Annotated in this window: 54 protein-coding genes and 1 rRNA gene (1 of these 55 running past the window's edge); 38 read left to right on the top strand and 17 right to left on the bottom strand. The window is 27.9% G+C overall.

The annotated features are described in order from the left end of the window. The 13 genes from GIL12_RS05350 to GIL12_RS05290 all read left to right on the top strand — a co-directional run. Window positions 1–300 carry the final stretch of a Ppx/GppA family phosphatase gene (locus GIL12_RS05350; protein WP_163469415.1) on the top strand. 624 nt of this gene lie to the left of the window's left edge, so only the last 300 of its 924 coding nucleotides appear in the window; its start codon lies off the left edge, out of view; its stop codon occupies window positions 298–300. Window positions 301–313: 13 nt separating this feature from the next. Next, complete coding sequence (locus tag GIL12_RS05345) at window positions 314–2,611, top strand: ABC transporter substrate binding protein (protein WP_163469414.1); 2,298 nt, start codon at window positions 314–316, stop codon at window positions 2,609–2,611. Window positions 2,612–2,695: 84 nt separating this feature from the next. Beyond that, window positions 2,696–3,673: a selenide, water dikinase SelD gene (gene selD / locus GIL12_RS05340; protein ID WP_203522525.1), complete on the top strand. Its 978-nt coding sequence runs from the start codon at window positions 2,696–2,698 to the stop codon at window positions 3,671–3,673. Between the two features lie 5 nt (window positions 3,674–3,678). Beyond that, window positions 3,679–5,067 (top strand): L-seryl-tRNA(Sec) selenium transferase, encoded by a 1,389-nt coding sequence (selA, locus tag GIL12_RS05335; RefSeq protein ID WP_163469412.1) that lies wholly within the window; start codon window positions 3,679–3,681, stop codon window positions 5,065–5,067. Continuing rightward, window positions 5,064–7,397, top strand: a complete 2,334-nt coding sequence (gene selB, locus GIL12_RS05330; protein ID WP_163469411.1) for a selenocysteine-specific translation elongation factor — start codon at window positions 5,064–5,066, stop codon at window positions 7,395–7,397. Before selA ends, selB begins: the two co-directional genes overlap by 4 nt. 11 nt (window positions 7,398–7,408) lie before the next feature. Then, on the top strand, window positions 7,409–7,669 hold the full coding sequence (locus GIL12_RS05325; protein ID WP_163469410.1) for a DUF3343 domain-containing protein: 261 nt from the start codon (window positions 7,409–7,411) through the stop codon (window positions 7,667–7,669). Between the two features lie 15 nt (window positions 7,670–7,684). Further along, window positions 7,685–8,845 carry a L,D-transpeptidase family protein gene (locus GIL12_RS05320; RefSeq protein ID WP_239056068.1) on the top strand — a complete coding sequence of 387 codons (1,161 nt, stop codon included), beginning with the start codon at window positions 7,685–7,687 and terminating at the stop codon, window positions 8,843–8,845. 14 nt (window positions 8,846–8,859) lie between these two features. After that, the gene (locus GIL12_RS05315; RefSeq protein WP_163469408.1) at window positions 8,860–9,606 is read left to right on the top strand and encodes an SDR family oxidoreductase; all 747 of its coding nucleotides are present in this window, start codon (window positions 8,860–8,862) and stop codon (window positions 9,604–9,606) included. A 19-nt stretch (window positions 9,607–9,625) separates the two neighbouring features. Then, window positions 9,626–10,180: a LemA family protein gene (locus GIL12_RS05310; protein ID WP_163469406.1), complete on the top strand. Its 555-nt coding sequence runs from the start codon at window positions 9,626–9,628 to the stop codon at window positions 10,178–10,180. Beyond that, on the top strand, window positions 10,161–11,843 hold the full coding sequence (locus GIL12_RS05305; RefSeq protein ID WP_163469404.1) for a DUF2207 domain-containing protein: 1,683 nt from the start codon (window positions 10,161–10,163) through the stop codon (window positions 11,841–11,843). The genes GIL12_RS05310 and GIL12_RS05305 overlap by 20 nt, the downstream gene beginning before the upstream one ends. A 175-nt stretch (window positions 11,844–12,018) precedes the next feature. Further along, on the top strand, window positions 12,019–13,089 hold the full coding sequence (locus GIL12_RS05300) for an HlyD family secretion protein (RefSeq protein WP_163469402.1): 1,071 nt from the start codon (window positions 12,019–12,021) through the stop codon (window positions 13,087–13,089). Between the two features lie 10 nt (window positions 13,090–13,099). Continuing rightward, window positions 13,100–14,116 (top strand): hypothetical protein, encoded by a 1,017-nt coding sequence (locus GIL12_RS05295; RefSeq protein ID WP_163469400.1) that lies wholly within the window; start codon window positions 13,100–13,102, stop codon window positions 14,114–14,116. Window positions 14,117–14,120: 4 nt separating this feature from the next. Continuing rightward, the gene (locus tag GIL12_RS05290) at window positions 14,121–14,552 is read left to right on the top strand and encodes a MarR family winged helix-turn-helix transcriptional regulator (protein ID WP_163469398.1); all 432 of its coding nucleotides are present in this window, start codon (window positions 14,121–14,123) and stop codon (window positions 14,550–14,552) included. Between the two features lie 56 nt (window positions 14,553–14,608). On the opposite strand, the gene GIL12_RS05285 is transcribed toward GIL12_RS05290, so the two are convergent. From GIL12_RS05285 to GIL12_RS05260, 6 genes are all read right to left on the bottom strand, one after another. Continuing rightward, window positions 14,609–16,171 carry an acyl CoA:acetate/3-ketoacid CoA transferase gene (locus tag GIL12_RS05285; RefSeq protein WP_163469396.1) on the bottom strand — a complete coding sequence of 521 codons (1,563 nt, stop codon included), beginning with the start codon at window positions 16,169–16,171 and terminating at the stop codon, window positions 14,609–14,611. Between the two features lie 14 nt (window positions 16,172–16,185). Further along, complete coding sequence (locus GIL12_RS05280; RefSeq protein WP_163469395.1) at window positions 16,186–17,766, bottom strand: L-lactate permease; 1,581 nt, start codon at window positions 17,764–17,766, stop codon at window positions 16,186–16,188. A 14-nt stretch (window positions 17,767–17,780) separates the two neighbouring features. Further along, window positions 17,781–18,764: an electron transfer flavoprotein subunit alpha/FixB family protein gene (locus tag GIL12_RS05275; protein WP_163469393.1), complete on the bottom strand. Its 984-nt coding sequence runs from the start codon at window positions 18,762–18,764 to the stop codon at window positions 17,781–17,783. Beyond that, window positions 18,730–19,497: a hypothetical protein gene (locus GIL12_RS05270; RefSeq protein ID WP_163469391.1), complete on the bottom strand. Its 768-nt coding sequence runs from the start codon at window positions 19,495–19,497 to the stop codon at window positions 18,730–18,732. Before GIL12_RS05270 ends, GIL12_RS05275 begins: the two co-directional genes overlap by 35 nt. A 60-nt stretch (window positions 19,498–19,557) precedes the next feature. Further along, window positions 19,558–20,709 (bottom strand): acyl-CoA dehydrogenase family protein, encoded by a 1,152-nt coding sequence (locus tag GIL12_RS05265; protein ID WP_163469389.1) that lies wholly within the window; start codon window positions 20,707–20,709, stop codon window positions 19,558–19,560. 165 nt (window positions 20,710–20,874) lie between these two features. Continuing rightward, window positions 20,875–22,359, bottom strand: a complete 1,485-nt coding sequence (locus tag GIL12_RS05260) for a hypothetical protein (protein ID WP_163469387.1) — start codon at window positions 22,357–22,359, stop codon at window positions 20,875–20,877. Between the two features lie 261 nt (window positions 22,360–22,620). On the opposite strand from GIL12_RS05260, the gene GIL12_RS05255 reads away from it, so the two are divergent. The 4 genes from GIL12_RS05255 to GIL12_RS05240 are packed head-to-tail and all read left to right on the top strand — an operon-like array spanning window position 22,621 to window position 26,254. Next, window positions 22,621–23,037 (top strand): VOC family protein, encoded by a 417-nt coding sequence (locus GIL12_RS05255; RefSeq protein ID WP_163469385.1) that lies wholly within the window; start codon window positions 22,621–22,623, stop codon window positions 23,035–23,037. 22 nt (window positions 23,038–23,059) lie between these two features. Beyond that, window positions 23,060–23,854, top strand: a complete 795-nt coding sequence (locus GIL12_RS05250; protein WP_163469383.1) for an acyl-CoA dehydratase activase — start codon at window positions 23,060–23,062, stop codon at window positions 23,852–23,854. Window positions 23,855–23,857: 3 nt separating this feature from the next. Next, window positions 23,858–25,117, top strand: a complete 1,260-nt coding sequence (locus GIL12_RS05245) for a 2-hydroxyacyl-CoA dehydratase subunit D (protein ID WP_163469381.1) — start codon at window positions 23,858–23,860, stop codon at window positions 25,115–25,117. A gap of 15 nt (window positions 25,118–25,132) precedes the next feature. Beyond that, complete coding sequence (locus GIL12_RS05240; protein WP_163469379.1) at window positions 25,133–26,254, top strand: 2-hydroxyacyl-CoA dehydratase subunit D; 1,122 nt, start codon at window positions 25,133–25,135, stop codon at window positions 26,252–26,254. 124 nt (window positions 26,255–26,378) lie between these two features. Here GIL12_RS05240 and GIL12_RS05235 read toward each other — a convergent pair whose 3' ends face one another. From GIL12_RS05235 to GIL12_RS05195, 9 genes are all read right to left on the bottom strand, one after another. Beyond that, entirely contained in the window at window positions 26,379–26,597 is a 219-nt protein-coding gene (locus tag GIL12_RS05235; RefSeq protein ID WP_163469377.1) for a hypothetical protein, read from the bottom strand. Window positions 26,598–26,638: 41 nt separating this feature from the next. Next, complete coding sequence (gatB, locus tag GIL12_RS05230; RefSeq protein ID WP_163469376.1) at window positions 26,639–28,075, bottom strand: Asp-tRNA(Asn)/Glu-tRNA(Gln) amidotransferase subunit GatB; 1,437 nt, start codon at window positions 28,073–28,075, stop codon at window positions 26,639–26,641. Further along, a complete protein-coding gene (gene gatA, locus GIL12_RS05225) occupies window positions 28,068–29,537 on the bottom strand; it encodes an Asp-tRNA(Asn)/Glu-tRNA(Gln) amidotransferase subunit GatA (RefSeq protein ID WP_163469374.1) in 1,470 nt (489 codons plus the stop codon). The genes gatB and gatA overlap by 8 nt, the downstream gene beginning before the upstream one ends. Window positions 29,538–29,563: 26 nt before the next feature. Beyond that, complete coding sequence (gene gatC, locus GIL12_RS05220; protein ID WP_163469372.1) at window positions 29,564–29,851, bottom strand: Asp-tRNA(Asn)/Glu-tRNA(Gln) amidotransferase subunit GatC; 288 nt, start codon at window positions 29,849–29,851, stop codon at window positions 29,564–29,566. A 21-nt stretch (window positions 29,852–29,872) separates the two neighbouring features. Further along, on the bottom strand, window positions 29,873–30,577 hold the full coding sequence (locus GIL12_RS05215; RefSeq protein ID WP_203522523.1) for a pseudouridine synthase: 705 nt from the start codon (window positions 30,575–30,577) through the stop codon (window positions 29,873–29,875). Window positions 30,578–30,604: 27 nt separating this feature from the next. Continuing rightward, window positions 30,605–31,153, bottom strand: coding sequence for an SMC-Scp complex subunit ScpB (gene scpB / locus GIL12_RS05210; protein ID WP_239056067.1), 549 nt, complete (start codon window positions 31,151–31,153; stop codon window positions 30,605–30,607). Between the two features lie 61 nt (window positions 31,154–31,214). Further along, on the bottom strand, window positions 31,215–32,261 hold the full coding sequence (locus GIL12_RS05205; protein ID WP_163469368.1) for a rod shape-determining protein: 1,047 nt from the start codon (window positions 32,259–32,261) through the stop codon (window positions 31,215–31,217). A gap of 15 nt (window positions 32,262–32,276) precedes the next feature. Then, window positions 32,277–32,855: a nucleoside triphosphate pyrophosphatase gene (locus tag GIL12_RS05200; RefSeq protein WP_163469366.1), complete on the bottom strand. Its 579-nt coding sequence runs from the start codon at window positions 32,853–32,855 to the stop codon at window positions 32,277–32,279. Then, a complete protein-coding gene (locus tag GIL12_RS05195; RefSeq protein ID WP_163469364.1) occupies window positions 32,852–33,469 on the bottom strand; it encodes a hypothetical protein in 618 nt (205 codons plus the stop codon). Before GIL12_RS05195 ends, GIL12_RS05200 begins: the two co-directional genes overlap by 4 nt. Window positions 33,470–33,651: 182 nt before the next feature. On the opposite strand from GIL12_RS05195, the gene GIL12_RS05190 reads away from it, so the two are divergent. The 4 genes from GIL12_RS05190 to rrf all read left to right on the top strand — a co-directional run bounded on the left by GIL12_RS05190 (window position 33,652) and on the right by rrf (window position 35,003). Continuing rightward, entirely contained in the window at window positions 33,652–34,089 is a 438-nt protein-coding gene (locus GIL12_RS05190) for a SoxR reducing system RseC family protein (protein WP_163469362.1), read from the top strand. Between the two features lie 15 nt (window positions 34,090–34,104). Next, window positions 34,105–34,593, top strand: coding sequence for a toxin-antitoxin system YwqK family antitoxin (locus tag GIL12_RS05185; RefSeq protein WP_163469360.1), 489 nt, complete (start codon window positions 34,105–34,107; stop codon window positions 34,591–34,593). After that, the gene (locus GIL12_RS05180) at window positions 34,577–34,849 is read left to right on the top strand and encodes a cysteine-rich small domain-containing protein (RefSeq protein ID WP_239056066.1); all 273 of its coding nucleotides are present in this window, start codon (window positions 34,577–34,579) and stop codon (window positions 34,847–34,849) included. Before GIL12_RS05185 ends, GIL12_RS05180 begins: the two co-directional genes overlap by 17 nt. Window positions 34,850–34,886: 37 nt before the next feature. Further along, window positions 34,887–35,003 (top strand): 5S ribosomal RNA (rrf, locus tag GIL12_RS05175). A gap of 88 nt (window positions 35,004–35,091) precedes the next feature. Here rrf and GIL12_RS05170 read toward each other — a convergent pair. Continuing rightward, window positions 35,092–35,487: a PEGA domain-containing protein gene (locus GIL12_RS05170; RefSeq protein WP_163469358.1), complete on the bottom strand. Its 396-nt coding sequence runs from the start codon at window positions 35,485–35,487 to the stop codon at window positions 35,092–35,094. A 111-nt stretch (window positions 35,488–35,598) separates the two neighbouring features. On the opposite strand from GIL12_RS05170, the gene GIL12_RS05165 reads away from it, so the two are divergent. From GIL12_RS05165 to GIL12_RS05145, 5 genes are all read left to right on the top strand, one after another. Further along, window positions 35,599–36,153, top strand: a complete 555-nt coding sequence (locus GIL12_RS05165; protein ID WP_163469357.1) for a YiiX/YebB-like N1pC/P60 family cysteine hydrolase — start codon at window positions 35,599–35,601, stop codon at window positions 36,151–36,153. 147 nt (window positions 36,154–36,300) lie between these two features. Further along, a complete protein-coding gene (locus tag GIL12_RS05160) occupies window positions 36,301–38,958 on the top strand; it encodes a PD-(D/E)XK nuclease family protein (protein WP_163469355.1) in 2,658 nt (885 codons plus the stop codon). Then, complete coding sequence (locus GIL12_RS05155) at window positions 38,936–42,025, top strand: exodeoxyribonuclease V subunit beta (RefSeq protein ID WP_163469353.1); 3,090 nt, start codon at window positions 38,936–38,938, stop codon at window positions 42,023–42,025. The genes GIL12_RS05160 and GIL12_RS05155 overlap by 23 nt, the downstream gene beginning before the upstream one ends. A 9-nt stretch (window positions 42,026–42,034) precedes the next feature. Further along, complete coding sequence (locus GIL12_RS05150) at window positions 42,035–43,483, top strand: sigma-54-dependent Fis family transcriptional regulator (protein ID WP_163469351.1); 1,449 nt, start codon at window positions 42,035–42,037, stop codon at window positions 43,481–43,483. A gap of 209 nt (window positions 43,484–43,692) precedes the next feature. Further along, window positions 43,693–44,976, top strand: a complete 1,284-nt coding sequence (locus tag GIL12_RS05145) for a serine dehydratase subunit alpha family protein (RefSeq protein ID WP_163469349.1) — start codon at window positions 43,693–43,695, stop codon at window positions 44,974–44,976. A 55-nt stretch (window positions 44,977–45,031) separates the two neighbouring features. Here GIL12_RS05145 and GIL12_RS05140 read toward each other — a convergent pair whose 3' ends face one another. Next, the gene (locus GIL12_RS05140; RefSeq protein WP_163469347.1) at window positions 45,032–45,604 is read right to left on the bottom strand and encodes a nitroreductase family protein; all 573 of its coding nucleotides are present in this window, start codon (window positions 45,602–45,604) and stop codon (window positions 45,032–45,034) included. A gap of 136 nt (window positions 45,605–45,740) precedes the next feature. Between GIL12_RS05140 and GIL12_RS05135 the strand changes: the two genes are divergently transcribed. The 12 genes from GIL12_RS05135 to GIL12_RS05080 all read left to right on the top strand — a co-directional run bounded on the left by GIL12_RS05135 (window position 45,741) and on the right by GIL12_RS05080 (window position 57,430). Then, window positions 45,741–46,361 (top strand): hemolysin III family protein, encoded by a 621-nt coding sequence (locus GIL12_RS05135; RefSeq protein WP_163469345.1) that lies wholly within the window; start codon window positions 45,741–45,743, stop codon window positions 46,359–46,361. A gap of 5 nt (window positions 46,362–46,366) precedes the next feature. Beyond that, window positions 46,367–46,516: a hypothetical protein gene (locus GIL12_RS05130; protein WP_163469326.1), complete on the top strand. Its 150-nt coding sequence runs from the start codon at window positions 46,367–46,369 to the stop codon at window positions 46,514–46,516. A 22-nt stretch (window positions 46,517–46,538) separates the two neighbouring features. Then, window positions 46,539–49,058, top strand: a complete 2,520-nt coding sequence (locus GIL12_RS05125; RefSeq protein WP_163469343.1) for an AMP-binding protein — start codon at window positions 46,539–46,541, stop codon at window positions 49,056–49,058. Between the two features lie 157 nt (window positions 49,059–49,215). Further along, the gene (locus GIL12_RS05120) at window positions 49,216–49,416 is read left to right on the top strand and encodes a cold-shock protein (protein WP_163469342.1); all 201 of its coding nucleotides are present in this window, start codon (window positions 49,216–49,218) and stop codon (window positions 49,414–49,416) included. Between the two features lie 261 nt (window positions 49,417–49,677). Continuing rightward, window positions 49,678–49,878 (top strand): cold-shock protein, encoded by a 201-nt coding sequence (locus GIL12_RS05115; RefSeq protein WP_163469340.1) that lies wholly within the window; start codon window positions 49,678–49,680, stop codon window positions 49,876–49,878. A gap of 186 nt (window positions 49,879–50,064) precedes the next feature. Next, window positions 50,065–51,303, top strand: a complete 1,239-nt coding sequence (locus tag GIL12_RS05110; RefSeq protein ID WP_163469338.1) for a dicarboxylate/amino acid:cation symporter — start codon at window positions 50,065–50,067, stop codon at window positions 51,301–51,303. A 23-nt stretch (window positions 51,304–51,326) separates the two neighbouring features. After that, window positions 51,327–52,448, top strand: a complete 1,122-nt coding sequence (gene proB / locus GIL12_RS05105; protein WP_163469337.1) for a glutamate 5-kinase — start codon at window positions 51,327–51,329, stop codon at window positions 52,446–52,448. A gap of 9 nt (window positions 52,449–52,457) precedes the next feature. Then, window positions 52,458–53,702, top strand: a complete 1,245-nt coding sequence (locus GIL12_RS05100) for a glutamate-5-semialdehyde dehydrogenase (protein WP_163469335.1) — start codon at window positions 52,458–52,460, stop codon at window positions 53,700–53,702. Window positions 53,703–54,036: 334 nt separating this feature from the next. Continuing rightward, the gene (locus tag GIL12_RS05095; RefSeq protein ID WP_163469333.1) at window positions 54,037–55,545 is read left to right on the top strand and encodes a sodium-dependent transporter; all 1,509 of its coding nucleotides are present in this window, start codon (window positions 54,037–54,039) and stop codon (window positions 55,543–55,545) included. Between the two features lie 48 nt (window positions 55,546–55,593). Continuing rightward, the gene (gene cysK, locus GIL12_RS05090) at window positions 55,594–56,523 is read left to right on the top strand and encodes a cysteine synthase A (protein WP_163469332.1); all 930 of its coding nucleotides are present in this window, start codon (window positions 55,594–55,596) and stop codon (window positions 56,521–56,523) included. A gap of 8 nt (window positions 56,524–56,531) precedes the next feature. Then, window positions 56,532–57,050: a serine O-acetyltransferase EpsC gene (gene epsC / locus GIL12_RS05085; protein WP_163469330.1), complete on the top strand. Its 519-nt coding sequence runs from the start codon at window positions 56,532–56,534 to the stop codon at window positions 57,048–57,050. A gap of 128 nt (window positions 57,051–57,178) precedes the next feature. Then, the gene (locus GIL12_RS05080; protein WP_163469328.1) at window positions 57,179–57,430 is read left to right on the top strand and encodes a hypothetical protein; all 252 of its coding nucleotides are present in this window, start codon (window positions 57,179–57,181) and stop codon (window positions 57,428–57,430) included. Window positions 57,431–57,671 lie beyond the last annotated feature (241 nt).

The following is a 57,671-nucleotide window of genomic DNA, read 5'->3' as shown; positions in this document are numbered from 1 at the left end:
GGAGTAGCAGGAACCATTACAACAAATGTAAGTGTTTATGAAAAAATGATAAACTATGACACAACTAAGGTCCATAAATATAGATTAACTAGAAAAAATTTAGAGGACAATTTAAAACTATTCTTAAGTAAAAATTTAGAAGAAAGAAAAAAAATCGTAGGGCTTCAAGCTGAAAGAGGAGAAAATGTTGTAACTGGAACTTTAATAATTTTAAAAGTTATGTCTTTATTAAATAAAGAGGAGATAGTGGCATCTGAATGTGATGGACTAGAGGGAGCAATGATAACTTTAGATAATTAGTGGAGGTATATAAATGAAATCAAAAAAAATAAGTTTGAAATTATATACTACAATAATATTTATGTTTTTATTTCAAATATTATATTGTGAGAATGCTCAAGGAAGAAAAAAAACTGATAAAATTCTATTTATCAGCTCCTATTCCTATAACTGGGTATCAGTACCAAAGCAATTAAAGGGATTTTCTGAAAATATAGATGATTGTATAAATATCGATTATATATTTATGGATACTAAGGAATTTAAATATTCAGAAATAAAAGAAGATATTGATTTCCAAGTTGAAAAAAAAATGAAACATTATAAGGATTATAAGGTTATTATAGCAGGGGATGACAATGCCCTAGATTATGTTTTAGAAAGACAGAAAAAATATTTTTTAAATAAACCAATAGTTTTTTTAGGAATAAATGATATTGAAAGAGGAATGGAAGCTAGTAAGGATCCCTTAATAACAGGGGTACTTGAAAAATATTACTGTAAAAGCACCTTGGACATAGCTAAGGAAATATTTCCATTTGGGAAAAGAGTAGTAGCTATAGTTGATGATACTAAAACATCTGATGGGTCTAAGAGTCAATTAATTAGAGCTTTAGGAGATTTTAAAAATATGAGTATATCTTATATAAATACTTCTCAGCTTACTTTAGAAGAAATACAGAAAAAATTATCAAATTTAAAATTAGGAGAAGATATACTTGTTTTTTTAGATTTTAATAACGATAGAGAAGGAAATAATTATAATGTGAAACAAGCTAGTACAATTATGTCTAAAAATTCCTCTGTACCTGTCTTTAGAACTGATACAGGAATTGAATTTGGACTTTTAGGTGGAACTATTATAGATTTTGAAGAAATGGGTGATAAGGCAGCACTTATGGTTAATAGAATTTTAGCTGGGGAAAGTGCTAAAGATATAGATGTTCAAGTATGCGAGCCTAAAACAGTAATAAATTATGAAGTGTATAAAAAATTCAATTTAAAATTAAAGGATGAAATAAAAGATAAGATTAATTTTATAAATAAACCTAAATCATTTGTAGAGGAACATTCAACTTCTATAATTTATGTTTTGCTATTAATTATAATTATTTTTAGTATTTCAATAGCTAAAATTTACTATAATAATTTAATTAAACAAAAAAAATTAACAGAAAATGCCAAACTTAAAACAGAGGCTAAAAGTGATTTCTTAGCAAATATGAGTCATGAAATAAGAACTCCCATGAGTTCCATAATAGGTCTTACAGAACTAATTAATATAGAGTTAAAGGATGATAAAAATAATAAAGTTAAAGAATATTTGAAAATAATACAAGAATCTTCCAGTCTATTATTAAAATTAATAAATAATGTTTTGGATATTTCAGCAATAGAAACTAATAAAATAAAATTGTCAATTGAACAGTTTAATATAAGAGAAATAGAGTCATATATTAATAACATGTATTTATACCAATGTGAAAAAAAGGGTATAAACTTAAATATTGAATATACAAATATAGTTAATGAACAATTAAAGGGAGATATTTTTAGAATAAATCAAGTTCTTTTAAATTTAATTAGTAACTCATATAAATTTACTGAAAAGGGAGGAAGAATAGACTTAAAAATCAGTGAATATAAAAGGGAAACAGGTGAAATTAAACTTAAATTTATGATTAAGGATACAGGATGTGGAATGAGTGAAGAATTAAAGGACAGATTATTTCATAAATTTGAACAGGAATCTTGTGATACTGCTAGAAGATACGGAGGTAGTGGACTTGGCCTTTCTATAACAAAGAGCATGATTGAACTAATGGGTGGAAAAATAAAAGTAAAAAGTGTTAAGGATAAGGGGACAATTTTTATTGTGGAATTATTCCTAGAAGAGGGGAATAAAATAAAAGAGGAAAAATCATCTATTGATTATGTAACTAAATATAATTTTTCAGGGAAAAAAATACTTGTTGCAGAGGACAATGAAATAAATGCAATGATAATAAGAAAAATATTAGAAAATGTTGGAATAGAAGTGGAAGTTGCTGAAAATGGGAAAATTGCCCACAATAAATTTATGGAAAAGGGGAATAAATATTTTGATTTAATTTTAATGGATATAAAAATGCCAGAAGTTGATGGGTATGATGGAACTAAATTAATTAGAGAATCAAAACTAGATTATTCTAAAAAAATAAAAATCTATGCAATGACAGCAGATGCTTTTTCAGAAACAGTGAAAAGGTGTTTAGAAGCAGGAATGAATGGGCATATATCAAAGCCAATAACTCCTAAAGATTTATATGAATTGTTACAAAATATGCTATAATAACGTATAAATATTTAAAATATAAGGGGGATGTACATGAAATTTTTACTAAATAGATGTTCAGTAGGTGGTTGATCTAGTAAGATAGGACCAGAGGTTCTTTCTAAAGTACTAAAAAATATCCCAGTTAAAAAGGATGAAAATTTAATTGTAGGATATGATAAATCAGATGATGCATCAGTTTATAAAATAAATGAAGAAACAGCAATTATTCAAACCTTAGATTTCTTTACCCCTATGGTTGAAGATCCATATATTTTTGGACAAATAGCAGCAGCAAATTCCCTAAGTGATGTATATGCAATGGGGGGGAAACCAATAACTGCTATGAATATAGTTTGTTATCCAGAGAAGGAAGATATTCAAGGGTTAGAGGAAATAATGCAAGGGGGAGCTAAAAAAGTTCTTGAAGCAGGGGCAGTCCTAAGTGGTGGGCACTCTATTCATGATCAAGAGGCTAAATATGGACTTTCTATTACAGGGGTCTGTAATCCAAATAAAATATTAAAAAATTATGGTTGTGAAACAGGGGACGTTCTTATTTTAACAAAGCCCTTAGGAACAGGAATAATAACAACAGCTTCTAAAATAGGCGAAGCAACAGAGAATCAAATGAAAGAGATTATAAAAAATATGACAACTTTAAATAAATACGCTTCAGAAATAATGGTGAAATATCCAGTAACTGCCTGTACAGATATAACAGGTTTTGGATTTTTAGGACATCTTTATGAAATGGCAGCAGCTTCTGAAAAAACATTTATAATAGAAAGTGAGTTAATTCCATACTTAGATGGTGCAAAGGAATTTGCAAAGGAATTTTTTATAACAAGTAGTGGACAGAAAAATAGAAAATACTTAGAAGGACAGGTGGAATTTGATAATATTCCATTTTGGATGGAAGAAATATTATTTGACCCTCAAACTTCAGGGGGACTTCTATTTTCAGTTTCTTCAATTTATTTAAGGGATATTATGGAAGAATTATCCAAGTTGGATATAAAATCCTCTGTTGTTGGAACTGTGGAAGATGCTAGTGGGAAAAAAATAATAGTGAGGTAAATTATATGAAGAAAGATTTACTAAAAAAATTACCAAAAGTTGATTATTTACAAAATGTAGAGTCTTTAAAAAAAATAAAAGAAGATATTAGTAACTATGATTTTTTACAGTGTATAAAAGATAGTATAGATAAATTTAGACAGGATATTTTACAAGAAGAAATAAAAGATTTTACACAGGTACAAATAATAGAAGATATAAAACTTAGAATTGAAAAAAAATCCAAGGAAAAAATAGTAAAGGTTATAAATGGAACAGGTACAATAATCCATACAAACTTAGGTAGAAGCATATATTCAAAGGATATTGGAAATAAAATATATAACATACTTACCTCATATAACAACCTAGAATATAACATCAATGAAGGAAAAAGAGGAGATAGGTATTCAAATTTAGAAAAATTAATATTACAGGTAACAGGGGGAGAAGCAGCCCTTGTTGTAAATAATAATGCAGCAGCTGTACTCCTTTGTTTAAATGAATTTGCAAATGGAAAGGAAATTATAGTTTCAAGGGGAGAATTAGTAGAAATTGGAGGATCCTTTAGAATACCTAAAATAATGGAATTTTCAGGGGCAAAACTAGTTGAAGTTGGAGCAACTAATAAAACCTATATAGAGGATTATTTGGAAAAAATAAATGAAAATACTAGAATTTTAATGAAGGTACACACTTCAAATTATAAAATACAAGGATTTACCCATGAAGCTTCCAAGGAAGAAATAGCTAAATTAGCTAGGGATAAGAACCTAATTTCAATGGAGGATTTAGGAAGTGGGAATTTTATAAATTTTTCAAAATATAATATAGTAAATGAACCTACAGTTTTTCAAAGTATTGAATCAGGTATGGATATTATAACTTTTAGTGGGGATAAGCTCTTTGGTGGATCCCAAGCTGGAATAATAATTGGAAAGAAGAAATATATAGATAGGCTGAAAAAAAATCAATATTTAAGAACCATAAGAATTGATAAACTTACAGTTGCAATATTAGAGTCTGTATTTGAAATATATTTAAATAAAAATGAAGCAGTAAAAAAAATACCAACATTAAAAATGATAACAGAAACAAAGGAAGAAGTTTTAGGTAGATGTAAAGTAATGAGTAATATATTATCTAAGTTTAAAATAGAGCATAGAATTATAGAAACTAAAGGGAATATAGGGGGAGGGTCAATGCCCCAAGAGGAAATAGATAGTTATGGTATAGAATTTCAAATGGAAAAGGGAAGTGTTTTAGAAAAATTATTTAGGAAAAATAAACTTTCAATTATTGGGATTATTAGAAATAATAAATTTATATTGGATTTAAAAACAATACAAGAGAATGATATAGAGGATGTTTGTAATAATGTTTTTCAAATCTATAAAAGAAAAGGACTAATATGAAAAATATAATAATAGGAACTTCTGGACATATAGATCATGGGAAAACAACGTTGATAAAACATATCACAGGGATAGACACAGATAGACTTCCAGAAGAAAAAAAAAGAGGAATGACAATAGATATTGGATTTTCATTTTTAGAAGAAGAGGGAAGGAAAATTGGGATTATAGATGTGCCAGGGCATGAAAAATTTATAAAAAATATGGTGGCAGGAGCATGTGGAATAAATTATTTGATACTGGTAATAGCCTTAGACGATGGGATAATGCCTCAAACTATTGAACATTTTAATATTTCAAAATTATTAGGTGTACAAAGGGGTATAATAGTTTTAACAAAAAGAGATTTAGTGTCAACAGAAAGGGTTCAAAGGGTAAAAACTGAAATAGAAAAAGAATTGAAAGGTTCTTTTTTAGAAGGGGCAAAAATATTTGAAACTTCAATTAATGATGGAGATTCCTATGAACAGGTAAGAGAGTACCTATTAAAGGACACATTAAATATATCAAAAAATTCTTCCAGTGAGATGGATTTTAAAATGTATGTGGATAGAAGTTTTTCAGTAAAGGGATTTGGAACTGTTGTAACTGGAAGCATATACTCAGGGGAAGTAAAGGTAAATGATATGTTAAATTTATATCCTCAAAACATTAAAATTAAAGTAAAGGGAATTGAGTCCCATGGAATTAAAATTGATAAATTAGATTCTGGAAATAGATGTGCTTTAAATATTGGGAATATAAATTCAAAGGATGTTAAAAGGGGAAACTTAATAACTAATAGTTCAAATTTGAAATCTTCAAATAGAATAGACATCTTTTTTTCTCCCCTTAAAAATAAAGTGTTAAAAAACAATCAGAGAATAAAAGTTTATATTGGAACAAATGAAATTATAGGAAGAATAAGTTTTTTTAAGGACAATAATTTTGCTCAAATAAAACTAGAAAAAGAAACATATTTACTAGAAGGAGATTTGGGAATTATAAGAAATTTTTCTTCTTCAGATACCCTTGGGGGAATTAGAGTAATTAATTTATTTGGAGAAAAAACAAAGAAAGATAATATAAATTATATAGATAAATTAAAAGATAGGGCTTTGGGAAAAAAAGAAGAGGTATTTTTATTAAATAAAGATAAAAACATTTATATTTCAAAGAAAGATTTAATAATTAGAATAGAAAAAATAATTTCATTTTTAAATTCATCCTTTGAAGGAAATAATTTACTAGGTGGAATATCAAAAATAGAAATAAAAAATAGATTTTTCCCTGAATTTGGAAATCTAGAATACAGAGCCTTACTAGAGGAAGATATTTTCCAAGAAAAGATAGAAGTTAATCTTACAATGATTAATTTAAAAAATAGGAAGATTAAATTAACTAAATTACAAAAAGAAATAAAGGAAAAAATATTTAAAATATATAAGGAAGGGAAATTTTCTCCTAAAAATTATCAATTAATAAAAAAAGATTTTTTAGAAGAAGAGGAATTTCAAAGGGTTCATAAATATATGTTTGAAAAAAACATGATAGTTATTTTAAATGATAATACCTTTATGTTAAAGGGGTTCTTTAAAGAAGCTGAAAAATTAATATTAAATTATATAATGGAACATGATAGAATAGAGCTTAGGGAATGTAAAGAATTACTAGGAACAAGTAGAGAAAGTGCAATATTAATTTTAGAGAAGTTAGATAAGTTAAGGATAACAATTAGAGATAAAAAATTTAGATATGCAAATAGGAGAGGGATTATGAAAAAAGTAAATGCAGTAGGCCAAATTTGTCCAATGCCTGTAATTATGACAAAAAAAGCTTTAAAGGAAATTTTAACTGGGGAAGTTGAAGTATTAGTAGACAACGAAACAGCTAAGGAAAATGTTGAAAAAATGGTAAAAGAAATGGGGCATACATATGTTGATTCTAAGGAAGACAACAATTTTAAAATTACAATAACAAAATTAGAAGAAAAAAAGAAGGAAGAAACAGATGAAGAGAATATAGTTGTTGTTTTAGCCTCAGATGAAATGGGTAATGGGGACAAAGAATTAGGGGATATTTTAATAAAGGGATTTATTTATTCTTTAACTGAAATGGAAAATTTACCTAAAACAATTGTTATGTATAATAAAGGAGTTATGTTATCCACTGTTAATGAAAATACAGTTGAAGATTTAAAAAAGCTAGAAACTATGGGAGTTGAAATTTTATCTTGTGGAACTTGTGTTAATTACTATCATGTACAAGATAAATTAAAGGTTGGAAGCCTAACAAATATGTATACTATAGTTGAAAGACAAATGAAGGCAACTAAAATATTGAGAGTTTAGAGGAAGGAAAAATGGAAGAAAAATTTATAATTGCTTCAGCAGATTCAACTCATTTGGTTATGCAATTAGAAAAGATATTTTTAGAAAATAAAATAAATTGTAGAATAATACCTTTGCCAACTGAAATTTCAGCTAACTGTGGTTTATCTATAAAATTAAAATTAGAAGATAAAGATAAGATTATAAATATATTAAAAGAAAGAAATGAAGAAATAAGCATTTTTTACGTGGAAAAAAATGGTTTTAAGAAGAAAATAGAGAAAATTTTATAAATTAAGGAGATGGAAGTGAGTATAAAAAAGAAATTAGTAATAGGTTTATTGTTTGCAATGACAACATTATCTTTTTCAAGTACAGTAAAGGCTGTTTATGATAATAAGGTTTCTCCAAATGTAAAAACTAATATAAAGTATAAGGGTAGTGATTTACCAAAACTTTTAGACTATGTTTTTATAAAAACAGTTACAGGAAATATTAGAAAAAAGCCAAGTACAGGATCAGGGATTATATTAAAAGCCCCTTTTAATTCAAAATTTAGAGCTTTAGAAAAAATTCAAGTTAGAAAAAGTATTTGGTACAAGGTACAAGTTGGAAATGAAATTGGTTATGTATCTGGTGGAATAGTTCATTTTAAACAATTTAGATTTGAAAAAATGCTTGGAAGCATAAAGGATTTAGAAACATTTATTAACGTTTCTAAGAAGAAAGGGTTGAAACTAGTATCCACTCATTCTTATAAACCTAATCCATATAATGAAGAAATGAACAGAAAAAAGGATAAATACGGAGTTTCTTTGGATCAAAATATTATTGGAATATACGAACCTGAAAATTTAGTATTACATGTTCCAGACAGATCTATAATGACAGTATTAAAAGAAGAGGGAAAATATGCAATGGTAGATGTTCAAGGGATAAAAGAATCACCTTTGAAAATAGAAAAAAGTTATATAACTAGTAATCCAAATATAGCTAAAGGTTTTAAGAAAGCTATAGTTGCAGATATAGAAAATCAAAACCTAGGTATGTTTGAAAAAATTAACGGTGAATGGACTTTAATATCTTATATTTATGGGAAAACAGGGTTAGAAAGCACTTTAGGTTTTGAAACACCAAGAGGTTCTTATGTAGTTCCAAATGTAAAGTATGAAATGGAATACAGAGATGTTTATGGTAGAAATTCAGGAATGGCAAGATACGCTATAAGATTCAGTGGTGGAGGATATCTTCATGGAACTCCCCTTGAATATGTGGAAAATAAGAACAAAGACTTTTTCCTAGATGAAAAGGAAAGAGGATTAGGAACTTATAAGGGAACAAGAAAATGCATAAGAAATACAGAGGAACATGCTAAATTTTTATTTGACTGGGTTTTAGAAGGTCAAAAAAGAAATATAAATTCTAACTATCAAAGACCTAAAGAAAATGTAATGTTTATTATATTTTAATTATTGGAGGAGTTATGTATGTATTAATAACAGGGGTAACTAAGGGAATAGGGCGTAGTCTAGCCTTGGAGTTTATTAACAGAGGGGATAAAGTTATTGGAGTATCAAGAACAGAAAAAGAACTTGAAACTATACAAGGGGAATTTCCTTTAAGTTTTATTCCAATTAGAGCAGACATAACAAATGAAAAGGAAATAGATGATATTTTTATAAAATTAAAAAATATGAAGATTTCAGTTGATCTTTTAATAAATAATGCAGGGGTAGGTTATATTTCAAATTTTTGTACCTTATCTTGGGAAAAAAATAAAAATATAATAGATTTAAATATAGTAGCCCTTACATATATGACACATAAATTTTTAAAGGAAGTAAAGGGAAATGAAAATAAGGGAATAATAAATGTTTCTTCAACAGGGGCGTGCCAAAGTGGTGGCCCACTATTTGCAACTTATTATGCTAGTAAATCCTATGTGAAATCATTTTCAAATGGTATCTCAGAGGAATTAAGAGATAGAAAAATAAGGGTAATGTGTCTTTTACCTGGACCAACTAAAACCAAGTTCAATGGAATGGAAAAAGCACAGGGTTTTTATATTATGGAAGCTTCCAATGTGGCTAAAATAGCTCTTAGGGACTATTTTAGAGGGAAGGAAATTTGTATTCCAGGAGTGATTAACAAGTTACTGGTTTTTATCTCAAATTTTATTCCTAGGAGATTTCAATTAAAAATGTTAAAAAGGATTCAAAATAAAAAATAAATGTTTCAAGGAGGGAATTATGATAGCAGTAATTGTAATACTTTTAGTAATTGCTTTTATAGTAATGTTATTTGTAGGTGTTTATAACAAGCTTGTAAAGGGAAGAAATTTTGTTGAGGAAGCCTTTTCAACAATAGATGCATATTTGAAAAAAAGATATGATCTTATTCCTAATTTAGTTTCAACAGTTAAAGGTTACAAGGATTATGAAGGAGAAACTCTAGAAAGAGTAATAGCAGCTAGAAATAGATATATGTCTGCTACAACTCCCTCAGAAAAAATAGAAAATGAAAACATGATTTCAGGAGCTTTAGGTAAGTTATTTGCTTTGAAAGAAGCTTATCCTGAGTTAAAAGCAAATCAAAATTTCATGAAATTACAAGATGAGCTTTCAAATATAGAAACTGATATTTTACAATCTAGAAAATATTATAATGGAACTGTAAGAAACTATAATACTAGTTGTGAAACATTTCCCAATGTAATAGTTGCTAATATGTTTGGTTTCAAAAAATCTCCATTCTTTAAAATAGAAAATCAAGAGGAAAAGAAAAATGTTAAAGTGGAGTTTTAGTTTATTTTTTCTTATAGTTAGTTTGGCCTTTGGAGATGGTGGCTATGTTATTAATAACTATAATGTTAATTTAAAAGTTAATGAAAAAAATGTATATTCAGTAAATGAGGACATAAATGTAAATTTTTTAGAAAGTAGAAGGGGAATATATAGAGTTATTCCAACAAAATTTAACAATAGAAAAATAAAATTAACAAATTTAGTTTCAAATGAAAAATCAAGCTATACAGATAAAGGTTCTTATATTTATTTGAGATTAGGTGATCCTAATATACATTTAACAGGTTTAAAGAAGTATAAAATTTCATATGATTATGATTTAGGATGGGATAAAAATTCAAAATATGATGAAGTTTATTATAATTTAATTGGAAACGATTGGGATACAGTTATAAAAAATGTTTCCTTTCATATTCAAATGCCAAAGGCCTTTGATCCTGAAAAAATAAACTTTACCCTTGGAAAATATGGAAGTACAAATACTAGTGGAGTTGTTTGGACTGTTAATGGTTTAGATATTAATGGTTATACTACAAGAGAATTAGCTCCTGGAGAAAGTGTTACTCTAGCTCTTCCATTGGAAGAAGGTTATTTCAATGTGGGAAATGCAAAGGCTAAATATTATATGTTGATTTTATTATTAGGATTAATATATATATCTGCTCCAATAATAGCTTACATATTCTATAAAAAATATAGTGATAAGAATGAAATTGTGGAAACAGTTGAATTTTATCCACCAGAAAAAATGAATCCAACAGAAATTGGATACTATATTGATAATAGAGTTGATTTAAAGGATATTACCAGTTTAATTATTTATTGGGCAAGTAAGGGATATTTAATAATAGAAGAAGTTGAAAAGAAAAATATGTTTTCAAAATCTTCTTTGAAATTTATTAAATTAAAGGAAATAGTATCAACAAATGAATATGAAAAATATTTATTTGATTCGTTATTTTCCTATGCTCAAGATAATGAAGTTAATGTAAATGATTTAAAAGATTCTTTTTATGAGCATATAAATAAGGCAGCTAAAATTTTTAAAATAGATTTAATAATGGGAAAGAAAACTGTTTATGTGCCTAAAATTTTAAAAATAGGAGATAAATTAAGGGTATTTTCAATACTAGCTATATTTTTAAGTACAATGTTCTTTTTTAATGAATATGGTCAGCCTGAAATTGAAAAATCCTTTATACTAATAATAGTAGTTTTAATATCATTGCTAACAACTCTTTATTTCACTGGGAAAATAAGAAAAAGAACAGAGTTTGCAAATAATGTTCTAGGAAGAGTCCTTGGATTCAAGAGATTTTTAACAGTTACTGAAAAGGATAAACTAGAAGCTTTAATAAAAGAAAATCCAAGTTATTTTTATGATATATTACCATATACAATAGTTTTAGGAGTAAGTGAAGTTTGGGCTAATAAGTTTAATGATTTAGTTACAACTCCTCCTAATTGGTATAGATCTAGTACAATGGGAAATACTTTTATGCTTTATATGTTTATGTCTAGTTTAAATCGTTCAATGGCAAGGGTGAATCAAGATATGATGTCTGCACCTAAAGCCCCATCTAACTTTGGTGGTGGAATGTCTTCAATGGGAGGAGGTTCTGCTGGTGGAGGAGCTGGTGGAGGTGGAGGAGGAAGCTGGTAAAGCTTTCTTAAAAGAAAAAATATAAAATTTAGTTCCTTCAGCTTTATGCTGGAGGAATTTTTAATTTTAATAAAAATAAATAAAAAGAGATGGGAATATAGTTGCAGTAGCAACTATATTATGATATCATGTAGTTTCTTGTGCAACTAAATTTATACATACTTCAGGAGGAATCATGATTAAACATCTAAAAGATTTAAAAATAACTTACTATCTATTGCTTATATTATTTGTAATAGTTTTTGTAATTTCAGCATTATTAGCATATTATACTCCCTATTCAGGAAGAGGATTTGTTGAATATGAATTATATCCTATTTCCAGTGAGATTAATGGAAAAATAGAAGAAATTTATGTGAAAGATGGACAGAAAGTTTCATTGAATCAAAAAATACTTAAGATAGATAATAATAAGCTTAAAATAAATTTACAAGAATTAGAATATAAATATAACATTGAAAAAGATCGTCTTTTTTCTTTAGATTATAAAATATTAGAGAGCAAAAAAGAAATAATCAAACTAAATAAAATATTAATAAATTCTAAAATTGATTATTCTAGATATGAAAAACTTTATTCAAAAAAATTAATTTCAGTTAGTGAATATGAAAAATATAAATTAAGTTATGAAACTTCAAAGGAGGAGTTTCAAATGGCTAAATTATCCCTTAAATCCTTTGAAATACAAAGGGGAGATATATCAAGTAAAAATAACTTTTTAAAGGTAATAGAATCCCAAATAAAAAAAGTGAAGAAAGATTTAAATAGTAGTATTGTAAAGGCTCCATTTCCAGGGGAAGTTTCAATTCATCAGCTGCGTAAGGGACAGATGATTTTTAATAATAAAAATTATGGATATATATATAATATTGAAAATTTGTCAGTTTATGTGGATTATATGGAAAAAAGTATAGTTAATCTAAGGGAAGGGGAAAAAACTTTAGTGGTTTTTGATGCAATTCCAGGAAAAATATTTACAGGACATATTAAAAAAGTAGGATTTTTATTGGAATCAGGATATACTTCCCCAGAAAAATTTCAAAGTATAAAGGAAAATACCCGTTGGATAAGAACTACAGGAAGAAATAGAGTTAAGATTGTTTTAGATGATAAATTACCTTTAAAAGTAAATATTAGTTCAGGATCAAAGGCAGCAGTTGCAGTTATTGATGAAAACAATAGATTTCTTTCTTTAATAACAACTTTATGGATGAAAATTGTAGCTATTATAAATTATATTTACTAGGAGATATTTTATGAATGAAGAAAAAGAATTGAAAGAATTATTTAATAGAATATTATTTGTGATTATTGTTGGATTAGTTGGAGCTCACTTGTCCCATTTTACAAATCCCTTTTTTATTTCTTTTCATTCTGTTATAATAATAATGTCTCTAAGAAGATATAATCTTAAGGTTTTACTTATAAGAATAGGGGTTATATGTGCTGGCTTAATTTTTGGACTTATTTTAACTGAAATTTTTCACTTGTTTCCCCAGTTACAAAATATAATAGTGTACACAATGTTTGTAACTACTTTAAAACTATTTTCACATAGGTATAAGGAAATGGATGTTTTTATGTTTAATTTTTGTTTCGTTTATGCTTCTATATTTGGAAGTTATTTGAAATCCACTTTTGAACTTGAAATTTTTCAATATTTTGGACAGTTATTTTGGGTGTTTATTTTAATAACAGTTACTTTTAAATTATTTCCAAGTAATTTAAAAGAAAAAGAAATGAAAACATTAAAAGAATCTAAAATTAAAATGTGGGAAATTCACTTTTTTGCATTTTTTCTTCTTTTGTTTTGGGATTTTTTCATGGTTTTTGAATGGAGGTTTGCTTTCTTTGCTTACGCATGTTTAATTGCTCTATTTAAAGGTTTTGATATGGAGTATTTGAAATTTAAGGCAGTGGTAAATATAAAGATTCATTTTAAAGCATGTTTAATTTCAGCAGTATTTAGTGTTCTGTTATATGGAATGATTCAAAATGTACCTTTAATGACCTTGGGATTACTTTTAATGTTTATTCCCATTGTAAAGAATCTTGTTTACAATAAAGGCCTAGAAGAAATATACTCAAATGCCACTTTAATTTCTGGATTAGTTGTACCCTTAACTCTTTATATTAATTTAGATGCAGCAGCTGTTTATAAATGCTTTTTAAGATCAAATATGATAACTTTTGTTATGGGAATTATTCTTTTTATTTTAAAACTTTTACCTAATAGGAGCTTATCAGAAAATAAAAACTTACAGGAAGGATAAATTTATGAAAAAATTAGAATTAATGCAAACTATTTCAATTCTTTATAGATATCAAGTAATTATTTTAAATCAAAGATTTCAAAAATATCATATAAGAACTAATTTAGCTCCCTTTATTTTATCCATACTAAATTCCCCAGGAATATCTCAAATAAGTTTAAGCAAGGAATTATGTATTGATAAAGCAACTACAACAAAAGCTGTTACAAAACTTCTAGAAAATAATTTCATAGAAAAAATTTCAGATTCTCAAGATAAAAGAGCTTTTAAACTTTATATTTCACCTAAGGGAGAAGAACTTTGTAAAAATATAAAATTTGAAGGAAGTCATTTTAAAAAAGAGATTTTAGAAGGATGTTCTGATGAAGATTATGAAATCACTTTAAAAATTTTAGATAAAATTTTAAATAATATGAAAAATATAGTAGCCCGTTAAATAGAAGTTCCTTCAGTGTAAATGCTGAAGGAACAATTTTGTTTTTAATAATTAGGTTATCTATTATTTTTAAGACCCATAGGTTTGTCTTGGAATATTCGAGAGTCCATTAATTTTAAATCTTCAGATATTAATGGTTTGAAATCCATTAGGTTTAAAATATCTTTTTGTAAATCTACTCCAGGAGCTATTTCAATTAAAGTAAATCCTTCTTTTTTTAATTCAAATACAGCTCTTTCAGTTATATAGAAAACTGGTTGGCCAACTTTTCTAGCATAGTTTCCAGAAAAAGTTATTTGTTGAACAGTATCTACAAATTTTTTCTTAGCACCTTCATTTAATATTTTTAATTTTCCATCAGCAACCTGAATTTTAAGCCCCTTTGCAGTGAAAGTTCCACAGAAAATAACTTTTTTAGCATTTTGACTGATACTAACAAATCCCCCACATCCTGATATATTCTTTCCAAATTTGCTTACATTTAGATTACCGTATTTATCTGCTTGAGCTAATCCTAAGAAAGCAATATCAAGTCCTCCACCATCATAAAAATCAAATTGATAAGGTTGATCTATAATAGCATCTGCATTGATAGAAGTTCCAAATCTCATTCCTGATTGAGGTATTCCACCAACAGGACCAGATTCAACAGTTAAAACCATATAATCGCTTATTTGTTCTTCTGTGGCAACAGCAGAAACATACTCAGGAACTCCTATTCCTAAATTTCCAATGCTTCCTTTTTCAATTTCCATAGTTGCTCTTCTAGCAATAATTTTTTTAGCATTTAATTCCATAGTTTTAATATAAGAATTAGCACTAATTATTGTATTTCCTGCTAACTCAGCTTCATACTGAATATCATAAACTTGTTGTTTCAAATGTGGCTCTTCAATTTCAACTACATAATCTACATAAATACCAGGTATTTTAACTAATTTAGGATCTAAACTACCTGTTTTTACTATTTTATCTACTTGAACAATAACTTTACCTCCACAGTTATGAACAGCTTGTGCAATGGAAATACATTCTGTAGTAACTCCTTCTTTTTCCAAAGAGATATTACCTCTTTCATCAGCAAAACTTCCTTTTATAAGCCCAATATCAAATTTCATAGGTTTATAGAAAAGATTTTCTTTTCCATTAATATTAACAAGTTTTACTATATCCTCTGTAGTGATGTCATTTAATCGACCCCCTTCTATTCTAGGGTCTGCAAAAGTATTTAACCCAACATGCGTAAAAGTACCTATTTTACCTCCAGCAACATCTCTTAACATATGGCAAAGGGCTCCTTGAGGAACATTATATGCTTGAATTTTATTATTTATAATTAGCTCTCCTAATTTTGGAGCTTTATTAAAATGTCCAGCAACTACTTTTTTTAGCAAGCCTTCATGAGCAATATGATTGACAGATCTATCTTTTCCATCTCCTTGTCCAGCAGCATAGAATAAAGTTAAACCCATTGGTGTATTTGTTTCTAAAAATCTTTCTTCCAAAGCAACCTCTAGACCTTCTGGATTACTACATCCAACAAAACCAGAAGTAACAATTGTATCATTATTTTTTATTACATTTATAGCTTCTCTAAGAGAAACAAAATTTGTAATCATAAAACTTCCTCCTTTTATTTAAGTATAACAGGTAACAGTGGGAATAAAATATAAGAGTAAATTAGTGCAAGAGATGCATAAACTATCCAAAGAAAAACAATTGGCTTAAAAACTCTTCTCATAACTAATCCTTCAGAATTTTGCATATTAACAGTTGCACATACAGCAACAACATTATTAGGACAAATCATATTTCCAAGAGCTCCTCCTGCATTTTGAGCACCAAGAACTGCAGGTAAATTAATATTTAAAATTTTAACAGCTTCATAATGCATTGGAGCAAACATTATATTTGATCCTGTTGTAGTACCAGTAACAAAAGATCCTAAAGATCCGATAAAAACAGCTATTCCTGGATAAAGCATTCCAGTATGAAGTGCCAAGAAAGTTGCAATAATATTAAGCATTCCAGTCACTTTCATTAAATTAGCTATAGATAGTAAAGCTGACATAGCAATTAAAGCCCCAGAAACATTGTTAAATGCTTCCTTTGCGTATAATAAAAAATTATTAGTCGATTTTAAAATTATAGATCCAAAGAAGCAAACAAATAAAATTGTAGTTCCAATCCAAATTGAAAAACCTAAACTTAAAAAACAACTTGGAGCAAAAAAACGAACTAAAGGAAGCAAAATTAGAAGAAGCAAATACGTACTCATTGCAGTTATAGGTTTCATATTGTTTTTTTCTATTTCTTTGTTAATATTTATTTTAAATAAATATGGAATGATAGTTTCCTTATTAAAATATTTAATGTAAAAGATAGCTCCAAATAGTGAGAAAATACCAGCACATATAGTAGGAAATTCAGCTCCAACGAAAGAACCTATTACCACTAAAGAAATTCCGTAACAAAATCCAACTATTAATGAAAAGCAACAGATATCTTTATCAAAACATTTTTTTCCCCAAAGAACAGAAAGTACTATGAAAGGAGCTATTAAAGCTCCCCAAAAATGTATTAAACCTGTAATCATGGAGATATTTAGTATAGTAGCATGTATATCTACTGAAGTTGGAGGTGTATTAGTTATAAAATAAGGAATATGGACAATAAGATTTTTAATTTCATCTATTCCTATGCCAGATAAAAAAGGAGTAAAGCCTCCAATAGTTGTAAAACCAGCAGCTCCTAAGGATGCGGCTATTCCATTAAAAATTAGGGAAGCAATAGCCGCATCTAAAGCAGGTATTCCTAAAATCATTAGGAAAGGAGCGGCAATAGCAGCAGGAGTTCCAGCTCCAGCAACTCCTTCCAAGAATCCACCAAAACAAAATCCAATAATAATAACTTGTTTTCGTTTATCAGTAGTTAAATTTGCAATACATTCTTTAATTTTGTTCATTGCTCCAGTTCTAATTAGCATGCTCAATACTAAAAAGGCAGACCAAATCATATAAACCATTTTAAAACCATCTACAATACCTTTTTTTGTTTGAGTAAAAAGAATTTCATTTGCTATATTAAAAAGAAAATAAGATATTATTAATGTGTAAATAATTGCAAAAATAGAAACCCATTTAGCTGGTTTTTTAAGACCGACAATACCAATTAATATAATTAGTAAGGGTGTTAAAGATAAAAATAATTTCATAAATTACCTCCGCTTTATAAATGATTAAGATAAGTAATTAATTTAGGAATTATTTCAAATAAATCTCCAACAATACCTAAGTCAGAGTATTTGAAGATTTCAGCATTAGGGTTATTATTGATAGAAAGAATATGTCTAGCTTGTTTAACTCCAGCTATATGTTGCATAGCTCCAGATAGTCCAATAGCAATGTAAAGATCAGGTTTTATAATCTTTCCAGTTTGCCCAATTTTTTCATACTCTGGCCTCCATCCATGATCTACTACAGATCTAGTTACCCCTATACCGGCTCCTAAAATATTAGCTAAATTTTCAATTAATTGAAAATTTTCAGGATTTTGAATCCCTTTTCCAACTCCAATAACAATTTTAGAAGTTTCTAAAGGATGTTTTTTCTGTTTTTTTAAAACTCGGTTCTTCAATTCATATAAAATATTTTCATTTGATTTATATTTTATAAAATCAATTGGTATATTATTATACTTGTTAGCATTAATTTTCCAAGGTTGATTTTTATTTATATTATTATTGAAAATACAAACAAGATTTTTTAAATTATATGTGCTTTTTTCTAGAGCTTTAGTTCCATAAATTAATCTATCAAAAATGATTTGATTATTTTCCAAAAAAAAGGATGAAATATTTGGAATATAGTCAAATTCTAGTCTCATAGATAAATAAGGAGCAATATCCAATTCAAAAAGACTATTTCCCATAATAATTACATCAATATTTAAATCTTTTTTCAGAGAGGCTAATATATGTGATATTTTTGTAGGATAGATATAATAATTATCTTTATTTAATATAAAAAAAATTTTTTTTATATTCCAGTTTTTTAAATCGTTTTTTAAATTTTTTAATGATTCAGAATAAAGGGAAACTAAATAAATATTAAAATCTTTATTTTTTGTCAAATTAGAAGCTATATTCAAAAGTTCTTTAGAATAGTCACTTAAATAATTATTTTTTTGATTTAAATAAATTAATATATTCATATAATCCTCCATTTAAACCCCATTCATCTAAATAAGTTGATATTTTTTTAATAGCTTTATCAGAATCAATATTTTTATAAATTTTATTTTGACGTTTAACATTATAAATTTTTAGTTTTAAATAAAGATTATTTTCACTTTTATTATAATAATTTAAAAAAATAGGTTTCTCGTTAATAGACATAATGTCATTAATTGATGGGTATTTAGGTTCATAAACATTTTTTCTAAAAGATATTATACAAGGTAAGTTTATTGAAATTTCCTCTAAAAAATCGTCAGTTTCCTTTTTACAAATTAGTTTATTATTAGAATAGTGGATATCTAAGCAATGACTAATTAAAGGAACATCTAACAAGCTATTTATCATATAAGGAATGTCTCCTCTAGGATTATTAACATCTTGTTCTCCTGTTAAGATCAAATCAAAGGTTCCCTGTTTTTTAATCTCTTTAACAAGAATAGATGCAAGATCTTTAGGATTATTTCCTTTAAAAATAATGAGATTACCAGAAGTACCTCCTAGTCCTAAACAAGTTTTCAAACAATATAAATTATCAGATTTGGAAATCATAAAAATAATGATTTCATTAGTTTCAGTATTTTTTATTTCAGAAGCTTTTTGTATGGCAAATTCATCATAAGGATTTAAAATTTTTTTTTCATTAATGTTTTCTAGTGTTAAATTTTGATCTGTGGGAAAAGTTTCATTTACAATAACAATAATTTTCATAAGAACTCCTTCCATAAAATCAAAGAGAAATAGTAAAACTATTTCTCTTTGAAAATTAAATTATCTTAAAATAGCTCCAGAGATAACTAATTTTTGAATTTCATTAGTTCCTTCATAAATTTGAGTGATTTTAGCATCTCTCATCATTCTTTCAACAGGGTGATCCATAGTAAATCCTGTACCACCTAAAACTTGAACAGCTTCAGTAGTAACTTCCATAGCTACATTTGTAGCAGTTAATTTAGCAACAGCAGCAGGAATAGAATAAGGTGCATGTTCATCCTTAGTCCAAGCAGCTTTTAATGTAACTGCTTCAGCAGCCTCAATTTTATTATACATATCAGCTAATTTAAAAGCAATAACTTGAAGTTTAGAAATAGGTTTTCCAAATTGAACTCTTTCTTTAGAATAATTTAAAGCATATTCATAAGCTCCTTTAGCAATACCAACTGCATGAGCAGCAACTCCAATTCTTCCACAATCAAGAGTAGCCATAGCTATTTTGAAACCTTTTCCTTCTTGACCTAATAAGTTTTCAGCTGGAACTTCTAAATTTTCCATTTCAACAACATTTTGAACAGAAGCTCTTATTCCCATTTTAGCTTCTCTTTTTATAAATTTAATTCCAGGATAATTTTTAGGTTCAACTATAAATGCACTAATTCCTTTTGTTCCTAATTCAGGATTAGTCATTGCAAATACAACAATAACATCTGCAAATTCTCCATTGGTAGTAAAACATTTAGTACCATTTAATATATATTTATCTCCTTTTTTAACAGCAGTACATTGACTAGCACTAGCATCACTACCAGCACAAGGTTCAGTTAGACCAAAAGCTGCAATATATTCTCCAGAACATAATTTAGGAAGATATTTTTGTTTTTGTTCTTCGTTACCAAAATTATATATAGGTCCAGTTCCTAAAGAGATATGAACTGAATAAGAAATACCAAGTGAAGCATCTACTTTATTAAGTTCGAAACCAGCTAAGGCATATTCAAGATATCCAAGTCCAGCTCCTCCATATTTTTTGTCATAAGGAATTCCCATTAAACCTAGCTTACCCATTTTTTTCAATAAATCTCTAGTTCCTAAGAAGTCTCCATTAATATCTCTTTCTTTAGCCCCTGGAGCAACTTCATTTAAAGAAAAATCTTTGACCATTTGACAAATACGTTCTTGTTCTTCAGTGAATTTTAAACTGTACATAAATAACACCCCTTTTATATTTAATTTTTAAAATATAGCTTTAAAAGTTTTAAAGCGTATCTACATAAAATAGTATATGTTTTAAAAGAGTTATTCAAGTGAATAAATATGAATATAAGTGAATAAAAAAAGACATATAGGTTTCAGAACCTATATGTCTTTTTTTTAAGAGTGCAAATTCATTATTTTTAATATCATATGATTATATTTTTCCCATGAATTTTCGATTTCTTCTATAGAAAATTCGTTACAAAATTTAGAATTTTTTAATTTATCAAATACAAGATTAATGTGTCTAACTGTAGAATAATTGTTAACAGTACTTAAAAAATCATCTTTGTTTTCTGAAAGTAAGGCAACATTTTTTAAAAAAACACTATCTTTATTGCAAAATACAGAAATTTTAAAGTCCAAATAGTCTAAATTTAATAGATTATCATCAATAACATAAATTTTTATTTTAGGATTGCTTTTAAGAGCACTTATAAAATAATTATAATGCTCTAATATTTCATCAGGAGTCATTTTATATTCCACATTCATAAAATAAATTGTTTTTTCCTGGAAATATTTTAAAATAGAAGATTTAAATACAAAGAAATTAATAGAAGCTTTCTCAAACATTTCATTCCAAGTAATCATTAAGTCTTGCATACTTATTAATTCTTTTTTTGAGAAGTTGTTTTTTAAAGCATAATTTAGTATATTTTGAATAATGTTTTGTGATATCAAAAATTCAAATCCAGTTGTAAGTAAAAAGTTAAAATTATCATGAGTGTAAAAGTTAGTTCTATAAGCTTTTTTTATTAAACAATTATGATCTTTTATTGAAAACACTCTATTTAAAGAATTCATAGATTTGTTAAGAGTAGATAAAAGTTTTTTTATTTTATATTTATTGGTTGTAGAGATTAAAGTTTCAAACTTTCCATCGTTGTTAAGAGAATAAATAAAAGCTATTTTATCCTTAATAACTATAGTGTTTAAATGTTCAAAATAGGAGCTATTATAAAGCTCAAAATTTATATTTACAAATTGATTTAAAATCATATATATTTGTTTTATATTTTCAATAGATTTATTATCATCAGCTAAAAGAGGAATTCCAAGATATATCTTTATCTTTAAATTTTCAGGTTTCATTTTAGAAAGTAGAGAAATTATATAAAGACAGTCAACTGTTGTAATATCTAGAGTCATATAAAATTTGAGACTAAGATCAGCTTCATTTATTTGTTGCCTCAATATTGTATTTAAAAATGATTTAATTTGTGTATTTTCAATTAAAAAAAGATCAGGAGTTTCTTTTTCTTCGCAAGATGAACATTCTAAATAAGAACTATTTAATAAATTATAAATTTTTTCTACAAGTATTTTAGAATTTATTGAAATATTTTTTCTTGGTTTTTCAATATTAAATTTATTAAAAAATTCATTTTCTTTATTTAAACTGATTATTTCAGAAGAAACTAAATCAGAAATTTTTTCATTTATTTCTTTAATTGATTTAGAACTTGGAAGTTTAACTCCACTACACCATTTGCTAATATAAGATACATCATAGCCCAAGTAATTGCCAAGTATTAAAAACTTGATTTCAGAAAAAGTTAATAGATTCCTAAGTGTATTTCCATAATTTTTTTTTCCCATAATATCTCTCCTTCAATTTTGTATTATATTATTTAATGCATCGATGAAAACTAATAACGTTATTTCTATCATATATTAAAAAATTAGAATAGTCAACTTAATCTATAGCAAATAACTAGTTGATAAAATAAAAGGCAACTAAAGTCAAGAGAAATCATTTTCAAAATTAGTGTACAAAGAGTATCATATAGATATAGAAAATAGTTTATTTGTTCTAATGAAATACATTAAAAATTTACAAGTTTAAGGAGGAGATTTATAATGAAACCAATGAGAATGCATCATGTAGGAATAGTCTTACCAACTTTAGAAAAAGCCCATTCATATATTGAAACAATGGGGTTAGAAATAGACTACAGCGGATATGTAGAAGCTTACCAAGCTGATTTAATTTTTACAAAATATCCTGATAATAGTAGTCCTATAGAGTTTATAATTCCTAGAGCTGGAGTACTTAAAGAATATAATAAAGGAAAAGGAGGAATAGCTCATTTAGCTTTTGAGGTTGAAGATGTAGAGGCAGTTAGAAAAGAAATGGAAGAAAAAGGATTAGAAATGTTAGAGAAAAAGGCTGTTACAGGAACAGATGATATAATAGTTAACTTTATGAGACCTAAATATTCACAAGGGATACTTACTGAATTTGTTCAAACAATAGGACCAATAAAAAGAGATTAACACAAATTAGTTAGGAGGAAATATGCACTATACAGCTGGAGTAGATATTGGGTCATCATCTTCTAAGGCAGTTATTTTGAAAAATGGAAAAGAAATTATAGCAACAGATGTTTTGCAAGTGGGGATAGGAAGCAAAGGACCTAAAATAATATTAGAAAATGTTTTGAAAAAATCTAAACTAGAAAGAAAAGATGTAGAGCAAATTGTTGTAACTGGATATGGTAGATTTGGTTTTTCTGAAGCAGATAAACAGATAAGTGAAATAAGTTGTCATGCTAAAGGTATTCACTTTTTAGTTCCAAAAGCAAGAACTATTATAGACATTGGTGGTCAGGATGCAAAGGCAATCAGTTTAAATCCTAAAGGTAAAATAGATAAATTTTTTATGAATGATAAATGTGCTGCAGGAACAGGAAGGTTTATAACTGTTATGTCAAAAATTTTAGAAATTCCTTTGGATGAAATGAAGGGTTATGATGAAAAAGCAGAGGCTCCAGTTACTGTAAGTAGTACATGCACAGTTTTTGCAGAATCAGAAGTTATATCTCAACTATCTAAAGGGGCAACAACAGAAAATATAATAGCAGGTGTTCATAATTCAGTAGCTCATAAAGTTAGTGGGTTAGCTAAAAGGACTCCACTAGAAGATGATATAGTTATGTGTGGAGGAGTTGCTAAAAATACAGGAGTTGTTCGTGCATTAAGAGAAACTTTAAATAGAAATGTGATAGTTGCTTCAAATCCTCAATTAACTGGAGCTTTAGGAGCAGCAATATATGCATATGAAGAAATTTTAAAAAAAAGGAGAGATGATTAAGTTATGGATGAGAAAAAAGATATAAAGAATATGAGCTCTAAAGAATTACTAGCTTATTATCAAGGAACATTGGATGAAGAAGCAAGACAAGCTAAAAAAGAAGGACGTTTAGTTTGTTGGTCAGCTTCAGTGGCACCACCAGAATTTTGTGTAGCAATGGATATAGCCATGGTTTATCCTGAAACTCATGCAGCAGGAATAGGAGCAAGAAAAGGATCATTGGACATGTTAGAAGTAGCTGATCAAAAAGGTTACTCACTAGATATATGTTCTTATGCTAGAGTAAATTTAGGGTATATGGAATTATTAAAAGAAAAAGCTTTAACAGGAAAAGTTCCAGAAAAATTAAAAAATTCCCCAGCAGCAGATGTACCTTTACCTGATTTAGTTATTACTTGTAATAATATTTGTAATACTTTATTGAAATGGTATGAAAATTTAGCAAAGGAATTAAATATACCATGTATTATTATAGATGTTCCATTTAATCATACAATGCCAATTCCTCAATATGCTAAAAATTATATAGCGTCTCAATTTGAAGAAGCTATAAGTCAATTAGAAAAAATTACAGGAAAGAAATTCGATTATGATAAATTTTTAGAGGTTCAAAAACAAACTCAACGTTCAGTAGCACAATGGAATAGACTTGCTAAAATGTCTCAATACAAACCATCTCCATTAAACTGTTTTGATATGTTTAACTATATGGCTTTAATAGTTTGTGCAAGAAGTAGAGACTATGCAGAAATAACATTTAAGAAATTTGCAGATGAATTAGAAGAAAAATTAAAAAATAAACAATATGCTTTAAAAGGAAATGAAAAGAAAAGAATTACTTGGGAAGGGATTGCTGTTTGGCCTAATTTAGGACATACATTTAAGACACTTAAAAATTTAGGAATTATAATGACAGGATCTGCTTACCCAGGATTATGGAATCTAGAATATACTCCAGGTGATATGAGTTCAATGGCAGAGGCTTATACTAGAATATATATTAATACTTGTTTAGATAATAGAGCTAAAGTATTAACAGATGTAGTACAAGATGGAAAATGTGATGGAGTTCTTTATCATACAAATAGAAGTTGTAAATTAATGAGTTTCTTGAACTCTGAAACAGCTGCAATAGTTCAAGAAAAAACAGGATTACCATTTACTAGTTTCGATGGAGACCAAACAGATCCTAGAAATTATTCACCAGCTCAATATGAAACTCGTGTACAAGCATTAGATGAAATAATGAATGAAGAAAACTAAGTGGAGGTTAAAGATATGGAAGAAAATTTAAAAAAATTTATTGATTTATTTGAACATATATCATCAAATCCAGTAGAAGCAATAAAAAATCATAAAAAAGAAACAGGAAAAGGGGCAGTAGGAGTTTTACCAGTATATGCACCAGAAGAACTAATAGATGCAGCGGGATATTTACCAGTAGGTATTTGGGGTGGACATCATGAAATATCAAAAGCAAGAACATATTTGCCAGCTTTTGCTTGTTCAATTATGCAATCAATTATGGAAATGGAATTAGAAGGAGCTTTTGATAATCTATCTGCAGTATTAATGTCTGTTCCTTGTGATACTTTAAAATGTTTCAGTCAAAAATGGCATGGGAAATGTCAAACTATAGTATTTACTCATCCTCAAAATAGAAAAATAAAAGCAGCTAATTTATTTTTAGAAGAAGAATATAAAATAGTTCGTAGAAAATTAGAAGAAATATTAGATGTTAAAATTACAGATGAAGCTATAAATAAAAGTATAGAAATTTATAATGAAAACAGAAAAGTTATGAGAGAGTTTACTGAAATAGCAGCAAAATATCCTCAAATAATAGATCCAATAATTAGGCATAATGTTATTAAATCAAGATGGTTTATAACTAAAAAGCAACATACAGAATATGTTAGAGATTTTATAAATGAGATAAAAAAATTAAAAATAGAACCTTGGGAAGGTAAAAAAGTTATTTTAACTGGAATAATGGCAGAACCAAGAGAAGTATTAGAAATAATGAAATCAGAAAATTTTGCAGTTGTTGCAGATGATTTAGCTCAAGAATCTCGTCAATTTAGAATTGATGTACCTGAAGGAAAAACTCCTCTAGAAAGATTAGCAAAATGGTGGCAAGATTTTGACGGATGTGCACTAGCAACAGATCCTAAAAAGGTAAGAGGGAAAATGTTGATAGATATGTATGAAAAATATGAGGCAGATGCGGTTATAGTATGTATGATGAAATTCTGTGATCCAGAAGAATTTGATTATCCAATATATTATAAAGAATTAAATGATAAAAATATAAGAAATATTATGATAGAAATAGACTTAGAAATGACATCTTTTGAACAAATAAAAACAAGACTTCAAAGTTTTAATGAAACTTTATAAAAAGAAAAGATTAATTTTTCAAAATGATAAATAAGTAATAGATTCAATCTCGATTAATAAAAATAAAAAACAGTTCCTCCAGCTTAAAGCTGAAGGAACTGTTTATATATACTATGTTTATATACTACAATCTAATATTTTTAACTATAGTTCCATATGCAAAATCCTTTGCAGGTGTTATAGTTGAAATAGAGTCAACATTAACAAGCATTTTATTGTCTTGTTTAGTTTCAACAATTAAAAAATTATGTTTGCATCCTACAATTCTAACGCTGTAGTATTTTCTTCCAGCACATACAATATCAAATTTTTCGGCATTTAATTCCTTTAATAATTCTAACATGAGTATACCCCCTTTAATTTATTGCAATTTATAATTAAAATTTATAGTTTTTTTAATAAAAGATCAGTAACCATTTTAGGATTAGCCTTACCTTTGGAAAGTTTCATACATTGACCCATAAGTCCCTTAAGAACCCTAGGTTTTCTACCTTCATCAGCATTGTGATAATCTTCAATTAGTTTAGGATTATTCTTAAGTACATCATCTACAAGGGCTTCAATAGCTCCACTATCAGCAACTTGAGCCATTTTTTCCTCTTTAACAATAACTTCAGGATCCCTTTTATCATTTAATTTAATTTCAAATAATTTTTTAGCTATTTTTGAAGAAATAACATCTTTATCAATAAGTTTAATTATTTTTCCTAAATCCTCAGGAGAAATAGGGAAGTTACCAATTTCCATATGGTTATCCTTTAGATATTTTAAAACTTCATTAAGAATCCAACTAGAACTAATTTTAGGGTTGTTGCTTTCCTTAACAACTTTTTCAAAATAATTTGCAAGTTCAATATCTAAACAAAGAATGTCAGCGTCATATTGAGGAATTTTGTAGTCAGTTACAAATCTATTTATTTTAGCTACAATATCTTCAGGCATAGTTTCTTTGATTTTACTTATTTCTTCATCAGTTACAACAACCTTTAATAAATCAGGTTCAGGGAAGTATCTATAATCCATAGCTTCCTCTTTACTTCTCATGATTTTTGTTATTTGAGTTTCATCATCCCAATTTCTAGTTTCTTGATGAATTTCTCCCCCAGCTTCAATAACATTGATCTGTCTATTAATTTCATAATCTATAGCCCTAGCAACAGCTTTAAAAGAGTTTAGATTTTTAACTTCCACTCTAGTTCCAAAAGGTTCTCCCTTGTGATGAACTGAAATATTAGCGTCACATCTTAAAGAACCAAGTTCCATGGATACATCACTTATTCTTGTATATTTAAGAGTATTTCTAAGAAGAGTTAAATATTCATAGGCTTCATTTGAACTTCTCATATCAGGTTCTGATATTATTTCAATAAGAGGCATTGAAGCTCTGTTAAAATTAATATATGATTCATTTGCCCCATGAATAGATTTACCAGCGTCTTCTTCTATTTGAATTTTAGTAATTCCAATTGTTCTTTCTTTTCCATTTACATTAATATTAAGATAACCTTTTCCAGCATAGGAATTATCAAATTGAGTTATTTGATAGTTTTTAGGAGTATCAGGATAGAAATAATTTTTTCTATCAAAGGTACTTTCATTATTTATTTTACAGTTTAGAGCAAGTCCTGCTTTAATAGCATACTCTAAAACTTTTTTATTAAGCTTTGGTAAAGCTCCAGGATGTCCTAAACAAATAGGACAAGTATGTGTATTAGGTTTATCAGAATCATAGTCAGTACTACAACTACACCAAACCTTTGTACCAGTTTTAAGTTGAAGGTGGACTTCAAGTCCAATTACTGATTCCCATTGTTTATTCATTATTATCAGCTCCTTCAGGAAGTTTAAATTCCCCTCTTATTTTTTCAAATGCGTGTCCTGCAGCAATTAAGTTTTCCTCTCCAAAATGTTTTCCTAATAATTGAACACCTACAGGTAAATTATTAGCAATTCCAGCTGGTATAGAAAGCCCAGGAATTCCTGCAAGATTAGCAGAAAGTGTAAATATATCTTCTAAATATAATTCTAGTGGTGTTTTTACTGCATCAAGAGCAAAGGCAGTTGATGGAGCAACAGGTGTAAGAATAATATCTACTTTTTCAAAAACATCGTCAAAATCTTTTTTAATAAGAGCTCTAACCTTTTGAGCCTTTTTAAAATATGCATCGTAGAAACCAGCACTTAAAACATAGGTACCTATCATTATTCTTCTTTTTACCTCTGTACCAAATCCTTCACTTCTAGATTTAACATATAGGTCAATATAGTCCTTTGCATTTGGACTTCTGTAACCATATCTTATTCCATCAAATCTAGCTAGATTTGAACTTGCTTCAGCAGGTGCTAGAACATAGTAAGTTGGTAGAGCATATTTAGTGTGAGGTAGAGATACATTTACAATTTCAGCTCCAAGACTTTTGAATTTTTCAATTGATTCATCCATTATTCTTTTTATTTCAGGATTTAATCCTTGAACAAAATATTCCTTTGGAATACCTATTTTCATTCCTTTAATATCTTTATTTAAAGATTTAGTATAGTCAGGAACTTCTCTTGGACTAACAGTGGCGTCATATTCATCAGGTCCAGCAATAACATTCATAGTTAAAGCTATGTCAGTTACATTTTTAGCAACAGGTCCAATTTGATCCAAAGAAGATGCAAAGGCCATTAGCCCATATCTAGAAACTCTTCCATAAGTTGGTTTAAGACCTACAACTCCACAAAAAGAAGCAGGTTGTCTAATACTTCCTCCAGTGTCAGAACCTAGGGAAATAAAGCATTGTTTAGCAGCTATTGAAGCTGCAGCTCCTCCACTACTTCCTCCAGGAACCTTTGAAGTATCCCAAGGATTTTTAGTTAGCTTTTGGTATGAAGTTTTTGTACTTCCTCCCATTGCAAACTCATCCATATTGGTTTTTCCTATTATAATTGCCCCTGCTTCTTTTAATTTTTTAACAACAGTGGCGTCATATATTCCCTTGTAATTATAAAGAATTTTAGAACAAGATGTAGTTAGATCGTCTAAAGAAACCATATTATCCTTAACAGAAACTGGAACTCCAGCAAGAATCCCAACTTTTTCTCCATTTTCTATTTTTTCATCAATTATTTTAGCTTCTTTTAAAGCTGCTTCTTTTCTTAAGTAAACAAAACTTCCAATTACATTGTCAGTTTTTTCTATTTTTTCATATACAGCCTTTAAAGCATCCACAGCAGTTATTTCTCTCTTTGCTATTTTGTCTCTAAGCTCTAAAGCTGTAAAGTTACAAATATTATTCATGCAAAATCCTCCTAGATTAAATTTTATTATCCCATAACTTTAGGTACGATTAATGATCCATCAATAGATTCTGGAGCATTTGATAGAGCTTCTTCAACAGAAAGAGAGTCCTTTATAACATCTTCTCTTAAGTTGTTAACATCATCATTTACTTGGGATAATACTGTTGTTTCACTAACATCAACTTCATCTAACATATCAATATAATTTAGTATGTCATTAAGTTCTTTTTGATATTTTTCAATTTCTTTAGGACTAAATTCAAGTCTTGCAAGTTTTGCAACATTTAGTACTTCTTCTTTAGTTAAAGCCATTTGTTTCCTCCTAATTTGATTTTAAATAGAGTTTAAATAATTTACTTCTTTCTTTTTAAGTGGTCTAGATTCTCCTGGTTTTAAAGCAGGATCTAGCTCCAATTCTCCAATGGATATTCTTTTTAAAAACATCACTTTATGTCCAACAAGATCAAACATTTTTCTTATTTGTCTGTTTCTACCCTCTTTAATAGCTATATTAAGTGTTGTACGAGCAGTAGTTGAAGAGATAACCTTTGCCTTTGCAGGTAGAGTCATTTTATCTTCAATTAAAATACCTTTTTTTATTTTGTTTAAACTAGTCATACTAACACTTCCTGAAACTTCCACATAATATGTTTTGTAAATTTCAGTTCTAGGATGGATGACTTTATTATAAATTTCCCCATCATTTGTTAAAATAATTAATCCTTCAGTGTCATAATCAAGTCTTCCTATTGGGAATATTCTTTCTTCAGTTTTAACTAATTTAGTAACAAGTTTTCTTCCTCTAGTATCCTTAACAGCAGATAAAACCTTTTGAGGTTTATTTACCATAAAATATAATTTTTCATTTTTTGTTTTTTTAATTGAAGTTCCATCAATAAATATTTTATCAGTGCTATCAACTTTTAAACCTGCAGTGGCCACCTTATTATTTACAGTAATTCTTCCACTGTCAACCATTCTATCTATTGCTCTTCGAGAATCTATTCCTAAACTAGCTAGGTACTTATTTATTCTAATCTTTTCCATTATTTATCCTTTTAAAATTTAGTTGTTTAAATCATTTAAATGTTGCTTAAATTCAAAATATTTAGGTAATTCTTCCACAGTGTCAATACCTAAATATTTAAGGAATTTTTCAGTAACCTCATAGAGGTTAGGCCTTCCTATACTTTCTTTTTTCCCACAAACTCTAATAAATTTTTTAGATTCCATAGTTCCCACGATACTATCTACTTTTACTCCCCTAATACTTTCTATTTCAGATTTTGTAATAGGTTGATTATAAGCGATTATTGATAAAGTTTCAAGGGATGGAATGGATAATTTTCTAGGTTTTTTTTCTTGTTCAAAGAAATTATTAACAATTTCTCCGTATTTAGCATTTGATACAAGGTAAATGAAATCTCCATTAATTTCAATGTTTATCCCAGAATATTTCCGTTCCCCCTTTAATTCATAAATTATAGGGATTATTTTATCAATAGATAGGGAAAAAAATTCACATAAATCTTTTATTTTTATATCTTCACCACCAATTAACAAAATGGCTTCAATTTGATTTTTAATATCATCCAATTGATTTTTGTTATCCAAAATTTTCCTCCTAATTAAAATATAAATGTAGAGTGTTAAACCCTACATTTATAAACTAAAATTAATAATTATTTTCAGTAGACATTAAAACTGGTATATATTTGTTGAAGTTTTCTAAGAAAATAGAAATACCATCAATTACAGCATTTAAAGGATTTTCAACAACAGTGACATTTAGCTTTAAAGAATGGGAAAGTTTTTTATCTAACCCCCTAAGCAATGCTCCACCACCTGTTAAATAAATCCCTGTTTTTTTAATATCTGAAGCAAGTTCAGGAGGGGTTTTTTCAAGTATAAGTTTAATTTCTTCCACTATTAGGTCAGTTGTTTCTTCCAGTGCTGATGATATTTCAGTGGAAGTTATTTCAATGTTAACAGGAAGTCCAGATATAAGGTTTCTTCCACTTATTCCATATGATAATTCCTCTTCCAAAGTAACAGCTGCTCCAATTTCTTTTTTTAAAGTTTCTGCTGTTTTGTATCCAATAAGAATGTTATGAGATTTTCTAATGTAATCAATTATAAGGGAGTCAAATTTATCTCCAGCTATTTTTAAAGATTTAGTTATAACGATTCCTCCTAGAGAAACAACACCAATTTCAGTGGTTCCTCCTCCAATATCTACAATTAGATTTCCTTCAGGTTGAAACACATCTATTCCAGCTCCAATAGCAGCAGCCATAGGTTCTTCAATAAGGAAGGCTTCCCTAGCTCCAGCTTCTCTACTAATATCTATAACAGCTCTTTTTTCAATTTGAGTAACTCCTGCAGGAACACAAATTAAAACCCTAGGTGCAGATAATTTTTTTCCATTGGTTACTATTTTATAAAATGCTCTTAACATTTTTTCAGTAACTTCATAATCAGCTATAACTCCATTTTTAAGTGGTCTGATAGCCTCTATGTTGGCAGGGGTTCTTCCTATCATATTTTTAGCTTCTTCTCCCACAGCAAAAACTTCCTTTGATCTGTTGTTGAAAGCTACTACAGAGGGAGTGTTAAGTAGTATGCCTTTTTTTCTAACACATATAAGAGTATTAGAAGTACCCAAGTCTATTCCTAAATCTTCAGAAAACAGGCTTAAAAATCTGTTAAATATGTTTTTCATTAAATTCACCTCAAGTTATAGTTTTTCTAAACAATTTAAATCTATATTTAATTTTTTTAAAGCTCTTAAAAATTTACCTAAAGGAAATCCCATAACAGAAAAGAAATCCCCTTCTATTTTATTAACAAACAAAGCCCCCTTTCCTTGAATTCCATAACTTCCAGCTTTATCAAAGGGTTCTTTAGTTTCTATATACCATTTAATGTCAGCATCAGTTATTTCATTGAAAAAAACTTTTGTGATCTCAGCATCTGAATAACAAATATTTTTGTTAATATTGATTATTGAAAAAGCAGTTATAACTTCATGGGATTTTCCAGAAAGTTCCCTTAACATATTATAAACATCCTCTTGGTTTTTTGGTTTTCCAAGTATTTTGTTGTTAATAGAAACAATTGTATCAGCACTTACAATAAAGTCATCTTTATTTTCATTTGCAACCTCATAAGCTTTTTTATTTGAAATGTCTTTGATTTTCTCTATAATATTTTCTTTGGAGCTAGTTTCTTCTATTTCTTTAGTTTTTATTTGTAAATTAAAACCAAAATTTTCAAGAATTTCCTTTCTTCTTGGAGATTTTGACGCAAGAATCATAATTCTTCTCCTTCCTCCTTTTCTTCATCTTCAAAAATAGGTAAAGATTTATTTTTGAAAGCTTCATCAACTTTTTCTTTTATTGTTAAATCAAGGGCTAAACGTTGTTTTTCATATTTCTTAAATTCTTCCTTTTCTAGTTCCTCTTTAATGGCAATTTTTTTATCAATTATTGCTTTTTGTAATTTTAAAGCTTTAATTTTTTTATTTCTAAGATGGAGATATTTAATACATCTAATAACTTCTTTTCCAAGTAGAAAAAATAAACAGATAAAAATAATAAATCCTAAGATTAACCAAATAAAATGTAATTTAAAGTTTTCTATTAAAATTGTTGCAAAGAATATAATGAAAAATCCAAGATTAATATCATTAAGTCCATATTGAATAATATTCTCTTCATTTAAATTCCCAGAAAATTGTAATTTTAAAAATAAAACTAGGATTGCTAAAGAAATAACAAAAATAGTTCCAAAGAATAACCGTGTTCTATAAAATGTTTTTTTATTCCTATCCTTTATAAAAATTATAAAGAAGTCAGAAATAATAACCCCTAAAAAAGGTATATAGAATAGACCAAAATATTCACTTAAATGTTCAATAAAATAATTCATATTTTACTCCTAAAGTTAAAACTAAATAAAATCTATCATACATTGTATTTTATCATAACAAAAGTAAGTTTTCAAGAATTAAACAATGTATTATGAGAGTAATTGTTGACAACTTTCATAAAGAAATGGTATAAAATATATATGAGGTATAAATTTGTAAGGGAAGGAAATAGGAGGTCAATATGAAAAGTAGTGGTAAAGTAGTTGCTATAGATGGTAATAAAGTAACTCTAATAATGTATAGAGAAAGTACTTGTTCCCATTGTTCAGGATGTGGAGAAGATACAAAGGCGGCCAAGGAATTAACTATTACAGTTGAGCAAAGAGTTGAAATTGGAGATATTGTAACTTTTCAAATGAAAGATTCTAAATTTTTAAAAATAGGTTTCTTAGTATATATAGTTCCAGTTATAATGATGGTTGTTGGATTTAATGTTGGAACAAGATTAGGTTATGAAGAAAAAGGATCAGCAGCAATGTCATTTTTATTTTTAGTTATTACTTTCTTAGGAATACATTTAATAGATAAATTTGTAGTAAAGGAAAAAATTCAAATGGAAGTTTTAAAGGTTGAAAAGGATAATGGAGAAATGAATCAAGAAACTTGTGATACAAAATAATAAAGTGGAGGGGTTATGAAAAAAATATTTGTACTTATGTTTATAATCAATATATTTTCTTATTCTTCTACACTGAACTATAACCAAGTAAAAGATGTAAATGGAATTACAATTGAGAAAACTACAAGATACCCCTTTACAGGAATGGTGAAAAAAGGTAAGAATAGAGAATTTTACAAAAACGGAAAACCAGATGGTAAGTGGATATATTTCTACAGTAATGGAAATATAAAGTCCATTGAAAATTGGAAGGATGGAAAACTTCATGGAAAATATATATTATATAGTTCAAATGGTGAAAAATATTTAGAAACTAAATATAAAAAAGGTCTAGATAACGGTAACTATAAAATATTTTATACAGATGGAAGACTTAGAGTAGCTGGAAAATTAAGAAAAGGAAAGCCTATTGGAAGTTGGAAAACTTATACTACAGAGTACTATGATGTTTTAGAGAAAAATACTTTATATGCAAATGGAGAAGAAAATGCAAAACAAAACTAGTAATTATAAATTTTTTCAAAATAAAAAATGTGAATATTTTCCTTGTCACTCTATGAAGGATGCAGAGGAGAAGTTTAACTGTCTTTTTTGTTACTGTCCTTTGTATTGCCTAGGGGATGACTGTGGGGGAAATTTCTCTTACAACAAAAATGGGATAAAGGATTGTTCAAAATGTAACTTACCCCATGTGAAAGATATTGGATACAATCACATTCAAATTAAAATAAAAGAAGTAATAAATAAGGTTAAAAAATAGTTGACATTATTTATTATATATGATATCATTATATTTGCTTAGGAACAATAGCTACAAGGGTACACCCAGTTACATACCGAACCTGGAAGTTAAGCTTGTAAACGCTGAAAGTACTTGGGGGGCAGCCCCCTGGGAGGATAGGAAGTTCCTAAGCTTTTATATTTTTTGGAAAAATTAACTAATAGTATAATAAAAAAGATTCCTACAAAATGTAGGAATCTTTATTTATTTATATAAACAAATTAGTTTCTTTTTAATTGTCCTACAGGAACTTTAACAAGGCTTCCTGTTATATTGTCTTGATTGAAAACATATAATCCACCTGTTATAGCATCAATTCCTAATCCAATTATTCCACCAAAGACAATATTTCCCCAAACCCAACCAGTTACTCTTTTTTGAATAACATTTGAATAAGGAGCAAATCCTGGCGCTTCTATTCTTATATCGTGGCTATCCTTAGTTTTTAGTGATAAAATAATAGGAGTAGTCCCTCTATACTGTCCATCGATGTATACTTTAGCATTTGGAACATTAGAATTAAATGAAAGCTTTTGATCAGTTCCAGTCATAATAGTAGCACAACTTGTAAACAGTAAAGAAATAGCAATAATTAACAAACATAAACTTTTTTTCATAAATTTTTCCCCTTTAATTAATTTTAAATAAAAATATTTTACATATTAGTATTATTTAGTATATAATAACATAAATAAGAATTAAAATAAACCATTTAAATAGGAGAAGATATGTCATATAAGCTTGTCTATATTTTTAGTTTTATATTTTTTATTGGGTGTTCTAATACTAATATAAAAACTAATGATTGGAAAGATAGTAAAAGTACAATTTATTATATGGATAAATTGCAAACAGGGGATATAATAATAAAAAATAAGGTTTTAACATCTCCTTTAACTTGGTTTGGACATGTGGGAGTAATGGTTTCAGACTCAGAAGTTGGAGAATATCCTAAATTAGGTACTGGATATCACAAAACTAAAATTAATTCTTGGTTATTTGATGAACGCAAAATAATTATTTTAAGATATAATAAGTTTGATGATAAATTTAAGAAAACATTTTTAAAAAATTTAAAAGAGTATAGCCATTCTAAATATGGATTATTGGACGAAGTTAATGATTCTAAAAATTTTTATTGTTCGAAATTTGTATGGCTAATATATTTCAAAACTGTAAAAGATTTAAAATATGACTCAAATTTTAATTTAAATAAAAATAAAACATTTATCTTCCCCTATGATTTTGTAAATTTTAATAGTTTAGGAAAAGTTAATTTATAACAAATTGAGAAAATTTTTAAAAATATAGAAATTAGAATAAATATTTTATTTAATAGACCAATACCACAAATACTTTGTGGTATTTTTTTTTATGAAAATCTAGTATAATAAGGGTGTATACAAAAATATTAAAAGGATGGAAATAATATGGATATAAAGTATTTTCAATATCAAGATAATTTTCTAAAAAAGTTAAAATCAGATGAAAAAACAATTATTGTATTTAGTGATTATTCTTTAAAAAATACATATATGAGAAATAGAGAAAAAAATATATTGAAACCTGAAGGGATGTTACTTACTTTAGATGAATTTAATAAATATATATTTAAAACAAATAGAAAGCTTCTAACAGATGCTAAAAGACCTTTGACCTTTTATCAAAATTTAAATAAAAAAATAAAAGAAGAATTAAATATAAAAAACTACTATGATATTATAGATTTAGCAGATTTATTTTTCAAATATTACAGGGAAAAAAATCTTAGTTTAGTTTCAAATATAAAAAATCTTCAAAAATGGCAAAGGGACTATATTGATAGACTTCATAGAATAAAAAAAATCTATGATAAATTTTTAAGTGAAAAAAATTATTTGCCAAGTGATTGGTTAGAATCCTATGAAAACTTTAATAGGGATTTTTTTGATTCTTATGAAAAAATAATATTTGTGGATATATTTGATTTTTCAAATTTGCATAGGAAAATAATAGGGGAAATAGAAGATAAAGTTCAAGTGAGTTTATTATTGCAATGTAAAAAGGATGACTATAATGAAGAGTTATTAAAATTAGAAAAGGTGTCCCTAGATGGAATAAGAAATATCCAAGTACAAATTTATGAGACAAATGAAAATTTAGAAGAAATGCTAAATCTAATATTTTTACATGGAAAGGGGGATAGTCCCTTTGATATATTTACCCCTAATCCAGAAAGAAATAACTTTCATAAAACACTACCAAAACACTTTAAATCTCAACAGTTAAAAGTACTAGATGATACTAAACTATATAGGTTCATGAGTAGGCAATGTGATCTATTAAACTCAATTGAATTTAAAAAGGAAGAGGGGATAGGTGTTGAGGTTCTAGCTAAATGCCTAAGTGATGAAATATTTTGCAAAATTTATAATATTAATGGAAATATATTAAATTTCTATAAAATTTTAATTGAAAATGAATATAGGTATTTAAATAAAAATACCATAGATGAAGAGAACATAGGATGGATCTTTAAAAGATATAATTACAACAGTGAAGAAATGAATGATTTTAGAGAGGGTTTCTATAAAATTTATGATGACTTGCAAGAACTTTCAAATTATAAAACTGTTGATGAATTCTATAATTATTTAAAGAAAATAGGTTTAGAAAACTTTCAAGAAATCAAGTACAAGGATTTAATGGAAAAATTTTATGAGGTTTTGGGAAACATAAAATCCAGTGAAAGACTGTGTGGAGAAGTTGGTTTCAATGGTTTGTTCAAAGAAAATGTAGGAGCATCTATATATAAATTATTGATAAAATATTTAGAAGGAATTGAAATAAGGGAAGTTGAAAGGGAAAAATCAACTGAAACTGTGGGATTAATTAAAAATCTAATGGACGCTAGGTTAAATTATAATAAGGATAGCTATTTCATAGATATAACCAATGAAAACTTACCTGGAAATATAAAGGATTCCTTTATTTTCACAGAGAGTCAAAGGGAAGAAAATAATTTCCCAACTTTAGATGATAAAATAAATATTCTAAAACAAAGGTTTGTTCAAGGGATATTTAATTCAAGGGAAAGTATAATATTTACAAAGAAAAATGAAGAAAAGGGAATAGAAAAATCAGTTTTTCTAGAGGAACTTATACTAGAAAATAACATAGAAGTTGAAAATAAGAACTTAACTGAAGAAAATATAAATGAAATAATAAAGGATGCCTTGTATAAAAAAAGAGATTTTAATATTGAAAGAAATACCATGGAATTAAAAAAGAATTTTGAAAATCTAAAGGATAATCAAATATCCCTAGGAGCCTATGATGTAATAATGTTATCATCTTGTGAATACAAATATTTTTTAAATAAAATTATGAAGTTAGAAAAAGAAGAAGAGTTAGTGTATGGAACATCCCTTAGACTACTTGGAACTACAGTTCATAAAATATTTGAACAAGTTGGAATAATAATGAGAGAACAAATAGAAAAATCAGGGAATTTTAAAGTTGATGAACAAATGGTGGATAAGTATATAAGAATGGCTAAAAAATCAGATAAAATGAAAATACCTGTATACGTTGATATATATTTAAATAAAATTATATACCCTGCAATAAAAAACAGTATATTTGAATTTTATAATTATTTGGAAAAAAGATTTAAAAATAAAAAAATAAATAGTTTCTACAGTGAAAAGGAAAAAGTATATAAAAGTGATTATTCTAAATTAAAGGAAAATCCTGAAATTTTAATTAAGGGAAGAATAGATTTAGCAATAGAAACTTCCACTGGAAACACTTTAATAGACTATAAAACTGGTGGGAAACAAGATGGACAGCTAGATATTTACTCTCTTATTATGTATGGGGGAGATATGGAAGTTGAGAAAATAATGTATAATGTTTTTAAATTAGAAGGAAAAGTTGAAGATAAAAATATATTTACAAGGGAAAGTTTAAATAATATATTCTTAGATTTTGTGAAACTAGAGCATTATAAAAGAACAGATAAAAAAACAATGTGCAATAATTGTGACTATATAAACATTTGCAGAAGAGAGGAGAGCTATAAATATGAAGAAAATATTAAAAGCTAGTGCAGGTACAGGGAAAACATATAGATTAGCATTGGAATATGTAATTTCATTAATAAATGGGGAACCTCAAAATGATATTATAGTTATGACTTTCACAAGAAAGGCAACCTCTGAAATAAAAAAAAGAATAGTGGATTTCTTAAAAAGTCTATGTATTATGGATGAAGAGGGGATTAATATAAAAAAATCCATAGAAAACCTATATCCTAAAATAAATATAGATGAAGTTAATATGAAAAAAATATATGAAAATATTGTGTTAAACAAGGATAATTTAAAAGTTTATACAATTGATGGTTTTAAAAATATTATTTTTAAAAATTCCGTGTCAAAGATGTTAAATATTAACACCTTTGAAATTATAGAGGATTTTGAAAACTATGAAATTTTAAAGAAATGTTTTGAAAAAATAACCTCAAGTGAGAAGAATTTTAAGTTGTTTCAGAAATTTTTTGAAACTAATTTAGAGAGAAATGTTGAAAAACATATTGATACTTTAGGGGGAATTATAAATCATAGATGGAAGTACATTCTACTTGAAAAAAGAGAAAGAGAGCCCTATGATGTTTCTCAAGAGATGACACAAATTGATGAAATGTTAAGTGTTTTGGAAAAAATAAGAGAATATAAAAAAAAGGAAAGCACTCCAATAGTAGAGCATGTTAAAAAATTATATAAGGAGTATCTAGGATTAGATACATATTTAGAAAAGGAAAAGTTCTTACTAAATAATTGGAAGACAATACTAGATGATAAATATATATTAGATGGTAGAAAAATAAGAGCAGGGAAAGATGAATATGTTTTGGAATTATTTCAAGATCAAATGGAAATAATGGATGATCTTAAAAGTGAAATTTCCAAAAGAATATACAATGATAAAGTTATATCCTATGAAAGGGAAATGTTATCCTTTTTAGACGATATATATGGAATTTATGATGAAATAAAATTTAAAGAGCATAAGTTTACCCACAGTGATATAACTAATTATACACTTAAATATATTGGAAATAATGAGCTTAATCTTTTAGATGAAAACAATAAGATAACAACTTACATGAAGGAAATCCTTGAAAGTGAAGCTACAACAATATTTATAGATGAATTTCAAGATACAAGTGTAGTTCAATGGAAAATCTTATCTCCCTTTGTGGAAAGTGCAAAGAATGTAATCTGTGTTGGAGATGAAAAGCAAAGTATATATGGATGGAGGGATGGGGATAAAAACCTATTTATGAAACTTCCAAATATTATAGATTGTGAAGTTGAAAGTTTGGATACTTGTTATAGAAGTGAAAAAAGAATAGTTGATTTTACAAATAGCTTTTTTGAAAACTATTCAAAGTCCTTAGGGGATATTTCTTGGGAATTTAATAGGGTTAATGGAAATAAAAGTGAAAGTAAAGGCTTTGTAGGACTGTACTCAAAGGGAGATAGTAAGGATGATGAATTTTCATATAAAGAAATTATAAAATTACTTAAAGAAAATTATAATGGACAATATAAGGGAATAGGAATATTAGCTAGAAGTAATAAGATTTTAAATAAAATGGCCTTTGCCCTTTCAGAAAATAAAATTCCATATTTTCTAGAAACTAGATTGAGTATATTTGAATCAAGGGTTGTAAGTCCAATATTAACTTTGTTTAAATACTTTATAACAGAGAATAATTTTTATTTAATTGAATTTTTAAGGGATGATCTAATATTTATTGGGGATGACTCTTTAAAAAAAATACTTTTAAATTTAGATAATTTAGATAACTTTAATTTTGAAAATCAAGATGAGAAAAAAGTATATGATAAAATAATTAAATATAAAAATATGTATAGGGAGAATAATTTTAAACTTTATACAGTTATAGAAGAGATAATAAAAGATTTTGGTGTGCTAGATAAGTATACAAGTGAAAGTGATATTAAGAATGTATATAAGTTCTTGGAAAAATGCAAGGAATTTGAATTTGTAGAGGAATTAATAGAAGAGGTAAAGGAAAACAATGATTCTAGCCAGTATAGGCAAGAGTCAACAAAGGAATATAATGGAGTAGCCCTAATGACAATTCATAAATCAAAGGGTCTTGAATTTGATACAGTTTTTTATATTCATAAGGAAGGAAATAATTCTGGGAATAAAGGTTTTCAATTTAATATAAAGATAAATGACAATTACAAAAAAGTAGATGACTATTTAATAACAGAAAGTTCATATGAAAAGATTTTCACTTATTTAGAGGATCAATTTGACTATGCCAGTGATAAAAAAAGAAAGGAAGCTGAAGAGGAGATAAATAATATTTATGTGGCTCTAACTCGTCCTAAAAAAAATCTTTTTATAGTAATTGACAAGGTTAGTAAAAATGGAGACTTTCAAAAATTAGTAGGGGCAAATTATTTCAATTCTCAGTTAGTATATACTTTAGGTGAAGTCTATTTAAAGGAAAGAACAAAGGAAGAAGAAAAAATAGAAGATATGAAAAAATCCAAGGAAAATGAAAAACTAAATATTGATTTTAGAGAACTTTCCTATGACAGTGAAAAATTAGAAGAAAACATTAATAAACTTACAAATGAAAGGGAAAACTTTACCATTGAAAGGGAAGAAAAAAAGATTCTAGGTACTGTTGTGCATTATTTCTTTGAAAACATTAAATATGCAAGGGAAGATGAAATAATATTAGCTAGGGAAAAAACAATTTCCAAATATGGTGCCTTGTATGAGGAAAACTTTTTAGAAAAGTTATTTTCAAGGAAATTTATAGAAAGAAACATAAGGGATAAGGAAGATATATTTTCAGAATCTTGGGATTTTATCTATAATGAATATCCAATATATTCTGAAGAGGATAAGAGCCTTTATAGAATAGATAGACTAATGATAAAAAAACCAAGTTTAGAAGAAAAGGGAAAGGTTTTTATTGTGGATTATAAAACTGGGGGACATGAGGAAGAACAAATAGAAAACTATGAAAAATTAGTTTCCCAGTCTTTGGAGAAACTAGGGGTATTAGATAGTTATAATATAGAAAAAATATATTTGGAAATCAATATGGAAAATAATTAGGGGGAACTAATGAAAAATGTATTGGAGTTAGAATTTATTCAAAATTATGCCATGGCCATTTCTTCTATATTAGAGGCAGACGTGACTATTGTGGATAAAAATTTAATAAGGGTAGCTGGAACAGGGGAGTATTTAGAAAGATTAGGGGAAAAAATACCTGAGGATTCTTTTTTTGGAGAAATAATATTAAAGGGTAATAAGAAAAAAGTTAGAGATTGTCTAGAGCAAGGGGCTTGTGATAAATGTGAGAAAAGGGATCAATGTGAAAAAAGAGATCAATGCAGGGAACTTGCAAATATAGCAGAACCTATTAGCTTAAATAATGAGGTAATAGGAGTTATAGGAATAATTGCCTTTAATAAAAACCAAAAAAAATGTTTGTTAGAAAAAAGAGCTTCCATGGAAGAATTTTTAAAATATATGAGCTTATTATTAGAAAGTAAAATCCAGCTAGCTATGGAAAAGAGAAAATTAGAAGGACAAATAAATGATGTTATAAATTCTCAAAGTATTGAAGTTAGAAGAAATAAATTCATAGGTAAAAATGAATCTATTAAGAATATTTTAAACCTATGTGATAAAATTGGAAAATCTAGTTCAACAGTTGTTATAACAGGGGAAAGTGGTACTGGAAAGGATTTATTAGCAAAATATATTCATTCAGTAAGTGATAGGAAAGATAAACTTATGATATCTATAAATTGCGGGGCTATTCCTGAAAATCTTGTGGAAAGTGAACTTTTTGGATATGAAGAGGGAGCTTTTACAGGGGCGAAAAAAAGCGGACATATAGGTAAATTTGAACTAGCTAACAACAGTACTTTATTTTTAGATGAAATAGGGGATATGCCCCTTCATGTACAAAAAAAACTTCTTAGAGTTTTACAGGAAGAAAAGATAGAAAGAGTTGGTGGGAAATGTTCAATACCTATAAATGTTAGGGTTATTTGTGCTACTAATAAAAATTTAGAAAAAATGGTTGAAGAAAAGACATTTAGGGAAGATTTATATTATAGAATTAATGTTATTCCTATAAAAATTCCAGCTTTGAGAGAAAGAAAAGAGGATATAATTAACTTTATAGATTACTTTATAAAACTATATAATAAAAAACTCTCTAAAAATGTTTTAGGTGTAACAACTGAGGCTAAAAGAGCCATGATAAATTATGATTGGTCAGGAAATGTTAGGGAACTTAGAAATATAATAGAATATATTGAAAATGTTATAGAGGGAAACTATATAGAACTTAAAGATCTACCAGTACAAATAAGTAAAAATCATAGGATGGGTATTTCAAATAAAAATCTTTCAGAAATAATTGAAGATTATGAAAGAAATATTCTTAAGGATTTAACAAAAAATATAAATACTTTAGAAGAAAAGGATGCTTTAGCTAAAAAATTAGGTATAAGCAGAGCAACTTTATATAGAAAATTATCTGCATATAAACTATAAATTAATTTATCAATTTTGAGAAAGGGTTATCATTTATGATAACCCTTTCTTTTCAATTGTTTCCAAAAATAAAATTTTGAAATTTATCAAATCTGATAAAAAAAGATGGAACTTTAAATTGAGATGTCCGGGAAAAGCAGAGGTGTAAAATGGCACGTAAATTGCTTATTATATACTTGAGAAATAAAATAAATTAAAGAGGTGGGGTAATGAATAAATATGCAGATTTTATAAAATTAGCTAAATCTGAAATGAAACCTAGTATGGGTTGTACAGAACCAGTTGCAATAGGACTAGCAGTATCAAATACATGTAGATATTTGGAAAAACCAGCTACAAAAATAAAATTAAAAATAAGTTCAAATATTTTTAAAAATGCCTTTTGTGTTAAATTACCAAATACAGATGAATCTGGAATTAAACTAGCATCAGCTTTAGGATATTTATTAACAAAGGAAAACAATGATATGGAAATTTTCAAAGGTGTTACTCCTGAATTAATTTCAAAGGCTGAAGCACTTGTAAAAGACAACTTTGTAGAAATGGAAGCTATGAAGGATAGTAGATTTTACATAGAAGTTTTAGCAACTAATGAGCATGAAAAAGTTGAAACTCTAACTTTAGATAGACACGATAATTTAGTAAAAGTTGAAAAAAATGGAGAAGTTATTTTAAATAAATTAGAAAATAAGCCAGGTGAAAATTCAACTGAAGAAAAATATATGGATATTTCCAAGTTCACTGTTAAGGAATTAATAGAAGTGGCAGAAACTATAGATGTTAAAGATTTGGAATTTTTAGATGAATGTATAAATATGAATTTAGCAGCTTCAGAAGAGGGGCTAAAAAAAGATTATGGTATGCACATTGGAAGAACAATTAAAAGATTAATTGAAGAAAAAACTTTATCAGATGACATTGTAAACCATGTGAAAATGGTAACATCTGCAGCAGCAGACATGAGAATGGGTGGAGGTCCCTTTTCAGCAATGACAATTGCAGGAAGTGGAAACCAAGGTTTCCAAACAAGTTTACCTGTAATAGCAGTGGCTTCCTATTTAAAACTACCTAGAGAAAAAATGTTAAGAGCTTTATTTATTAGTATTTTAGTTATGCTTAGAATGAAATGTAACTTAGGAAGATTATCTCCAATCTGTGGTGGTATGTTAGGTGGAACAGCTGCTTCAGCTGGAATCACTTGGTTATTAGGAGGAAAACTAGCAGAAATAAAAGGTGCTATGAATAATATGTTTTCAAGTATTACAGGGATGATGTGTGATGGTGCAAAGGACGGATGTTCAGCAAAATTATGTTCTTGTTCTGGGGAAGCAGTATTAGCAGCAAAATATTCAATAGCAGGGGTTAGAGCTAGTAAAACAGATGGAATAGTTAGTGAAAAAATAGAAGATACAATGGATAATGTAGCAAGACTTTCAAATGAAGGAATGAAAGAAATTGACATGACTGTAATTGATATATTATCAAACAAATAAAAATAAATAGATAGGTATACAAAAAAGCAGGAATATTAATATTCCTGCTTTTGCTCTATTTTTTTAATATAAGGTCACATGTACAAATTTTAGGCACATACATATGATGATTTTCAATATCACGATAATAGTTAGTTTCCTTGTTTATAGCATTAAAAATAGAAGATTTTTCTGCAGGTTCCCCAAGGGCAATTAATATTTCTGGACTGTAACTATCAGGAATATTTAAAAGACTTTGTATTCTATCTTTATTAAAGGAAGCAACGATACATCCTCCTAGATTCATTTCTGTTGCAGTTAATAGTATATTTTGTGCAGCTATTCCCATATCAAAATAATTATAATTATAATTAAGGTTTCTATTGTTTGGCAAACATAAAATAATATAACCTCTAGGACATTGATTTTCAGAAGGGTTCCACTTTATCCCTCCAGCCCAAGCAATGTTAGGAAAGATTTCATCACATAAATCTTTTTCCCAAACTATAGAGTATCTAATATTCTGAGCATTTCTAGCACTGGCTCCAAGTCTAGCATTTTCAATCATTTTAATTAACTCTTCCTTGTAAATACTTCTACTTGTAAAAGATCTATAAGAACGATTTTTTAAAAAAATACTTTTGTTCATACATTAAGCCTCCTAAATATAATAATAAAACTATAAGTAGATGATAAATTAAAAGCAATAAAATGTCAATTTTAAATTTTAAAAATATGGACAAAAATTAAATAATGAGATATGATTATGTTAGGAGGTGATAAAAATGAGACAAAATTTAGAAGAATATCTAAATGCAATAAGTCATTATATAGGAGCAGGGTTGTCATTAGTTGCTTTAATTTTAATGGTTATGAAATCTTCTAAAACATTTGAAGTGGGATATACAGTGGGATGCGTAATTTTTGGATTAGCATTAATATTTCTATATTCAATGTCAGGAACATATCATATTTTAAAACAAGGAAAAACAAAAAATACATTTAGGGTTTTAGACCATGTGGCTATTTATGTTTTAATTTCAGCGTCTTATACCCCATATATTTTTACTGTATTACATGGTAGAACTAGATGGATTATTTTTGCTGCCCAATGGGGACTTACATTTCTTGGTATTATTTTTAAAATCTTTTTTACAGGTAGATTTAAAGGAGTTTCAACATTAATTTATTTGTTTATGGGTTGGATGATAATGTTTGTATTTAAAGATATTAAACTAGCTTTAAGTAGCATATCTTTAGATTTTTTAATTATAGGTGGAATAACTTATTCAGTGGGAGCTTTATTTTATATGATGAAAAGATTAAAATTTAGTCACTGTATATGGCATATGTTTGTAATAGGAGGAAGTTTCTTTAATTTCTTGTCTATTTACTATATAGTTTAGGAGAAATGATGAACTTTTATATAAAAATGATAATTAAAATGTTAGAAAGAAGTATGACAGGTCAAGATTCAGAAGTTTTGGTAAAATTAAAAAAAGGGATAGACTTATCCACTAAAGACAAAAAAGAACTAGAAGAAATAATAGATAATTTATAAATATAAAAACTGCGGAGGAAATATGGAATTTGTAAAGGATTTTAATAAGGAAGCTATAGCCTATAAGGATAGAAAGTATTCTTATACAGAGGTAATAAGGGCAGCAAAGTATTTTTCATCAATATTAAAAATTCAAAAGGGAGATAGGGTAGTAAATTTCTTGGAAAATAGACCAGAATTTATATTCAATTTCTTTGGATTATGGGATGCAAAGGGTATTCCAGTAAATGTTGATGCTTCATATAATGCTGAAGAACTAGAGTATGTTCTATCAGATTGTGATCCTAAATATATTTTAACTTCAACAAAAAATTATGACACAGCTCTTGAGGCAGTTAAACTTTCTGGGAAAGAAATCAAAGTAATAAACACTCAAGTGATAACTATACCAGAGGATTTTAAAGTTGATGAAAATGTTATAAGATCACCTGAGCCAGAAGATGTAGCTGTACTACTGTATACATCAGGAACAACAGGACAACCAAAGGGTGTAATGTTAACCTTTGATAATTTAATGTCAAATGTAGATGCAACAACAGAAATAAAAATGTCAACACCAGAGGATAAAATGCTAGCGTTGTTACCATTTCATCATATGTTTCCCCTTTCAATAAATTTACTTATAGCTATACATATAGGGGCATTAATTGTATTGTTAGATGATCTTTCAGCAAGTTCAATAATGAGTACATTACAAAAGCATAAAATTACAATATTTGTTGGGGTTCCTAGACTTTGGGAAATGATACATAAGGGATTAATGGATAAGATAAATAAAAAATCTTTTACAGCAAAATTATTTAAATTATGTAAGAAAATAAATAATGAAAAGTTTAGTAGATTAATTTTTAAAAAGATTCATGAGGCTCTAGGTGGAAATATAAGATACCTAGTTTCAGGGGGAGCTAAAATAAATCCAGAAATACTAGAGGACTTTAGTACTTTGGGAATTAGAGTATTAGAGGGATATGGGTTAACAGAAACATCTCCAATTATAGCTTTTAATAGGGAAAATGATATTAGAATAGGAACTGTTGGAACTTTAATACCTGGAGTTACAGCTAAAATAGCAGAGGATGGAGAATTCCTTGTAAAGGGTAGAAATGTTATGAAGGGTTACTATAATAATCCTAAAGCTACAAAGGAAGCAATAGATGAAGATGGATGGTTCCACACTGGGGATTTAGCTAAAATAGAAAATGGCTATATCTCAATTATAGGAAGAAAAAAGGAAATGATAGTTTTATCAAATGGTAAAAATATAAATCCTGTGGAAATAGAAAATGAAATATTAAAGGGAACAGACATAATTCAAGATATAGGAATAGTTGAACATAAAAACCATTTACTAGCTTTGATCTATCCTAATTTTAAGATTGTAGAGGAAAGAAAAATAAATAATATTACAGAAACTCTAAAATGGGAAATTGTTGATAGCTATAATGTAACTGCTCCAAAATATAGAAAAATACTAGAAATAAAAATAGTCAAAGAGGAATTACCTAAAACTAAACTTGGAAAATTAAGAAGATTTATGTTTAAGGATCTAATAGAAGATGGAGAAGAGAGCAAAAGCAGTATAAAGGAAGAAACTAAAAAGAAAACAGAGGCAAAAAAAGAAGACAAGGAATATGATACTGTTGAGTTTAAAGCTCTGTATGAATACATAAAAAAAGAACATGGGGAAGAAATAACTCCAGATTCTCATATTGAAATAGATGTGGGGATGGATTCTTTGGATATAGTTGAAATGAATGCCTTTATTGAAAAAACTTTTGGTTTTGAAATTGATGAAGATGAAGTTGGAACAGTTAAAACAATTAGAAAGATTTGTGAATATATTAGACAAAATAGTAATTTCTACCATGAGGAAAACATAGATTGGAAAGAAATTCTTTTAAATGAAGAGGTTAACTATACTTTACCTAAAAGTTCGATAGTTACATTAACAAGAATTTTAATATCTCCCATGTTATCAATTTATTTGAGACTAAAGAAAAAAGGTTTGGAAAAAATATCAAAGGATAGAAGAATATACATTTGTAATCATGAAAGTTTCATAGATGCTCTAGTTGTTTCTAAATTATTTAACAACAAACAAGCAAAGGACACATATTATTTTGCAATTAAAAAACATTTTGAAAAACCAGTGATGAAATTTATAGCAGATCACGGAAATATTGTGTTAGTTGATATTAACAAAAACTTAAAAGAAAGCTTACAAATTGCAGCTAAGGTTTTAAAATCAAATAAAAATTTAGTTATTTTCCCAGAGGGAGCAAGAACTAGAGATGGAGAATTACAAAATTTCAAAAAGTTTTTCGCTGTTCTTTCTAAGGAATTAAATGTTCCAATAACAGTAATTGGAATCTCAGGAACTTATGAAGCTATGCCTTATGGATCTAAATCCATTAAACCAGGGAATATAAAGGCAGAAGTTTTAGGAGATGTTATTCCAGAAAAATTAACAGTGGAAGACATTGTAAAAGAGTCTAAAGCTATGATTTTCAATTGGAAAAACAAAGGAAAATCAATGAAATAAAAAAGAATTCAGTTGACAAAATTCCATATATAAGGTATACTATTTATGAATTAGATTAAAAGAAACTTAGCTTTGTGAAATGAGGTATCGAAATAAGTACTTAAGTTCAAAACTAGTCTTTATCTATTCAATAAAAGTATTTTATGGAGGTATCACAATGAACAAAGGAACAGTAAAATGGTTTAACGCAGAAAAAGGATTTGGATTTATCACTTCTGAAGAAGGAAACGATTTATTCGTACATTTCTCTGAAATTAAAAAAGAAGGATTCAAAACTTTAGAAGAAGGTCAAGCAGTGACTTTTGATGTAAAAGAAGGACAAAAAGGTCCTCAAGCAGCTAACGTAGAAATCGCGTAGTTCTTGATATAAAAAAAAAGAATAATTTTCATCCCACTCTTAGGAGTGGGATTTTTTTTTACCAAAAATTTAAATTAACAGAAAGAATTAAGTTGTTAATAAAAAAGAATTCAGTTGACAAATTTTTGTATTTAGTGTATAATTCTTGTAGAAGTAGATCAAAAGAAATTTAGCTTTGGTAAATGGGGTATCGAAATAAGTACTTAAGTTCAAAACTAGTCTTTATCTATTCAATTAAAAGTATTTTATGGAGGTATCACAATGAACAAAGGAACAGTAAAATGGTTTAACGCAGAAAAAGGGTTTGGATTTATCACTTCTGAAGAAGGAAATGACTTATTCGTACATTTCTCTGAAATCAAAAAAGAAGGATTCAAAACTTTAGACGAAGGTCAAGCAGTAACTTTTGATGTAAAAGAAGGACAAAAAGGTCCTCAAGCAGCTAACGTAGAAATCGCGTAGTTCTTGATTAAACTGAATAATTTATCCCACTCTTAGGAGTGGGATTTTTTTATATATACATATAAGACATATAAAATATATATATATAAATGAATAATAATTAAGGGATTAGTGGAAAAGTACAGTAAAAATTGGTATAATCTAAAGTAATTAGTTGATTGTAAAAAAATAATACTGGAGGGTTATATGGACAAGTTAAATAAAGGAAGTATATGGAAAGCTTACAGATTTTCGATTATTTTAGTAGGAGCTATATTTTTAGGAAGTTTAGTTGGCTTAAGAATGGGAGAAAAAGCTAAAATGTTTAAACCCCTAGGGGATCTATTTATAAATGGAATGTTTACATTAGTTGTACCTCTGGTTCTAGTAACTATAAGTGGTTCTATTTCATCTATGAGTGATATGAAAAGATTAGGTAAAATTTTAAAAAGTTTGTTATTTATATTCTTTGGAACAGGGGCAATAGCAGCAGTACTGGTTCTAATTGTAGTTAATATATTTCCACCAGCAAAGGGAGTAGTTTTAAACATGCCCCAAGCAGTGGCGTTAAAACCTTTCTCAACAGGTGGTCAAATTGTTTCAGCCTTAACAGTTACAGATTTTCCAGAATTAATTTCTAGAAAAAATATGCTTCCACTTATTATATTTGCAATAATTTTTGGAATGTGTGTAAATGGAATAGGAGAAAAGGGGAAAATTGTTTCAAGGGGATTAGATGCATTATCTGAAGTATTTTTAAAAATGGTAGGTCTTTTAATGTACTATGCACCAATTGGATTAGGAGCTTATTTTGCAGCTTTAATAGGGGAATATGGAAAGGATCTAATAGGATCTTATGCAAGGGCTCTAGCAATTTATTATCCCTTGTGTTTTGCTTATATGATTATATTTTTCCCAATATATGCATATATTTCAGGGGGAAAAGAGGGAGTAAAAGCTTTAAAACATGTTTTTTCTCCAGCAGTAACAGCTGTTGCCACTCAAAGTAGTATAGCAACTCTTCCTGTTAACTTAGAAGCTTGTGAAAACATAGGTGTTCCAAAGGACATTAGAGATATAGTTCTTCCAATAGGAGCAACAGCTCATATGGATGGAACAGTATTTAGTACTATTTTAAAGATTTCATTTTTATTTGGAATATTCCAAATACCATTTACTGGTATGGGAACTTACATAAGTGCAATACTACTTGCAATAGCAGGGGGAGTAGTTATGTCAGGAGTTCCTGGTGGAGGATTAATAGGTGAAATGCTAATAGTTACAATGTATGGTTTCCCACCTGAAGCCTTTCCAATTATTGCAACAATAGGATATTTAGTTGATCCACCAGCAACAATGATAAATGCAAGTGGAGATACAATAGCTTCAATGCTTGTAACAAGAGTAGTTGAAGGAAAAGATTGGTTAAATAAAAAATTAGGCTAAAAAATATTAAAAGGAGCTGTGTTATGGATAGAAAATCATTACTAAAAGATATAAAAAGAGTTGTAATTAAGATTGGTACATCAACATTGACTCATGAAAATGGATATCTTAATATAAATAAAATAGAAAAATTAGTTAGAAATATATCTCATATTCAAAACTTAGGCTATGAGGTTATTGTTGTAAGTTCAGGTGCAGTTGGAGCAGGTATGGGAAGATTACATTTAAAAGAAAGACCTAAAACAATTCCTGAAAAACAAGCAATAGCAGCAGTTGGACAAGTTGCTCTTATTCATTTATATCAAAAATTATTCTTTGAATACAATAAAAATATAGCACAATTACTTTTAACAGGGGAAGATTTAGGAGATAGACAAAGATTTTTAAATGCTAGAAATGCTTGTTTTGAACTTATAAGTAAGGATATAATTCCAATAATAAATGAAAATGATTCTGTGCTAACAGAGGAAATAAAAATAGGTGACAATGATACCTTGTCAGCCCTTGTTGCTAGTTTAATAGATGCAGATCTATTAATAATACTATCTGACATTGACGGACTATATACAGCAGATCCAAGAAAAGACCCAGAAGCTAAATTAATAACTACAGTTGAAGAAGTTACAGAGGAAATTAAGAATATGGGAAAAGGAGCTGGAAGTAGCTTAGGTACAGGGGGAATGGCAACTAAAATAAGAGCTGCAGAAATAACAGTTTCTAGAGGAATAAATATGCTAATTGCCAATGGGGAAGATCCTGATATAATTGTTGAGATTTTAAATGGAGCACAGGTTGGAACACTTTTCTTACCCTTTGATAAGGCAGTTGGATCTAGAAAGCATTGGATAAAATATAATTCAGGAAAACATGGGAAAATTATAGTTGATGAAGGTGCAAAAAATGCTGTTATAGCTGGAAAAAGTTTACTTCCAAAGGGAGTAACAGAAGTTATAGGAGATTTTGTTAAAGGTGATGTAGTGTCATTGTATTCTAGTGAAGATAAGGAAATAGGTAAAGGAATAGTTAACTATTCTTCTTCAGAAATTGATTTAATAAAGGGATGTCACAGTGGTAAGTTGGAAGAAATATTAAATGAACCTGAATACTTAGAGGTAATACACAGTAACAACATTAGCAGAAATTAAGGGGGTATTATGAGCTATATAGAAGAAATTTGTAAAAATGCAAAGGAAGCATCTAGAAAATTAACAAACTTAAGTGTAAAGGAAAAAAATATAATTCTAAGGGCTATGAGTGATGCTCTTATTAATTCAGTTGATGAAATATTAATAGAAAATAATAAAGACATAGAAAATGGTAAAAAGAAAAATTTATCAGAGGCCTTTTTAGATAGATTAAAATTAAATAAAGAAAGAATAGAGGGAATGTCAAAATCCCTAATAAAAATAGCAGATTTTCAAGATCCAATAGGAGAAACAGTTAAAGGATGGAAACTTGAAAATGAATTGAAAATAGATCAAGTTAGGGTTCCAATAGGTGTAATAGCTATGATATTTGAATCTAGACCAAATGTTACTGTGGACGCAGCTGGTCTTTGTTTAAAATCAGGAAATGCCATTATATTAAGAGGTGGAAGTGATGCTATAAATTCAAATAAAGCGTTAAGTAAAATAATAATAGAAGCTGGAATTAAGGCTGGAATGCCAAAGGGAGCTGTTCAATTAATAGAAAAAACAGATAGAAAATTAGTTGGGGAACTTTTAAGTGAAGTGAAATATATAGATGCTGTAATTCCTAGAGGTGGAAAATCTTTGAAAAAAGCAATTAACGAAACATCCAAGGTGCCAGTTATAGAAACAGGTGCAGGGGTTTGTCACCTATACATAGATGAGTTTGCAGATGATAAGATGGGTATTGATATTCTAATCAATGGGAAAACTCAAAGACCAGGTGTTTGTAATGCCCTAGAGACATTGTTAATTCATGAAAGTAAACTAGGTTTATTAGGGGAAATTGAAAAAAGATTAAAGGAAAAGAAAGTTGAAATAATTGCAGATGAAAAGGCTTCAAAGTATTTAAAGGATTTTAAATTAGCAACTGATGCAGACTGGGAAGAGGAATATCTTTCTTTGAAAATATCAATAAAAACAGTAGCTTCAATAGAAGAGGCCATTGACCACATTGAAAAATATAGCACAAAACATTCAGAGGCTATAATAACTTCTTCCTTTGAAAATTCAGAAAAATTTCTACAAGAAGTGGATTCAGCTTGTGTTTATGTTAATGCATCCACTCGTTTTACAGATGGTGGAGAATTTGGATTTGGAGGGGAAATAGGTATAAGTACTCAAAAATTGCATGCTAGAGGACCTATGGGTATAAGAGAGCTAACAACTACTAAATATATAATTAGAGGTAATGGTCAAGTTAGGTCATAATATATGCTTAAAAAAAGTTGACATTTTAAGTAAAGAATGCTAAAATATCTCAAATACAAAATAAAAAACAGGGAGGATGTATTAAATGAAAAAATTAAATAATAATTATAAAAAAAATATATCTTCTGAAAATACATTTTCTTGGTGTTGGTGCTAAAAAAAGTTTGTAATTGTTTTATAAAAAACAGATACAGACTAATTTTGGTTTATTAATTAATTAGGAAAGTGTAGCTGTGTATATATAATTAATGTTAATTTATTAATTTGAACCTCAGGTGCAACCTGAGGTTTTTTTTATAAACAAATTTAAAAAAATAAAAAACTAGGAGGAACAATGGAGAAGAAGAGAGAACTATGGACAAGTCGATCAGGATTTATTTTTGCAGCTATTGGTGCAGCAGTGGGGCTTGGGAACCTATGGAGATTTCCATTTCAAGCGTATAAAAATGGTGGAGGTGCTTTTTTCTTTCCATATATAGTAGCCTTACTTTCTTGTGCAATACCTTTAATGATATTAGAGTATACATATGGTCGTAGAATTAGAGGTGGATCTATAAAAGCTTTTAAAACTATTAGTGCAAAGTATGAGTGGATTGGTTGGATGCAAGTTATGGTCCCTATAGTTGTAATGATGTTTTACTGTACAATTATCTCAGTGTCAATGATATTTATGGTATGGTCTTTGGGACATGCCTTTGGAATAGTTAATTTTATGGGAGATCCTGGAAAATTAATGGGAATGGTAACAGGAAGTGCCTCAGGGCCCTTTGATTTTAGAAGTGGAATAAGCAAGTACTTATTTTTCTTTGTAATTATAGTTTGGATATCTAATTTAATTATAGTGAGAAAAGGTATTTCAAAGGGAATCGAAAAGGTTTCTAGAATATTTACACCAGTTTTAATAATTATGATGCTTATGTTTATGATAAATTCCCTTAGATTAAATGGGGCTATGTTTGGATTAAAGCAATTATTTACTCCAGATTTTACAAAAATATTAGATCCAAATATCTGGGTTTCAGCCTATGCTCAAGTTTTCTTTTCAACAACATTAGGTGTTGGTGTTATGATAGCCTATGGATCTTATTTAAAGGAAGATGCTGATATTGTTGGTAGTTCTATTATAACAGTTGCTGCAAATGCATCCTTTGATATAATTGCAGGGGTTACAGTATTTTCAACTTTAGGATATCTTGTTACAAACATGGGTGTTGAATTTGATTCCTTTGGAAGTGGAGCAGGAATAGCTTTTATAGCTTTCCCAATTGCCATAAGCACAATAACTTCAAATGTATTTTTACAAGGTATGATAGGATTTTTATTCTTTCTTTGCTTGTTTATTGCAGGGCTATCTTCTAGTATTTCAATGTTAGAAGCCTTTACAACAGCTACTTTAGATAAGTTTAAAATTTCAAGGGAAAAAATAGTTACAATTATTTCAATAGTTGGATTCTTAGGAAGTATATGTTTTTCAACCTTTGCAGGATTTAATTATATATTAGATATAGTTGATTCCCATGTTGGAAATTATGTAATAGCAACACTTGGATTAGTTGAAACTATAATGGTTTGTTATATTTATGGAATTGAAAAAATAAGAATAGATGCTAATGAATATTCAGATATAAAAGTTGGAAAATACTTTAATTTCCTATTAAAATATGTAACACCATTAATATTAGGAATAACAGTTATATCCAATTTAATAGAAGAATTGAAAAAATTATCAGGATTATTTACAAGTAATATAAGTATCTTCATGGGAGAGTTAGTATTTGGATGGGGAGTAATTTTACTTATGCTTTTAGCTTCAATATTTCTTTATTTGAAAAAAGCAGATTAAAAACAATTATTATATATTAACATATACAAATTTAAAGGAGGAATGTAAATGATAGTAAAAAATGTATTAGAATTAATAGGAAACACACCAATTTTAAAATTGAATAATATGTGTGGAAGTTCATATTGCCAAACTGAAATGGCAGATATATATATTAAATTAGAGGGAAGAAATCCAGGGGGAAGTACAAAGGATAGAATTGCTTTAAATATGATACAAAGAGCAGAGGAAAGTGGACGTTTAAAAATAAATGGAACAATAATAGAACCAACAAGTGGAAATACAGGTATAGGTCTTGTTTATATTGGGAAACTAAAGGGTTACAGAGTTGTTATAGTTATGCCTGACACAATGAGTGAAGAAAGAATTAATATTATGAAGGCATATGGTGGAGAAGTGGTATTAACTGATGGTAAATTAGGTATGAAGGGAGCCATAGCCAAGGCTGAGGAACTTGCAAAAACTATTGAAAATAGTTTTATACCTGGTCAATTTGACAATATAGCTAATCCACAAGCTCACTATAACAATACAGCTGAGGAAATAATAAAGGATTTTGATGATTTAGATGCCTTTGTTGCAGGTGTTGGTACAGGTGGAACTTTAATTGGAAATGGTAAAAGATTAAAAAAAGAATTTGAAAACATAAAACTTTATGCAGTTGAACCAAGCAAATCCCCTGTTTTATCAGGTGGAAAACCAGGTCCCCACGGGATACAAGGTATAGGTGCAGGATTTATTCCTGAAGTTATGGATGTATCAATTATGGATCATGTTATAAAAGTTAAGGATGAAGACGCCTTTGAAACTTGTAGACAAGTGGCAAAGGAAGAGGGAATATTATTTGGTATATCAACAGGGGCTAATATATATGCAGCTATAGAAGTAGCTAAAAAATTAGGACCTGGTAAAAAAGTTTTAACAATTTCTCCAGATGGTGGAGAAAAATATTTATCAACAGATTTATATAAATATTAGGAGAAAAAATGTTTAAGAATTTAAATTATGATTTGGAAAATGTAGTTAAGCTAGATCCAGCAGCTAGAAATAAGTTAGAAGTACTTTTTTTATACTCAGGAATTCATAGTTTGATCAGTCATAGGATAGCTCATTTTCTTTATAAAAAGAGAATATTTTTCATAGCTAGACTAATTTCTCAAATTTCAAAAGTTTTAACAGGAATAGAAATTCATCCAGGAGCTGTTATTGGAAAAGGTCTTTTTATAGATCATGGAAATGGTGTGGTAATTGGAGAAACAGCTGAAATTGGTGATAATGTGATGATGTATCATCAAGTAACCCTAGGGGGAACTGGTAATGAAAAGGGTGTGAAAAGACATCCAACTGTTGGAGATAATTGTATTATTGGAACAGGGGCTAAACTTCTTGGAAATATAACAATAGGAAAGAACAGTAAAATAGGAGCAAATTCAGTTGTACTGATAAATGTTCCAGAAAATGCAACTGTTGTAGGAATACCAGGAAAGGTAAAAAAAATAGGTTAAAAACAAATAAATATTAAAATAAAAATGGGATTGTTAAATAAACAGTCCCATTTTTCTAAAAAAAAGTGTATAATATATAGTGTATACTAGAATTTCAATTAAAAAAGTACTTATAGGAGTTGGTAGATATGATTAAAGATAAATTTGTAGTTAAAGTTTATGGAAAGCCAATTATACAAAATGGGGAAGAATATAGAAATTGTTTAGATTGTTTGTCTTCAAACAGTGAAAAAATAATTAAGCAATACACAAAACAATTTAGGGAAAAGTATCCTGAGAATGAAATTGTTGTTAAAGAACGTATTCGTGAAGGATGGATTGAAATGATAGAACTTGAAAATAGAGTTGAAGATGAAAAAGAAACAGAGGATGAAAAATAATAATAAAAGTAATAACCACTAGTATTTTGTATCAGTTGTCGGAAATTATACGACAACTGAAAACAGGTACTCTTTTTTTACGTGAAAATTTATAAGTTAATAACTAATAAATAATAATGGTTCTTTGTCAACTGGTGTTGGTGGAGAAAAATAAAAAAATAAATAATGTTTTTGTTCCTTCAGCTTTATGCTGAAGGAATTTTTATTTTTGTTAAATTGCTATAAATTAAAATTCTATTTC

Source organism: Fusobacterium sp. IOR10 (assembly GCF_010367435.1).
Lineage (GTDB): Bacteria > Fusobacteriota > Fusobacteriia > Fusobacteriales > Fusobacteriaceae > Fusobacterium_B.
This window is presented reverse-complemented; position numbering and strand designations above follow the sequence as displayed.

What these genes read in the sequence shown, in the direction of transcription:
- GIL12_RS05345 (WP_163469414.1), top strand. Translation starts at nt 314, where the DNA reads ATGAAATCAAAAAAAATAAGTTTGAAATTATATACTACAATAATATTT.
- selA (WP_163469412.1), top strand. Translation starts at nt 3,679, where the DNA reads ATGAAGAAAGATTTACTAAAAAAATTACCAAAAGTTGATTATTTACAA.
- selB (WP_163469411.1), top strand. Translation starts at nt 5,064, where the DNA reads ATGAAAAATATAATAATAGGAACTTCTGGACATATAGATCATGGGAAA.
- GIL12_RS05325 (WP_163469410.1), top strand. Translation starts at nt 7,409, where the DNA reads ATGGAAGAAAAATTTATAATTGCTTCAGCAGATTCAACTCATTTGGTT.
- GIL12_RS05315 (WP_163469408.1), top strand. Translation starts at nt 8,860, where the DNA reads ATGTATGTATTAATAACAGGGGTAACTAAGGGAATAGGGCGTAGTCTA.
- GIL12_RS05310 (WP_163469406.1), top strand. Translation starts at nt 9,626, where the DNA reads ATGATAGCAGTAATTGTAATACTTTTAGTAATTGCTTTTATAGTAATG.
- GIL12_RS05305 (WP_163469404.1), top strand. Translation starts at nt 10,161, where the DNA reads ATGTTAAAGTGGAGTTTTAGTTTATTTTTTCTTATAGTTAGTTTGGCC.
- GIL12_RS05300 (WP_163469402.1), top strand. Translation starts at nt 12,019, where the DNA reads ATGATTAAACATCTAAAAGATTTAAAAATAACTTACTATCTATTGCTT.
- GIL12_RS05295 (WP_163469400.1), top strand. Translation starts at nt 13,100, where the DNA reads ATGAATGAAGAAAAAGAATTGAAAGAATTATTTAATAGAATATTATTT.
- GIL12_RS05290 (WP_163469398.1), top strand. Translation starts at nt 14,121, where the DNA reads ATGAAAAAATTAGAATTAATGCAAACTATTTCAATTCTTTATAGATAT.
- GIL12_RS05285 (WP_163469396.1), bottom strand. Translation starts at nt 16,171, where the DNA reads ATGATTACAAATTTTGTTTCTCTTAGAGAAGCTATAAATGTAATAAAA.
- GIL12_RS05280 (WP_163469395.1), bottom strand. Translation starts at nt 17,766, where the DNA reads ATGAAATTATTTTTATCTTTAACACCCTTACTAATTATATTAATTGGT.
- GIL12_RS05275 (WP_163469393.1), bottom strand. Translation starts at nt 18,764, where the DNA reads ATGAATATATTAATTTATTTAAATCAAAAAAATAATTATTTAAGTGAC.
- GIL12_RS05270 (WP_163469391.1), bottom strand. Translation starts at nt 19,497, where the DNA reads ATGAAAATTATTGTTATTGTAAATGAAACTTTTCCCACAGATCAAAAT.
- GIL12_RS05265 (WP_163469389.1), bottom strand. Translation starts at nt 20,709, where the DNA reads ATGTACAGTTTAAAATTCACTGAAGAACAAGAACGTATTTGTCAAATG.
- GIL12_RS05260 (WP_163469387.1), bottom strand. Translation starts at nt 22,359, where the DNA reads ATGGGAAAAAAAAATTATGGAAATACACTTAGGAATCTATTAACTTTT.
- GIL12_RS05255 (WP_163469385.1), top strand. Translation starts at nt 22,621, where the DNA reads ATGAAACCAATGAGAATGCATCATGTAGGAATAGTCTTACCAACTTTA.
- GIL12_RS05250 (WP_163469383.1), top strand. Translation starts at nt 23,060, where the DNA reads ATGCACTATACAGCTGGAGTAGATATTGGGTCATCATCTTCTAAGGCA.
- GIL12_RS05245 (WP_163469381.1), top strand. Translation starts at nt 23,858, where the DNA reads ATGGATGAGAAAAAAGATATAAAGAATATGAGCTCTAAAGAATTACTA.
- GIL12_RS05240 (WP_163469379.1), top strand. Translation starts at nt 25,133, where the DNA reads ATGGAAGAAAATTTAAAAAAATTTATTGATTTATTTGAACATATATCA.
- GIL12_RS05235 (WP_163469377.1), bottom strand. Translation starts at nt 26,597, where the DNA reads ATGTTAGAATTATTAAAGGAATTAAATGCCGAAAAATTTGATATTGTA.
- gatB (WP_163469376.1), bottom strand. Translation starts at nt 28,075, where the DNA reads ATGAATAAACAATGGGAATCAGTAATTGGACTTGAAGTCCACCTTCAA.
- gatA (WP_163469374.1), bottom strand. Translation starts at nt 29,537, where the DNA reads ATGAATAATATTTGTAACTTTACAGCTTTAGAGCTTAGAGACAAAATA.
- gatC (WP_163469372.1), bottom strand. Translation starts at nt 29,851, where the DNA reads ATGGCTTTAACTAAAGAAGAAGTACTAAATGTTGCAAAACTTGCAAGA.
- GIL12_RS05205 (WP_163469368.1), bottom strand. Translation starts at nt 32,261, where the DNA reads ATGAAAAACATATTTAACAGATTTTTAAGCCTGTTTTCTGAAGATTTA.
- GIL12_RS05200 (WP_163469366.1), bottom strand. Translation starts at nt 32,855, where the DNA reads ATGATTCTTGCGTCAAAATCTCCAAGAAGAAAGGAAATTCTTGAAAAT.
- GIL12_RS05195 (WP_163469364.1), bottom strand. Translation starts at nt 33,469, where the DNA reads ATGAATTATTTTATTGAACATTTAAGTGAATATTTTGGTCTATTCTAT.
- GIL12_RS05190 (WP_163469362.1), top strand. Translation starts at nt 33,652, where the DNA reads ATGAAAAGTAGTGGTAAAGTAGTTGCTATAGATGGTAATAAAGTAACT.
- GIL12_RS05185 (WP_163469360.1), top strand. Translation starts at nt 34,105, where the DNA reads ATGAAAAAAATATTTGTACTTATGTTTATAATCAATATATTTTCTTAT.
- GIL12_RS05180 (WP_239056066.1), top strand. Translation starts at nt 34,577, where the DNA reads ATGCAAAACAAAACTAGTAATTATAAATTTTTTCAAAATAAAAAATGT.
- GIL12_RS05170 (WP_163469358.1), bottom strand. Translation starts at nt 35,487, where the DNA reads ATGAAAAAAAGTTTATGTTTGTTAATTATTGCTATTTCTTTACTGTTT.
- GIL12_RS05165 (WP_163469357.1), top strand. Translation starts at nt 35,599, where the DNA reads ATGTCATATAAGCTTGTCTATATTTTTAGTTTTATATTTTTTATTGGG.
- GIL12_RS05160 (WP_163469355.1), top strand. Translation starts at nt 36,301, where the DNA reads ATGGATATAAAGTATTTTCAATATCAAGATAATTTTCTAAAAAAGTTA.
- GIL12_RS05155 (WP_163469353.1), top strand. Translation starts at nt 38,936, where the DNA reads ATGAAGAAAATATTAAAAGCTAGTGCAGGTACAGGGAAAACATATAGA.
- GIL12_RS05150 (WP_163469351.1), top strand. Translation starts at nt 42,035, where the DNA reads ATGAAAAATGTATTGGAGTTAGAATTTATTCAAAATTATGCCATGGCC.
- GIL12_RS05145 (WP_163469349.1), top strand. Translation starts at nt 43,693, where the DNA reads ATGAATAAATATGCAGATTTTATAAAATTAGCTAAATCTGAAATGAAA.
- GIL12_RS05140 (WP_163469347.1), bottom strand. Translation starts at nt 45,604, where the DNA reads ATGAACAAAAGTATTTTTTTAAAAAATCGTTCTTATAGATCTTTTACA.
- GIL12_RS05135 (WP_163469345.1), top strand. Translation starts at nt 45,741, where the DNA reads ATGAGACAAAATTTAGAAGAATATCTAAATGCAATAAGTCATTATATA.
- GIL12_RS05130 (WP_163469326.1), top strand. Translation starts at nt 46,367, where the DNA reads ATGATGAACTTTTATATAAAAATGATAATTAAAATGTTAGAAAGAAGT.
- GIL12_RS05125 (WP_163469343.1), top strand. Translation starts at nt 46,539, where the DNA reads ATGGAATTTGTAAAGGATTTTAATAAGGAAGCTATAGCCTATAAGGAT.
- GIL12_RS05120 (WP_163469342.1), top strand. Translation starts at nt 49,216, where the DNA reads ATGAACAAAGGAACAGTAAAATGGTTTAACGCAGAAAAAGGATTTGGA.
- GIL12_RS05115 (WP_163469340.1), top strand. Translation starts at nt 49,678, where the DNA reads ATGAACAAAGGAACAGTAAAATGGTTTAACGCAGAAAAAGGGTTTGGA.
- GIL12_RS05110 (WP_163469338.1), top strand. Translation starts at nt 50,065, where the DNA reads ATGGACAAGTTAAATAAAGGAAGTATATGGAAAGCTTACAGATTTTCG.
- proB (WP_163469337.1), top strand. Translation starts at nt 51,327, where the DNA reads ATGGATAGAAAATCATTACTAAAAGATATAAAAAGAGTTGTAATTAAG.
- GIL12_RS05100 (WP_163469335.1), top strand. Translation starts at nt 52,458, where the DNA reads ATGAGCTATATAGAAGAAATTTGTAAAAATGCAAAGGAAGCATCTAGA.
- GIL12_RS05095 (WP_163469333.1), top strand. Translation starts at nt 54,037, where the DNA reads ATGGAGAAGAAGAGAGAACTATGGACAAGTCGATCAGGATTTATTTTT.
- cysK (WP_163469332.1), top strand. Translation starts at nt 55,594, where the DNA reads ATGATAGTAAAAAATGTATTAGAATTAATAGGAAACACACCAATTTTA.
- epsC (WP_163469330.1), top strand. Translation starts at nt 56,532, where the DNA reads ATGTTTAAGAATTTAAATTATGATTTGGAAAATGTAGTTAAGCTAGAT.
- GIL12_RS05080 (WP_163469328.1), top strand. Translation starts at nt 57,179, where the DNA reads ATGATTAAAGATAAATTTGTAGTTAAAGTTTATGGAAAGCCAATTATA.